Below are 55,669 nucleotides of genomic sequence, written 5' to 3' on the forward strand. Positions count from 1 at the left end.
CGCGCGCGCCTTCGGCGATCCCGAACAGCGCTTCCGCCGCATCGCCTTTACCCATGATCCGGCCTTTGCCGATATCGGCCTGAAGCGGGTCGTGCCGCGCTTCCCCTTCGTCCCCGCCGATCCCGATCGGCTGGATGAGGAGTGCTACGAGGCCTTCAATATCCAGGTCGAGGGGCTGGCCCGGCGGATGCAGGCGACCGGCGGCGACACGCTCGTCATCGGCATTTCGGGCGGGCTGGATTCCACCCACGCGCTGATCGTCGCGGCCAAGGCGTGCGATCGCATCGGCCGCCCGCGCTCCTCCATCCTCGGCTTCACCATGCCCGGCTTCGCCACCGGGGCGGAGACCAAGGCCAATGCCTGGGCGCTGATGAACGCGCTCGGCGTGACGGGGGCGGAGATCGATATCCGTCCGGCCGCGACGCAGATGCTGAAGGATATGGATCACCCCTTCGGTCGCGGCGAACCCGTCTACGATGTGACGTTCGAGAACGTGCAGGCGGGCCTGCGCACCGATTATCTGTTCCGCCTCGCCAACCAGCGCAACGGCTTCGTCATCGGCACCGGCGACCTCTCCGAACTCGCGCTCGGCTGGTGCACCTATGGCGTCGGCGATCAGATGAGCCATTATGCCGTCAATGCCGGCGTGCCCAAGACGTTGATCCAGTTCCTTATCCGCTGGGCGGTGAAGACCGGCCAGTTCGATGCCGAGACCAACCGTATCCTGACCGCGATCCTGGGCACGGAGATCTCGCCGGAGCTTGTGCCCGCCGATGCCTCCGGCGCGATCCAGAGCACGCAATCCAAGATCGGCCCCTACGAGCTGCACGATTTCTTCCTTCATTATACCGTGCGGCACGGGCTCGCCCCGTCCAAGATCGCGTTCCTCGCCTGGCACGCCTGGCGCGATGCGGATGCGGGCGAATGGCCGCTCGATTTCCCCGCGGACGGGCGCAACAGCTACGATCTCGATACGATCCGCAAGTGGCTGGAAACCTTCCTGTTCCGCTTCTTTCAGATCAGCCAGTTCAAGCGCTCCGCCATTCCCAATGGGCCCAAGGTCTCCGCCGCCGCCAGCCTGTCCCCGCGCGGGGACTGGCGTGCGCCATCCGATGGGGTCGCCAACCTCTGGCTCGATGAATTGCGTGCAAATTGAGAACTTTCCGGCCGTTACGCGTTGAACCCTCCGATCGGCGCAGTCCACGCGCCTCTTACATGGAGTGACGACATGGCCACGACCCCAGCCCCCCGGACCCGCACCACCAGCGCCAAGCGTTCCGCCAATGCCAAGACGGAGGCGCGCGACGATGACGGCCGCTTCACCAACGAAGGCACGACGTCCGCGCCCGCGCCCAAGCGCGCCGGATCGGCCTCGCGCAAGAAGCCGACCCGCTCGGATCTCAACGCCACCACCGGCCAGATGCTCGCCGCCGGCGCCGCCGGCCTCGCCGTCGGCCTTGCCGCCAATGTCGCGCGCAAGCTCGCCGTCCAGTCGCCCACTTATTTCGCCGGCGAATGGGACGAGGCGCTGAAGGCGGAGCATGAGCTGACGCTGAAGGTGTTCGACGCGATCGAGGCGACGACCGAGAGCAACACCACCAAGCGCAGCATGCTGCTCGCCAACCTCAAGCATATGCTCACCAAGCATGCGCTGGAGGAAGAGAATGCGGTCTATGCCGCCATGCGCGACGCCGGCGAGGCAGAGGCCGCCGATCACCTCAACAATGATCACGGCTATGTGAAGCAATATCTCTACGATCTTACGATGATGCCCAAGGATTCGCCCGCCTGGATCGCCAAGGTCCGCCAGTTCCGCGCCGACATCACCAAGCATATGCGCGAAGAGGAAACCACGCTCTTCCCGCTGCTCAAGGGCAAGCTGACTCCGGAGAAGAACAAGGAATTGACGGCCGCCATGAACAAGGAAGGCCTCAAGATCGCCTGACCCTGGGGTCGCCCCGGTTTCGGCCGGGGCGCCCCTCTTCCTCGACCGACGGATTATCGCACCTTCCCCGTTTAAGCCCACACCAGGTTCGCAGGGGAAGCTCCGATGACCATCCGTCCGATCGCGCCGCCGCCGCTGGCCGGCGCCCCCCTCGCCCCGTCCCGGCGCCCTGCCCCGGCGCCCTGCCCGGCCCAGGCCAGATCCCGATGCTGACGCGCGCGCCGCGCTGCGCTATGCGATCCGCCACCGCGCCGGAACAGTGACGTGTCGGCGCTATGACTGGCAGAGGCCGCCTGATTGAACCTGCAAGACCCCGACGGAGACCTGGTCCGCCGGATTGGCCAAGGCGACAGCTATGCGGTGGAAGCGCTGGTCGCGCGCAAGCTGCCGCGCATGACGGCGCTCGCCTACCGCCTGCTCGGCGACCGCGCCGAAGCCGAGGATGTCGTGCAGGAGCTGTTCGTCCGGGTATGGCGCACCGCATCCGGCTGGCGACCGGGGGCTGCCAAGTTCGACACCTGGATGCACCGCGTCGCCCTCAACCTCTGCACCGATCGCCTCCGCAAGCGCCGCGAAACACCCCTCCCGCACGACTGGGACGCCCCCGATCCCGCGCCGAACGCGGAAGCCAATCTCGCCGCGCGCGCGGACAGCGACGCGGTCGATCAGGCGCTCGCCGCCCTTGCCCCCCGTCAACGGGAAGCCATCGTGCTCACCTACTATCAGGAATTGTCGAACCAGGAGGCCGCAACCCTCATGGGCATCGGCGTGGACGCACTCGAAAGCCTGCTGGCGCGCGGCCGTCGCGCACTCAAGTTACGGCTGGAGCAAGCTTATGACTGAACCGATGACCCTCGCGCGGTTCGAACAGCTGGTCGCAGCCTATGGCGCGCAACCCAAGCGCTGGCCGCACCCCGAACGCGCAGCTGCGCACGCACTGCTCGAACGCGATCCGCAGGCAACACAGCTGCTCGCCGAAGCGGACACGCTGGACGCGATCCTGTTCGTGCACGAGGCGCCCGCGCCCTCACCAGATCTTCACGCGCGCATCGTTGCCAGCGCCCCACGCCGCCGCACCGCGCGAAACCTCCGCTTGTGGTGGAGCGGCGTCGCGCTCGCGCTCGCGGGGGGCGGTGGCGCCTTGGCCGGATCGGCGGCGACTGCGGCGCTTGACCCGACGATCGCCAGCATCCCGCTCTACGAACATGATTATCTGCCCGCCTTCGAGGCAGCGCCCGAGGAGAAAACCCCGTGAAGCGGTGGCCCCGCACCCTGCTTGTGGTCAGCCTCGTCCTCAACGTCTTCCTGGCGGGGGCGATTGCGAGCGGCATCTGGCATTGGCGCCATCATGGCGAGGAACGGAACAGCTGGCGCCGGCACGTCGCCGATGCCCTGCCGGCGCTCCAGGCCAAGGCCTTTCACCAGGCGATCAAGGATGTCCTGCGCGCCTCCAAACCCGTCATCATGGAAGGCCGCGCCGGACGCGCGGAGGCCGTGCGCCTGTTTGGCCAACCCAATTACGATGCCGCGGCGGTAATGACGCAGCTCGATCGCGCCCGCGGTGCGGACACGATCCTGCGCACGAATATCGAACGCCGCGTCGTACAATTCGGCGCGACCCTACCGCAGGATCAGCGGCAGCGACTCGCCAAAGCGCTTGAAGAAGGTCCCTTGCGACAAGGTCGCCGCCGCTAACCATCCTCTTGCGGTCCTTAATAAGGGGCGCCCGGTCGCGTGACATCAAACCTCTTGCCGACTACATGCGTAATCGCTATTGATTACGCATGTAGTCGGGAGAGCGATATGGCCGAGCGGATCAGCGAAGGCGAACATGCGGTGATGGAGGTCCTATGGGGCGAATCACCCCTGACCGCCAGCGAGGTTGCCGCGCGTATCCCTGCCAGCCGTGGCTGGAGCGAACGCACCGTCAAGACGATGCTGGGCCGGCTGCTCGCCAAGGGGGCGCTCTCGCATCAGGAAGACGGCCGCCGCTATCTCTATCGCCCGGCCGTCGATCGGGCCGAATATGCCGGACGCGAAACCCGCAAGCTGGCCGATCGCCTGTTCGGCGGCCGCGCCGCTCCTTTGGTCGCGCATCTCGCCGCCGGCGACGGACTGACAGAACAGGACATTGCCGAACTGGAAGCACTGCTCAAGGAGCTCAAGGCATGATCGGGTGGACGATCGAGGCGCTGATGGCGTCGACCGTGCTGATGTTGGTGGTGTTGGCCTTGCGCCGTCCGGTCGCTGCCCGTTTCGGCGCTCATGCGGCCTACATGCTCTGGCTGCTGCCGGCGCTGCGGATGGTGCTGCCGCGGCTACCGGAGATGCCGGAACCGGCGCGTGTCGTTCCGATCCATCTGGATGTGGCGCGCCTGATTGCGGCCGGCTCCGGCGTGCCCGCAAATCCCGCGCCGGTGACGGTGGCGCCCTCCATCGATTGGCTTCCAATCGTGCTCGCCTTCTGGCTGGCAGGCGCGCTGGGCTATCTCGGCTGGCACTGGATCCGTCACCTCCACTTCATGCGCACGGCTCTGGCCCATGGCGAGAGCAGTGGCCGCCGCGATGGCATCAACATCTGCCGCAGCGCGGCCGTCGCCGGCCCGTTGGCAACAGGCATGTTCCATCGCCACATCCTTCTGCCGCCGGATTTCGATCGCCGGTACAATGACGCCGAACAGCAGCTGGCGCTGGCGCATGAGATGGCCCATCACCGCCGCGGCGACCTGATCGCCAACAATGCGGCGCTGGTGACGCTGGCTCTCCACTGGTTCAACCCCGTGGCCCACATTGCCTATCGCGCGTTCCGTGCCGATCAGGAACTGGCATGCGACGCCACTGTCCTGCAGCGTGCACCATCCGCGCGATCCGATTATGGCCGCGCCCTGATCAAGTCGGCCCGTGCCGGGCTGCCGGCCGTCGCCTGTGCGCTGGGCCCGGCGGCGCAGTTGAAGCGGCGGATCGAAATGATCGCTCGGGCTACTGACAATCGCAGCTGGCGCCTGTTCGGCAGCGGTCTGGCCATCGCGGTGATCGGCATCGGCCTGGGCCTCACCGCGTCCGGCAGCATCGCTGCGCCGTCCCGCGTCGCGCCGGCACCGGTCAAGACCCTATTGCTGACGACATCAGCCGCTCCCCTCCGTCCGGTCGCTGTAGTCATTCCAACCAGCTATCAGCGACCGTCCACGAGCGGAAATCAGGACCGGTGGCGCGACATGCCTGCGCCTGAAGCCGCGCCGCTCCCGCCGGAAGCAGCCACACCGCCGGCACCACCCGTCGCTCTCCAGGCGCCGCAGCCGCCGATGCCGCCCATGCCTCCTGCCACGTCCTGGCGCCTGTCGGCAAAGGAGGCGCGTCAGATACGTGAAGCCGGTATGCAGGCCGGTGAAGCGGCGCGGCGCGCGACAGCCCATATCGTCGACGCAGCCGCCATCACCCGCGAAGCCATGGCGCAAACGCGCATGGAGCTAGCGCGGGAATGCACACACGCCCGCCCCGCCCCGATGCATGAGAGCGATCAGGAGGCGATTGCACGCCTGTCGGCCGGCTGCGTCGATTATGCGGCGATCAACCGCGAAGTGCAGGATGCACTGCGTGAAGCCGCCGACGCGATCCGCGACACGGAAGACCTTTCCGATGAAGCGCGTATGCGTGCCATCGAAGAGATCGATCGCGCCCGCGCCGAAACCGCCCGGCGGCTGACCCGCTGAGCGATTAAAAGCGGTCAATTCGATCAGTCGCACCAGATAGGGTTGCCGGGCCCTGCCCTGCCCCGCTATCAGCGCGTCCCAGATGCCCGCACAATCTCCCGCCGCAACCCTGCTTGTCCCGTTCGTTGCGGTCGGCCGCGCCGTTATCGCGATGTTCGCGGCGATCGGGCGGGTCGCGATGTTTGCCGCGCGCACAATCGTGCGGGCCGTTCTGCCACCTTATTATCCGACCCGATTCCTGGAGCAGCTCGTCCATATCGGTTGGTTCTCGCTACCGGTTGTCGGCCTGACCGCGATTTTCACCGGCGCTGCCCTCGCCCAACAAATCTATACGGCGGGCTCCCGTTTCTCCGCGCAGTCGACCGTGCCGGCGGTGGTCGTCATCGGCATGGTTCGCGAACTCGGGCCCGTTCTCGTCGGGCTGATGGTGGCCGGCCGCGTTTCCTCGGCAATGGCCGCTGAGATCGGCACGATGCGCGTGACCGAACAGCTTGACGCGCTGACGACGCTGCGAACCGACAGCTACCGCTATCTGATCGCCCCGCGCATGTTTGCCGCCATCGTCGCTTTGCCATTGATGGTGCTGGCCGCCAACGCGATCGGCCTCTTCGGCGGCTGGCTGCTGGCTGTCGAGAAGCTGCATTTCAATTCGGCGAGCTACCTGGCGGTCACGCGCAAATATATGAGCTTCGACGATTTCCAGATGGCGATGGTCAAGGCCGGCGTGTTCGGCTTCTTCATCGCCTTGATGGGCTGCTACCACGGCTACCGCACCAGCGGCGGCGCCGCCGGCGTAGGCAATGCGACCCGCAATGCCGTGGTCGGCGCGTTCATGCTGATCCTGGGCTCCAACTTCCTGATTACCGCCATGGTCTTCGGCTGATGCCCCAATCGAAGATCCTGCTGGAGGATGTGGCCAAAGTCTTCGCCGGCAATGTCGTGCTGGACGGCATCAATCTGGCGATCGAGCCGGGCGAGAGCCTCGCCATCATCGGCCAGTCCGGCAGCGGGAAATCCGTTACGCTCAAATGTATCCTCGGCTTGCTCCGGCCAGACCGCGGATCGATCAAAGTCGATGGCGAAGACGTCGTCGGGCTACGTGGCGCGGCACTGGATCGCATGCGGGCGAAGTTCGGCATGCTGTTTCAGGGGTCGGCTCTGTTCGATTCCATGCCGGTCTGGCGCAACGTCACGTTCGGCCTCACCCAGGGGCGCGCGGTTACGGGCTCGCGCATGCGCGCGATCGCCGAGGAGAATCTCGAGCGGGTTGGACTGGACAAACGCATTCTCAACCTGCGCCCCAGCGAATTATCGGGTGGCATGCAGAAGCGCGTTGCACTCGCCCGGGCCATCGCGCCGCGCCCCGAGATCATCTTCTTCGACGAGCCGACAACCGGTCTCGATCCTATCCGCGCGGACGTGATCAACGATCTGATCGTGAGCCTGGTGGACGATCTTGGCGTGACCGCGCTGACGATCACCCACGACATGGCATCCGCCCGCAAGATCGCACATCGCGTGGCGATGCTGTATCAGGGGAAGATCGTATGGATCGGCCCGCGCGATCGTCTGTACGACAGCGGCAACCCCTATGTGGATCAGTTCGTTCAGGGTCGCGCCGAAGGGCCGATCCAATAAGCGCGACCGGTGAAGCCGACAGGAACGGTTCCACCTAGCCGCAGGCGCCGTTAACAGGACCGCGACTAACCAGGAGTTCCAGATGCTTAGCCGCGAAATTCCCGACGTTACCCTGAAGACCCGTGTCCGCGACGAAAGCGTCGAAGGCCCAAACCCGTTCCGCTGGCAGGATCGACAAACCGGCGACATGTTCGGCAAGGGCCGCATCGTCGTCTTCGCATTGCCCGGCGCTTTCACCCCTACCTGCTCGACCGAACAATGCCCGGCCTTTGAACGGCAATATGACGAATTGCGCGCTGCCGGCGCCGATGAAGTCTACTGCCTGTCGGTCAACGACGCCTTCGTCATGTTCCAATGGGGTAAGAATCTCGGCCTTGAGAAGGTCAAGCTTGCTCCCGATGGATCGGGCGCATTCACGCGCCGCATGGGCATGCTGATCAACAAGGATCATCTGGGCTTTGGGCAGCGCTCGTGGCGGTACGCGATGGTCGTGGACGATGGCGTGATCACCGGTTGGTTCGAAGAGCCGGGCATCAATGATGAGGGCGCGGACGAAGATCCCTATGGCGAAAGCGCGCCGGATAAGGTCCTGGCCTGGCTGCAAGCCAATCCGCGCTGAGGCAGCGACTATCCGAGAGCGGGGCAGGCCTGTAGGAACAGGCCATGCCTCGCTCGCTCCACGCCGCCCTGCTCTTCAGCCTGCTTGCCGCGACCCCGGTCGCGGCCCAGGAACGATCCGTGCCTTATTGGGCGTCGATCTCGGCGGGCAAGGCATTGATGCGTACCGGCCCGGATCGCACCTATCCCGCTCTGTGGCTGTATAAGCGGCGCGATCTGCCGATCCGCGTGCTGCAGATCGTCGGCCCTTGGCGGCGCGTGCAGGAACGAGACGGTAGCGCCGGCTGGATGCTAGCCAGCCTCTTGGCCGCCCGCCGCACGGCAATTGTCAGCGGCAGCATGCGTCCGATCCGTTCGGCACCGCAGGACGACGCGCCTTTGCTATGGCAGGCCGAGCCCGGCGTCATCGGTCGCATCTCCAAATGCGACGGCCAATATTGTCGGATCCAGATCGACGAAAAGGTCGGCTTCATCGAGCAGGATGGTTTGTGGGGGTTGGATCCCAACGAGCGCCTGCCCTAATCCCCTCCCTCCACTGCAAGCCGTAGCGCTTCCGCTTCACGGCAAGAAAAAGCCCCGCCGCTCGGGAGAGCGACGGGGCTTTCTTCTTTGCCGGTTGGCTCAGCTTAGAAGCTGAAGCGTGCACCGATGCGGATCGCATAGAGCGATGCGCCAAGGCTGCCGTTGACCAGCGAATCCGCCCGCGCAACGTCCGAGGTCGGCTGCGAATATACGTAGCGGCCGCACGGATTGCCGTTGAAGGCTTCGCACGTCGCACGCACCACCGTCTTGTTATACGGGAAGTTGGCGCGAAGCTGCTGGCCCCACTTATGGTTGATCAGGTTCGTGAAATTCTCGACGTCGGCCCACAAGGTAATGCGCGACTTGCCGATGAAGGTCGGAATCTCCTGCTCGGCATGGAGATCGATGCGCGTGAACCACTTGGAATGGAAGGCGTTGCGCGGTGCAACCTGACCCCGATATTTGCTGAGGCTCGTTGCCTGGATCAGGTTTTCAACCGAGGTCTGGGTTGCCGTATCGAGATAACGAACCAGCGGATCGTTCACCGTCGGCACGTAGAACAGATAGCGGCTGGCCGAAGCAACCGTGCCGAAGATCGAGCTGCGGCCCGAGCTCGTATCCTGGAAGCCATAGCTGTAATTATAGCCCTGACGCGTTTCACCGAACAGGTCGATGCGGGTCTTGTAGTCGCCGAAGAAGGCACGCTCGAACGAAACGTTATACTTGAAGGCGTACGGCACTTCGTCGTTCGAATGGCCATAGGCGCCGGACAGGCTATTCGGATCGTTATAGGCGCCGTTGCTGTAGTTCGAGTTGGCGATCGAGGAGGTGAAGGCCTGGTTGTCCTTCACATTCTGGTAGGTGAAGCTACCCGAAGCGCTCAGGCCGAAGTTCCAGGCCTTCGACAGGCTGGCAACGGCGATATAACTGCGCCCCTTGCCGCTGTTGGTCAGCAAATAATCGGCGCCGCTATCGGTTGCCGCCGCGGTAATCACGCTCTGGTAACGCTGACGACCGTCAGGGGTGAATTGGCCGGCGATCGGAACCGAGCGCAGATCGATAACCGCAACCTGGTTGCGGACCTTCGAATAGAAGCCGTCCAGGCCAAAGCGCCAGTGATCGCCGAGCGGGCCGAGATCCGCATCCCAGCGGCCCGACAGGGTGAAGCGCCACTGCGACGGGATTTTGAAGTTCGGATCCAGCGCATTGAGCGTCGTCGTGTTGTTCGGGTTGGACGTCAGGTTGGAACCACCCTGCGCCTGCAGCAGCGGGTTCGCCCCCGACGGCAGCTGGGTCAGGTTGACATTGTTGAGCAGGCCCGCGCCGGCCACATTGTTCTGGCCGTTGATCTGGGTACGGCCCTGATCGCTCAGGCGCGCCGTCAGCGTCGTCGAAAGCACGCCGGTGTTCGAGAAACTGTTGCCGATATAGACGTCGGGCGTGCCACCGCCGAAGATGCCGCCGCCACCGCGGATGGTCAGGCGCGAAACCGGCGTGAAGTCGAAGCCGAAGCGCGGCTGCAGCAAGGACTTGCCGTTGATGTAGGAATCGTTGCCGAAGCCATAGCGCCGTACGAAGATCGGATTGAGCGCCGGGCGGCTGCCACCGCCATACATGTCGTAGCGAAGGCCGGCGGTCACGTTCAGCATGCTGTTGACGCGCCAGCTATCCTGCGCGCCGACCGTGTAGATGCTGTAGTTGAACTTGGCCGCGGCGTCGTTGGAATCCAGCGTCGGCGAATTCGTGTAGCTGAACGACTGCGCGTTGCCGGCCTGGAAGTCGGCGATCGAGTCGAAATAATAGGTGCCGAGCGCCCCATTCACGAACAGGTTGTAGCTCTTCGTATATTGCGTTTCGAAGAAGGCGCGGATGTTATGATCGCCGGTCGACAGCTTGGCCAGCGCCGACCCGCCATAGGTCTTCACGTGAAGGATGTTCGCCTGGCTGGGACCGCCGGTGCCGAGCGCGATCTGAGCGGTATTGACCGGACAGTTGGTCGCCTGCGTGAATGTATCGCCGGTCCCGCTGCCGACGCGGTCGGAGGTCGCAGCGGTGCAGATGGTCGCCTGGGAAGCCAAAGTGCCCCGCGGCAGCTGACCGGAGTCATACTGCTTGTACAGACCGCGGATTTCGGTCGAGAAACCACCGCCCCAATCCGAGTTCAGCTGGCCGATGCCGGCATAAACCTTGTTCGGCTTGACGTAGGAGTTGGAGTCCAGGCTGAGCGTGCCGGTGCCCGTATTGGTAAGGCTGATCAGCGAATCCTTGGTGTAGATGCCGGTCAGCGACAGACGCTGCGTCTCGCTCAGGTTGGCGTCGAGGCGGCCGACCAGGCGGTCGTCCTTGTCGCCATTGTTCCGGACGATCCCGCCCGCATCATAATTATATTTGGACTGGGCGATGCCGACGATCTGGGTCAGCTGCGCGTTGGTGAGGTTGGTGACCGGAACGCCGCCATTGTCCTCGACCGTGCCGTAGGGATAGGGCGTCGCAGCGCGGACGCGCTCACCGGCGATCATGAAGAACAGCTTGTCCTTGATGATCGGACCGTCGATCTCGAAGCCGTAATCCTTGTTCTTGAACTTGGAGACCGCAACGCGGCCATCGGCGCTGCCGCCCAGATAGGGCTTGGTCTTCTTACCGACGAGGCCGTCATCGGTGTAGCTGTAGAAGCCGGTGCCGTGGAATTCGTTGGTGCCCGACTTCAGGATCGCGTTGACGACGCCGCCCTGGAAGAAGCCTTCGCGCACGTCATAGGGCGCGACCTTGGTTTCGAACTGGCCAATCGCATCCAGTGGCACCGGGCCACGGCGCGACGGCAGTGCGTCCGGGTTGAGGCCGAAGCTGTCGGTGATCGGCACGCCGTCGATGGTGAAGCGGTTGAAGCGCGGATTCTGGCCGGCGAAGCTGACGGCGGCGGTCGCGCTGCTCTTGTCGATATTGGCGAAGGGATCGCGGCGCATCAGATCGCGGATGTCGCGATTGATCGATGCGACCTTGCTGATCTGGGCCGCGGTCAGAACCGTGGTCGGTCCGGCAGAAACGACACGTGCGCCGGGTACGCGAACCGCAGTCACGACGACCTCTTCGCCCGAAGGCTGCAGCTCGATCGGCAGCGACAGGGGCTGGCCTACGACCGTCTGAATGTCGGTGATCTGCGCATCGGCATAATCGGGCGAGCTGACCGCAACCGTGAAGGGACCGCCGACACGAAGACCGGAAACGCCGAAATTGCCGTCAGCGCGCGTCGTCGCGACGGAAACGGTTCCCGATGGAACGTGCGTTACGCGCACGGTCGCATTGGCAACCGGACGTCCGCCCGCAGTGACCGTGCCCTGGATGCTGGAGGTCGTTTCCTGCGCATAGACGGCGCTGGTGGCAAGCGCGGCGAACGCGCAGCCTGCAAGCAGTTTCTTCATGTAAGTGCCCCTGTTTAAGCGTGTTGCGGGCGCCTTGTGCGCCCTACATGACAGCTCGATGACTCTTTTCCGCGAGCAACCCCTGTCGCGGCCTGACAGAAACTTACACAGGCCCTTTCCGCGCCGCAACATGAGCCCCTGCGCTGCAGCGAAAAGCGACGTGCTGTTGCAGCATTGCCGCAGTTTGCAAAGCTTTACGGAACAGGATCAAAAGCGCGCGGTTCGGAGGCCATGGTGCTGATTGCTAGCTACAACATTCGCAAGGCGATCGCCGCCGACCGCCGCCGCCGACCGGAACGAATCATCGAGATATTGGCCGAGATCGGCGCCGACGTGGTGCTGCTGCAGGAAGCCGATCGGCGCTTCGGCGATCGGCATAGCGCGTTGCCGCTGCACATGCTGGCCGAACATAGCGTCTACCGCCCGGTCCCGTACGAGATGCGGCCCGGGAGCATCGGCTGGCACGGCAATGCCGTGCTGATTGGACCAAATGTGGAAATCATCCGCCACCAGCCCGTGCACTTACCATCGCTTGAACCACGCGGCGCCGTGATGGCGGATATACAATTCCACGACGCGACGTTGCGCCTGGTCGGCATGCATCTGGATCTATCGGGTCTGTGGCGCCGCAAGCAGGCACGTGCGATCCTGTCTGAGCTGGAACAGCAACCGGATCGGCTGCCGCTGCTGATGGCCGGTGATCTGAACGAATGGCGCAACAGCGGCTGCATCCGCGATTTCTGCCAGCACCACCGGATCGTGCCGCTGGGCCCGAGCTTCCATGCGCGGCAGCCAGTCGGCAAGCTTGATCGCATGTTCGTCAGCGAGGGGATCGAGGTGCTGGATTCCGGCGTCCACAATTCACCGCTGGCGCGCAATGCTTCGGATCATCTGCCCGTCTGGGCAAGAATTCGCATCGGATAATGTTTATCGACCAATTTCGGCTTTCTTTCCCCGCGATGGCGCACCATCTTCGTCGGGTGAGATTCGAAAGGACCGAATGAGCCGCAAGCCCGTCCCCGCCCAGGCCGGCGATCGCGCCCGCCTCGAGATCCTGTTCGATCGGCCGCAGCTGCTCGGGCGCCTGTTCGGCGAATATGACCAGAATCTGGTGGCGATCGAAAATCGCCTCGGCGTCTATGTCAGTGCGCGCGGCAACAAGGTGCAGATCGAGGGCGAGGCCGAGGCGGCCGGCCGCGCGCGCGAGGTGCTGACAGGTCTCTACAACCGCATCGTCAAGGGGGACGATATCGACGCCGGCATGGTCGAAGCGGTGATCAGCATGTCTGCCGAGCCCGTTCTGGACGGCATTATCCGCCAGGATGTAACCGAACCGCCGACGATCATGATCCGCACGCGCAAGAAGACGATCGTACCGCGATCGATGACGCAGACGCGCTACATGCACGCGCTCGCCTCGTCCGACGTCATCTTCGCGCTCGGGCCGGCCGGGACGGGCAAGACCTATGTCGCGGTGGCGCAGGCGGTGCAGATGCTGATCCAGGGCCAGGTCACCCGCCTGATCCTGTCGCGCCCCGCGGTCGAGGCAGGCGAGCGGCTGGGCTTCCTGCCGGGCGACATGAAAGAGAAGGTCGATCCCTATCTCCGCCCGCTCTACGACGCGCTGTACGACATGCTGCCCGCCGAGCAGGTGGAGCGCCGCATCGCCAGCGGCGAGATCGAGATCGCGCCGATCGCCTTCATGCGCGGCCGCACGCTGGCGGATGCGTTCATCATCCTGGACGAGGCGCAGAATACCACGCCGGCGCAGATGAAGATGTTCCTCACCCGCTTCGGGCAAAATAGCCGGATGGTGGTGTGTGGCGATCCACGCCAAGTCGACCTGCCCGACATTGGCAAGTCTGGCCTTGCGGACGCGGTCGGCCGACTCGAAGGCGTCGAAGGGATCGCGACGATCCGCTTCAGCGCCGCCGACGTCGTCCGCCATCCCATCGTTGGGCGTATCGTCGAGGCTTATGAAGGCGAAGGCGCGTAAGCCAGCACGATGATCCAGGTTGAAACTGCCGTAGAAACGCCCTGGCCGACCGGCGACTGGGAAGCGCTTGCTGAGCGCGCGGTGCGGGTGGCGATCGAAGCCAGCGCGCACGGCGATATCGCGACCTTGCCGGTGATGGTCGAAGTGTCGGTCCGCTTCACGTCCGATGACGAGGTGCGAACGCTCAACCGAAATTATCGCCAAAAGGACAAGCCGACCAACGTCCTGTCTTTTCCGATGGTGCAGCCCGATCTGCTCGATAGCCTGAACGCCGGCGACGATGATGGCGAAACGTTGTTGGGCGATATCGTGCTCGCGCATGACGTCACGGCACATGAAGCGGCCGACAAACAGGTGCCGATCGAGGCCCATGCGACCCACCTGATTGTCCACGGTACGCTGCATTTGCTAGGCTATGATCATGAACAGGGCGAAGCCGAGGCCGAGGCCATGGAGGAGAGTGAGCGCGCCGCGCTCGCTTCCCTGGGCATCAGCGACCCTTATGCTATTCGTGAGGACTAAGACCGGCGATGCCTGATGAAGGGGGACGATTGTGGGCGGGCCTGCGCAGCCTGATCTTCGGTAACGAGAGCGAGCCAACGCTTCGCGACCAGATCGAAGAAGCGATCGAGGAGCATGAGGATGATGCTCCCACTAAAGGTGATTTATCGAGCGCTGAGCGCCAAATGCTGCGCAACCTGCTCGACTTTGGTGATCGCACGGCCGGCGACGCCGGCGTGCCGCGCGCCGACATTATCGCCGTGCCGGAGACGATCAGCTTTGCCGATCTGGTCGCCGCATTTGCGGAGGCCGGTCATAGCCGCTTGCCCGTTTATCGCGGCACGCTCGATGAGGTCGTGGGGATGATCCACATCAAGGATGTGTTCGTCATCCTCGCCAATGGCGAGCCTGCCCCGGATACGATCGCGCCGCTGATCCGCCAGCCGCGTTACGTGCCGGAGTCGATGGGCGTGCTGGACCTGCTCGCGGAGATGCGCGCGACCCGCACGCACCTGGCCATCGTGCTGGACGAATATTCGGGCACGGAAGGTTTGGTGACGATCGAGGACATCGTCGAGGAAATCGTCGGCCAGATCGAGGACGAGCATGACGATGCGCCGGAAGCGGCCCTCGTGCCGCTGGACGACGGCGCCTGGCTCGCGGATGCCCGTGCCGAGTTGGAAGAGGTTGCCGAGATCATCGATCCACGACTGGGCGAGGTGGAAGAGGATATCGATACGCTCGGCGGGCTTGCCACCGTGCTTGCCGGCCACGTGCCGCAGGCGGGCGAGACCGTACTCCACCCGAGCGGATGGCGGCTGGAAGTGACCGACGCGGATTCGCGCCGTGTCACCCGGCTGCGCCTCCACCCCCCGATCGAGGTCGCGCCGCTCGAGTGATGCCGCTTTCCTCCTGATGGCGGCGGGCTTATGGTGATTGCATGATCAAACGCGTGCTCATCGTCTTGGTCGCAGCGCTGGCCCTGATCGTCGTCATCGGCGCCGCCACGCTCTATATCTCCTCCTATCGGCAACGCGCGCAGCTGGATATCAGCGCGGTGCAGGGCACCCAGCCCACGATCGGGAAACCGCGCACCGGCCTGATCCCGCTGGTGAATGTCGCCAAGGCCGTAGGCTGGAAGCCGGGTGAGCTGCCGACCCCCGCAGCCGGGCTGAAAGTCCAGCCGTTTGCCACCGGGCTCGATCATCCCCGCTGGCTGCTGACCTTGCCCAATGGCGACGTGCTGGTCGCGGAAACCAATGCGCCGCCCAAGCCGGACGATAGCGTCGGCATCCAGGGCTGGGTACAGAAGATGATGATGAAGCGGGCCGGCGCGGGCAGCAAGAGTCCCAACCGGATCCTGTTGCTGCGCGATACCAATGGCGACGGCGTCGCCGATCAGCGTTCGGTGCTGCTGGACAATCTGAACTCGCCGTTCGGCATGGCGCTGGTTGGCGACACGCTTTACGTGGCCGACACCGACGCGCTGCTGCGCTTCCCCTTCAAGCCTGGCGAAACGCGCATCACCGCCAAGCCGCAGAAAGTCGTCGATCTGCCCGCCGGGACGATCAACCATCATTGGACCAAGAACGTCGTCGCCAACGCGGACGGCACCAAATTATATGTCACGGTCGGTTCCAATTCCAACGTCGGCGAACGCGGCATGGCAGCCGAAGACGGCCGCGCGGCGATCTGGGAGATCGACATCAAAACCGGCGATCATCGCATCTATGCTTATGGCGTCCGCAACCCGAATGGGCTGGCGTGGGAGCCGACCACCCATGCCTTGTGGATGGTCGTGAACGAGCGCGACGGGCTGGGCTCGGATTTGGTCCCCGATTATCTCGCCAGCGTTCAGTTTGGCGGTTTCTATGGGTGGCCATGGTTCTACTGGGGCACCTACCCCGACAGCCGGCCGAAGGACCCGGTGCCGGAACTGATTGAGGAGACATCGATCCGCCCGGAATATGCGTTGGGGCCGCATACGGCATCGCTCGGGCTGACGTTCGCAACCGGACAAAAGCTAGGCGGCGGTTATGCGGACGGTGCATTTATCGGCCAGCATGGTTCCTGGAACCGGAGCCCGCCGTCCGGTTACAAGGTGATCTTCGTCAAGTTTGCCAACGGGAAGCCCGTCGGCAGACCGATCGATATCCTCACCGGCTTCCTGAACGATAAGGGCGAAGCACGCGGTCGCCCGGTTGGCGTCGTCATCGACAAGCAGGGTGGATTGCTGGTTGCGGATGATGTCGGCGGGATGATCTGGCGGGTGGCGGCGCGCTGATGTCGGTGCCCGTCACCATCGACGTGCCGCACCAGCTTGGGCGCGACGGCGCGCGGGCCCGGCTCAAATCCCGCATCGGTGAACTGGGAGGCCACATACCGGGCGGCGTTGCCGATATTCAGTCCTCCTGGCCGAGCGAGAATGAAATGGCGCTGGAGATCAAGGCGATGGGCCAGACCATTCCGGTTCGGCTCGAGGTCCTGGAGAGCCTCGTCCGCGTGCACGTCACCCTGCCCGCGATGCTCGCTTATTTCACCGGCCTCATCAGCGCCGCCGTGCGCGATCAGGGAACGAAACTGCTGCGTTGATCCAGCGGCTATGTGTCGCGCACGGGAAGGCCAAAGCCTGACGGGGGCTCACGCCGTCGCAAATAACTGATTGATGTCGCGGAAGGCTTTGAATTCCAGCGCATTTCCGGACGGGTCGCGGAAGAACATGGTCGCCTGTTCGCCGACCTGGCCGGCGAAGCGGATATGCGGCGCGATGCCGAAGATGATGCCCGCGGCGTCCAGGCGCGCTGCCAAAGCGTGCCAATCATCCCACTCCAGCACGACGCCGAAATGCGGAACCGGTACGTCATGGCCGTCAACAGGGTTCGTGACCGAAGCCGGACGGGCGGCGGGATCCAGATGCGCGACGATCTGGTGCCCTCGTAGATCGAAGTCGATCCAGTGGTCCGAACTGCGCCCTTCGCTGCAGCCCAGCACGTCGCGATAGAAAGCGCGCGCCGCGGCGAGATCATGGACCGGAAAGGCGAGATGGAAGGGCTGACGCGTCATTGAAACCTTATAGCGGGCATGCCGCCATGCGTCATTCCACCTTTGCATCGGCCACGCTAAAGGGCCTGCATGCTTCTGTCCGGCGCGCCCCGCGCCTATCCGTTCGCGTTCCTGTTGGGACTTGCCGCCGCCTGCGGCTTCGCCCCGCTGTGTCTCTGGCCGCTCACGCTGGTCGCGCTGGCCGGCCTGATCGCCGCCATCGGCCAAGCCGGCACACTGCGCCGTGCGGCGGGGTTGGGCTGGTGGTTCGGACTGGGCTTCTTCTGCCTGGGCCTGAATTGGATCGCGATCGCTTTCACCTATCAGGCGGCCATGCCGGCATGGCTGGGCTGGGTTGCGGTCGTGCTGTTGTCGCTCTTCCTCGCGCTCTACCCCGCTCTGGCCGCCGCGGCCGCCTGGTGGATCGCCCGCGGCCGACCGGGTCTGGCGCTCGTCTGCGCCTTTGCCGGATGCTGGCTCGCGGCCGAGATGCTGCGCGCGGTGCTGCTCACCGGCTTCGCCTGGAACCCGATTGCCGCGATCTGGGCACCGCTGCCCGGTGTTCTGCGCATCACGAAATGGATCGGCACCTATGGCCTATCGGGACTGAGCGTGGCCTATGCTGGTCTCCTGCTCCTGCTCTTCCGTTATGGCGTCGCGGCCTTGCGCACGCCGGCTTCGGATCGTGCGCGCCGGCTGGGCCTTGCAGCCTTGGGCGTTGGCGCAGCGCTGGCTGGCGGCACTCTCTTCGCGGTCGATTGGGCCGCACCCGATGCGCCCGCCCCAGCCGGTCCACTGCTGCACGTGGTGCAGCCTAATATCGGCCAGGAGAACAAGTGGGACGAGGCCCATAGCGCAGACAATTATCGGCGCCTGACGGGCCTGAGCGGGATGCCGGGCGCACGCCCGCGCATCATCTTCTGGCCCGAAGTCGCCATTCCTGCCCAACTGGAGCAGGATGCACTCACGCGGCGCGCCTTGGCAAACTTGCTCGGCCCACGCGACCTTCTGCTGACCGGGGCGGAAACGGTGCGCTTCAACGAGAATGGGGATCTTGTCGCGGCCGCCAACAGCCTCTTCGCTATCGATGCGGACGCCCGCATCCTCGGCCGTTACGACAAATCTCATCTTGTGCCGTTCGGTGAATATCTGCCGATGCGCCCGCTCCTGTCGCATCTTGGATTGTCGCGACTGGCGCCGGGAGATGCGGATTTTGATTCCGGCCCTGGCCCCGGGAATGTCGCCCTGCCGGGTGTGGGGCCGGTCGGTGTGCAGATCTGTTACGAGATCATCTTTTCAGGGCAGGTGATCGATCGCGCGAATCGCCCCCGCTTTCTGTTCAATCCGTCCAACGACGCCTGGTTCGGGCGATGGGGCCCGCCGCAGCATCTGGCGCAGGCGCGGTTGCGTGCGGCCGAAGAAGCCATGCCGATCGTACGATCCACGCCGACCGGTATCTCCGCCATCATCGATACCGACGGGCGGCTGCTTGCGTCTCTGCCCTGGCGAACGGCCGGCGCCATCGAACTGCCTCTTCCCGAAGCGCGTCCCCCCACTCTGTTCGCACGGTTCGGCAATCTGTTGCCGGCGCTTGTGGGCCTTTTGTTGCTTGCAATCGGATTTGCCAGTCGACGCCGCGCAAGCTAAGCGGCACATATAACAATTGCTTTATATCCGGCCTTCGGCCCTCATCCGAGGAATTCTTACCCCATGCGCAGTGACTATCTCTTCACGTCGGAAAGCGTTTCGGAAGGTCATCCCGACAAGGTGGCAGACCAGATTTCCGACGCCGTAGTGGATCTGTTCCTCGGCAAGGATCCCGAGGCGCGGATTGCGTGCGAGACGTTGACGACGACCCAGCTGGTCGTGCTGGCGGGCGAGATTCGCGGCAAGGGCATCATGGACGAGGCCGGCAATTGGGCGCCCGGCGTTCAGCAGGAAGTGGAAGACACCGTTCGCGCCACCGTGAAGCGGATCGGCTATGAGCAGGACGGCTTTCACTGGCAGACCTTCCGCTTCGAAAACAATCTGCATCCGCAGTCCGCGCATATCGCGCAGGGTGTGGACGCATCCGGCAACAAGGACGAAGGCGCCGGCGATCAGGGCATCATGTTCGGTTATGCCGCCGACGATACGCCCGATCTGATGCCGGCGACGCTCTATTACAGCCACAAGATCCTCGAGCGGATGGCCGCCGATCGTCATTCGGGCACCGCACCCTTTCTGGAGCCGGACGCCAAGAGCCAGGTCACCTTGCGCTACGAGGGCAGCAAGCCGGTCGCTGCGACCGCGATCGTGGTCTCCACCCAGCATGGCAAGGGCTATGACGAGGGCGAGAAGGAAGCCGAGCTCAAGGCCTATGTGAAGCAGGTCGTCGCCGATATCCTCCCGGCGGAGCTGCTGTCCGACGCGACGGAATATCACATCAACCCGACCGGCAGCTTCGAGATCGGCGGCCCGGACGGCGACGCTGGCCTCACCGGCCGCAAGATTATCGTCGACACCTATGGCGGCGCATCGCCCCATGGCGGCGGCGCGTTCAGCGGCAAGGATCCGACCAAGGTCGATCGTTCGGCCGCGTACATCACGCGCTATCTGGCGAAGAATATCGTTGCGGCCGGTCTCGCGCAGCGCTGCACGATCCAGCTCGCTTATGCGATCGGCGTCTCCAAGCCCCTGTCGCTCTATGTCGACACGCATGGCACGGGCACCGTCGGCGACGACAAGATCGAAGCCGCGATCATGAACATCCAGAAGCTGGGCGGCCTCACGCCACGCTCGATCCGCACGCACCTTGGGCTGAACAAGCCGATCTATCAGAAGACCGCGGCTTATGGTCACTTCGGCCGTCAGCCGGAGGGGGATTTCTTCCCGTGGGAACGCACCGACCTGGTCGAGGATCTCAAGGCCGCCCTGTAATTTCTCCCGCGAGGGCGAAACCTCAGGCAATAAAAAAGGCGGGGGCCGAAGCCCCCGCCTTTTTCTTTGGGGCCGTCGCCTGAGCAGGCAGACGCGTTCTATTTCTTCTCGCCGCGGCCCTTGCGGAATAGCGGCTGTTGGTTGGTGCGATAAAATTCCTGGACGCACTCCCAGCCTTCCTCTGCGGTCTCGCAGAAGCGGAACAGGTCCAGATCCTGAGGCGCGACGACGCCTTCTTCCACCAGTGCGTCGAAGTTGACGACGCGGTTCCAGAACTCCTTGCCGTAGAGCAGGATCGGCAGCACGGCGGTCTTGCCAGTCTGCACCAGCGTCAGCAGCTCGAAAAATTCGTCGAACGTTCCAAAACCACCGGGGAAAACCGCTACCGCCCGCGCGCGGATCAGGAAGTGCATCTTGCGCAGCGCAAAATAATGGAAATTGAAGCTCAGATGCGGGGTGACATATTCGTTCGGCGCCTGCTCGAACGGCAGCACGATGTTCAGGCCGACGGAATCCTTGCCGACATCAGCCGCGCCGCGATTGGCGGCTTCCATGATCGCCGGGCCACCGCCCGAGCAGACCACGAACTGGCGCGTGCCGTCCGACGATGACGGCGCAGCGCTTGCCAGCCGGGCAAGCTCGCGTGCCACGTCGTAGTAATGCGACTTGGCCTTCAGCCTTTCGGCAATGCGCCTCTGTGTATCGGTCTTCGCCGATTCGACCAGCAGGTCGGCGCGCTCCGGCGACGGGATGCGGGCAGAGCCGTACATGACGAAAGTCGAGCCGATGCCTGCTTCCTCCAGGTACAATTCGGGCTTCATCAGCTCCAGCTGGAAACGCACCGGACGCAGATCGTCTCGGAGCAGGAAGTCGGTATCCTGATAGGCGAGCCGATAGGCCGGATCAGACGTCTGCGGCAGGACATGGCCGGCCTGTTGTGCGGCCGAAGCCGCATCATCCTTGGCTTTGGGGAAAATGCGATTGGGAATAGTCGTGTCAGTCATTGGGCCGCCGGTAGACCTTGATCCGCGCAGGGGGAAGCGCTTTGCACGGCACGCCAAGCGGATCGCCGCTGTTTTGGAACGTGCTGCTTGGGGTGATCAGGTGCCGCCGCTCAGCGGCAATAAGGCCCGCGCCCCATATCGAAATGAAAATGATCCTGGTGATAGGCGTTCGCATCGGGGCCCAGCACCACGTTGAAACGACGGCAGGCGGCGGTGTGTAGGTCGCGCAGGAAGGCGCGCGCGCGACTGTCCGGTCCATTCCAATCGGCCTTCACGGTGATCCTGCGGCCATCGGCCAGATTGAAGGCGGCAATGTCGATCGCGTTGGCGCGACCATGTTCGGACAAGCGGCCGCCCTGAATATTGTTCACCGGCCGGCACGCAAAGGAGCCGAAGCTCTCGATCTTCGTGACATAGGTTCCAAACCGTGCGCGCGCCGCCTGTTGCACGAATTGCTGCACCCATTGGGTGAAAGGCAGTGCCATGCCGCATTTCACCGCGCCAAGATTGGTGACCGGTATGCCGATCGCGACCAGCTTGACCGACTGCGTGGCCGAACATCCGTTGGGCCAGGTCCGATCCGGCAGCGGCTCCACTTTCGCGCCCAGGGCATTCAGATCCGCTAGGCAACCGCGGAAGGCGCGCGCATCGTCGATCGGAAGCGGCAGCGGGCGCGGTCGACTGGGCTGCGGCTTCTGTCCGAGACATCCTGCCAGCATGCACAACAGGATGATCGGGATCAGGGGACGCATGGCGCACCCTAGCCTGCCCTCCCCGCCCCGACCATCCGTTTGCGGCTGATCGATCGCACGCCACGCCGCTTGACAGGATCGACGGCCGGGCACGATGCTGGACGTATAATCGAGAGGGGAATTGCCCATGAAACGCGTCGCCACGCTGGCCGCGGCCTGCCTGTCGTTGATCGCCGGCAAGGCCGTCGCGCAGGAACGGTTTCCGCTTTGGGAGCGCGGCGTTCCTGGCTTCGAAAGCAAGGCCTCGATCCCCGAACTCTCCCAGGATTATTGGACGAAGCGCGTCAATAATCCCAGCGTCACCGCCTATCTGCCTGATCCCACCAAAGCCAATGGGACTGCCGTGCTTGTGGTGCCGGGGGGTGGACATCGCCTGCTGGTCACCACGACCGAGGGTGATGCCGTCGGCAAATGGCTGAACGCGCGCGGCGTCGCGGCGTTCGTCCTGCGCTACCGCCTCTTCCGGGAGGATGGCTCCCCCTACTCGCTGGACGATGCGCGCGCCGATACGGAACGCGGTATGCGTTTCATCCGGGCGCATGCCAGCCGCTTCCATGTCGATCCCAAGCGCGTCGGCGTGATCGGCTTCTCCGCCGGCGGAGAGCTCGCCCGGATGATCACGCTCAGCCCACCGGTGCGGGCGCGGGGCAAAGGGGATGCGATCGATTTGCTGTCGGCCCGCCCCGATTTCTCTATCTTGATCTTCCCCGGTCCGCTTCACGCCGAAGAGCGGGTAACGAAGGATGCACCACCCATTTTCCTGGCGGCCGCAAACGATGACGAATGCTGCTCGCAACCACCGATCGACCTGCTGAAGCTCTATCGCGAAGCCGGCGCGTCGGCCGAACTCCACATCTACCGCGCGGGGGGTCATGCGTACAATCTGGGCGAGCGGACAGACCTGGTCGCGCTGAAACATTCGCCCCAGCAGATCGAGGATTGGCTGAGCGACAGCGGGCTGCTCGGGCATCCCGCACCACCTGCCTCACCGCACCTCGATCCCCCGCCGGCGGCCAAGTAAGGCGTTTACTGCTCCGCCACGAGCGCTGCGCCGACCGCACTATACTGACGCCGCTGCACCAGCATGTGCTGGGATATGACTTCAATATCGCGCAACCGCCGCTGCAGCGGCGACCGATCATAAACGGCTGCTCCGCCGCCCAATTCGAAGCAAGTGCGGGCCACGCGACGGCAAGTCTCCGATACCCAGACGACTGTCTGCAGCGTTTCCGGCAGCGGCGGCCCCAACGGCACGGCGCCGGCCTGAAGCCGCTGCCACATCCTTTTCGTGAACAAATCGGAATAGGCCTGCGCCGCACGCAAATCCGCGTCCACCTGCGCAACCTCATAGTGGAAGACTTCGGAATCCTTCTGCGCAGTCGGGGCGTATAATTGGCGGCGCCCGGATCTCGCGAGGGTCAAAAGATCGTCCAGCGCCGCCTGCGCAATACCCAGCGATACCGCACCATGGCTCAACGCCACGGTCTGGAACGGCGACGTATATAGGGGGCCCGGCAAACACGGCTGCGCCGTCTGCGGATCGATCAGGTCGTTCACAGGAACGAGCACATTCTCCAGCACCAGATCATGGCTGTCGGTCGCGCGCATTCCCATCGTATGCCAGCTATCCTCGATCCGCGCCTGATGCGGGGCGATCAGCGCAAAGCGCGTTTCGGGCATACCTGGCCTGGCACCAGGCTTGACCTCGCCATTCTCGACCACGACGCAATTGACGACGAGCCAATCCGCATCGGTGCAGCCGCTGGCGAATGGCCAGCGTCCATTGACACGCCATTGATCGCCGCTTGCCTCGATCGTGCCGGCCGGCTGTGCCGCCGAGCTGAAGGCAACGTCGCGGCCTGAGCCATAGAGTTGATCATAGCGTTCCCGGCTGAAGAGCGCCCCCACTACGGACGACATGGTGCGGACACTACCGAGCACCCAGCCGATCGAACCGTCGAGTCGCGAGAGCTCTTGAGTGACCTTCATCAGCGACGGCAGGTCGAGCTCCAGACCGCCATGGCTGCGCGGAAGCGAGAGGCGATACAGGCCCGCATCCCGCAATCGCCGCTCGACCTCCCGCGGCACCCGCCGTGTCACCTCCGCCTTCGCCCCGCTGTCCTTTACCACAGGCGCCAGCGCATCGATTTCTGCCAGAACCTGTTCGAGGCTAGGCGCGGTGCGGTGTTCAGGAGGCGACTGCACGTCCGGCAGTGCCTCAGCCTCTATTGCATGTGCCATTCAACATCCTTTGCATCGGTCCAAAGAAACAAGAGCGCGCGTCGCATCCGCCTTTCCCAGTTTCCGTCGTCTGTTCTCGCGTGGAGAGCTGGCATGCAGGGGGAGCGTGGGGCCGCCATTTGGCTTTGATAATGCTCCTACATTCCAATCGGGTGACCGCAGTGAGGACTTACGCTACCGCTGAAACCATCGCTGGAGCGGAGCCGACGTGACAACGCAGCGCATGTCGATGCCGTGAATCTGGCCGTTGGCGGCAGGATCTCGATTGACAGGCCGTTGTCGGACTTTAGAAGCGCCGACGGGCCACGCCGTCCCAACGCGGCGCGTGCTCTCTGCGAGGAGAGACTACATTGACGGACGTACCGAAGCCGGGCTCGAAGCCCGTTCGCCCCTATTTTTCTTCCGGTCCCTGCGCCAAGCCACCCGGCTGGCACGCTGATGGCCTGGCCAGCGCATCGCTCGGCCGCTCCCACCGCTCCAAGCTCGGCAAGAGCCGCATCGTCCATGCGATGGACATGACGCGCCACATTCTGAAGCTTCCGGAAACGCACCGCCTCGGCATCGTTCCCGCGTCCGACACCGGCGCGGTAGAGATGTGCCTGTGGTCGATGCTGGGCGCGCGCCCCGCGACGATGATGGCATGGGAAAGCTTCGGCGAAGGCTGGGTCACCGATGTCGTCAAGCAGCTCAAGATCGACGCCAGGGTGATGAAGGCCGATTACGGCCAGCTGCCCGATCTGAACGCGGTCGATTGGTCGACGGACGTCGTTTTCACCTGGAACGGCACCACCTCCGGTGTGCGCGTGCCCAATGGCGACTGGATCCCAGACGATCGGCAAGGCCTGGCCATCTGCGACGCGACCTCGGGCATCTTTGCGGCCGATCTGCCGTGGGATAAATTGGATGTCGTCACCTTCTCTTGGCAGAAGGTGCTTGGCGGCGAAGGCGCGCATGGCGTTCTGATCCTGGGCCCGCGCGCCGTTGAGCGGCTGGAAAGCTACACGCCGGCCTGGCCGCTGCCGAAGATCTTCCGCATGACCAAGGGCGGCAAGCTCAACGACACCATCTTCAAGGGCGACACGATCAACACGCCGTCGCTGCTGGCGGTCGAAGATTGCATCTGGAGCCTGGAATGGGCGCTGGGCCTTGGCGGCCTGTCCGCCCTGATCGGCCGTGCCGACGCGAACAGCGCCGCGCTCGACGCCTGGGTGCAGAAGACCGATTGGATCGACCATCTCGCCGCCGATCCGGCGACGCGGTCGAACACCAGCGTCTGCCTGAAGTTCGCCGACCATGCTGTCGAAGGGCTCGATGACGCGGCCAAGCTCGCGCTCGTCAAGAAGATGGCCGCGCTGCTGGAAGCCGAAGACGCGGCCTATGACGTTGCGGGATATCGCGATGCCCCGCCGGGCCTGCGCATCTGGTGCGGTGCGACCGTCGACACCGCCGACATCAAGGCGCTCGGCCCTTGGCTCGATTGGGCCTTCCAGACCGCCAAGGCGGCCTGAGCCAGATCTCCGTTCGCCCTGAGCTTGTCGAAGGGCCGCACTTCTCATTCGCCGTTCAAGAAGGCAGGGCTTCGACAAGCTCAGCCCGAACGGTTCTAAGCTAGGATTTAATCAATGCCCAAGGTGCTGATTTCCGACAAAATGGACCCCCGCGCCGCCGAGATCTTCCGCGAGCGCGGCGTTGAGGTGGACGAGATTACGGGCAAGACGCCGGAAGAGCTTGCCGCGATCATCGGTGAATATGACGGCCTCGCCATCCGCTCTTCGACCAAAGTGACCAAGGCGATCCTGGAACATGCGACCAAGCTCAAGGTCGTGGGCCGCGCCGGTATCGGCGTCGACAATGTCGATATTCCCGCCGCCAGCGCCAAGGGCGTGGTGGTGATGAACACGCCGTTCGGCAACTCGATCACCACCGCCGAACATGCCATCGCCTTGATGTTCGCGCTGGCCCGCGACCTGCCTGAGGCGGACAAGTCGACCCAGGCCGGCAAGTGGGAAAAGAACCGCTTCATGGGTGTCGAGGTCACCAACAAGACGCTCGGCCTGATCGGCGCCGGCAATATCGGATCGATCGTCGCCGACCGTGCGCTTGGCCTGAAGATGAAGGTCGTCGCTTACGATCCTTTCCTCACGCCGGAGCGCGCGGTGGAGCTCGGCATCGAGAAGGTCGAGCTGGACGAGCTGCTCAAGCGCGCCGACTTCATCACCCTGCACACGCCGCTGACCGACAGCACGCGCAATATCCTGTCGAAGGACAATCTCGCCAAGACCAAGAAGGGCGTCCGTATCGTAAACTGCGCGCGCGGTGGGCTGATCGATGAGGCGGCCCTTAAGGAAGGGCTCGATTCCGGTCACATCGCCGGCGCTGCGCTCGACGTGTTCGTGACCGAGCCGGCAAAGGAATCGCCTTTGTTCGGCACGCCCAACTTCATCTCAACACCGCATCTGGGCGCATCGACCACCGAAGCGCAGGTCAATGTGGCGATCCAGGTCGCCGAGCAGATGGCGGACTTCCTCGTCAATGGCGGCGTCACCAACGCGCTCAAAATGCCGAGCCTGTCGGCCGAGGAAGCGCCCAAGGTGAAGCCGTATCTCGCGCTCGCGGAGAAGCTGGGCAGCCTGGTCGGCCAACTCGCGCACGACAATCTCACCCATATCGCAATCGAGGTTGAGGGCGCTGCGGCCGAGCTCAACATCAAGCCGATTACAGGCGCGGTGTTGGCGGGTCTGATGCGCGTCTATTCCGACACGGTAAATATGGTGAACGCACCGCACCTGGCCAAGGAGCGCGGGCTCGACGTACGCGAAGTGCGGCACGATCGGGAAGGCGATTACCACACGCTGATCCGCGTCTCAGTGCAGACCAGCCAGGGCGAACGTTCGGTATCGGGGACGCTGTTCGCGAATTCGCAGCCCCGCCTGGTCGAGATTTTCGACGTCAAGGTCGAAGCCGATCTGACCGAGCGCATGCTCTATATCGTCAATGAGGACGCGCCCGGTTTCATCGGCCGCCTTGGCACCGCGCTTGGCGAAGCCGGCGTCAATATCGGCACCTTCCACCTTGGCCGTCGCGCCGCGGGTGGCGAAGCCGTCCTGCTGCTGTCGGTCGACCAGCCCGTCGACGCCGCAACGCTCGACAAGGTCAAGGCGCTGCCGGGCGTGAAGACTGTCAAGGCGCTCGAATTCCAGTAAGGCGGCTATTCCCGTCCGCGTCGCGTGGAACGAGCATGGCTCGGTTCTATGCGACGGGGGCGGGATTCCCGTTTGCTGGCATGGATTGAATGACCTCCGACGCGCCTGCCTCTGCCCCGAAATCTTCCCGTCTCGGCATGGTCGACGGATTGCGGGGTTACGCCTTGTTCGGTCTCTTCCTGGTCCACATGACCGGCTATTTCGAACTGTACAACGCCCGCCCCACGCCCAGCCTGGTGCAGGATGGCGTGCTGCTGCTGTTCCTCGGCAAATCCTTCACGCTGCTCGCCGTCTGCTTCGGCTTCAGCTTCTTCATCATGATGGATGGCGCACGCCGGCGGGGACAACCTTTCGCGGGGCGGTTCGCCTGGCGACTGGGAATCCTATTCGCGGTCGGCTGGCTTCATTCGCTCATTTATCGCGGCGATATCATCGCGGTGCTGGCGACGACGGGCTTCCTGCTCATCCCGTTCGATCGCGTCAGGTCGACCCGGCTGCTGCTGCTGCTTGCCGCCGTGCTGCTGCTTCAGCCGTTCTTGCTCATGCGCATCGCTGCCGGCCATTATGGCGCTGCCTGGGCCTTGGCGGATCCCTATTTTTATAACGACGGCGGGGCGATGGGACCTTCCTTGTTCGGATCGTTCGGCGATCTCGTTCAGGCCAATTTCGTCGCCGGCAAGGTCAGCAAATGGTCCTTCTACATCGAGACCGGGCGCATCGTTCAGATCCTCGGCCTCTATCTGGTTGGCCTCGTTCTGGGTCGGGAGCGCTTTTTCGCCGAACCCGAACGCTTCGCACGCCTCCGTTTCCTTGCACTGATCGCCGCTATCCTTGCGATCGTGCCCATGGCTTATGCGCGCCATCTGGTCTGCTGCTATCGCCATGGGCCCTATTATTGGACGGACGTCCTGCTCGCCGGCTGGCTTGACATTGCCGGCATGACGATCTCGCTGCTCCTCTTCGTCCAGCTTTGGCTCTGGGGCTCGGGCCGGATCCTGCAGCGGCTGATTCCCGCCGGACGCATGACGCTGACCCTCTACATCGCGCAGAGCCTCGTCTTCGTGCCGGTCTTCTATGGCTTCGGCCTGCATCTGTGGGACCGGATCACGCAGGTGGAATCCCTGCTGCTGGGCATTACCGCCTTTGCGGTCCAGCTGATCTTCGCGACGCTGTGGTTTCGCTACTTCCTCTACGGCCCGCTCGAATGGCTGTGGCGTGCGGCAACGAAGCTTTCGCTCGACGTCCCCTTCCGCCGCCGCGAGGAACCGCTAAAGGCGCACGCAACATGACCATCGCACCCGGCCTCCTGCCCGAAGGGCTCCGTGATCGTCTTCCGCCCGAAGCGGAAGCGGCATCACGCCTGATGCATCGCGTGATCGTTGCGATAGGTCGCCATGGCTATGAGCGCGTCTCCCCACCGCTAGCCGAATTCGAAGAAAGCCTGGTTGGACGCCTGAAATCGTCGCGGCCGCAGGATCTGTTGCGGATGGTCGATCCCGTCTCGCAGCGCATGCTGGCGCTGCGGCCGGATATGACAGCGCAGATCGGGCGGATTGCCGCTACCCGCATGGGGCATGCACCGCGTCCGTTGCGGCTCGCTTATGGCGGCCCGGTTATCAAGCTGCGGGCAACCCAATTGCGTCCGGAACGGGAACTCGCTCAGGCGGGCGCGGAGTTGATCGGCAGCGACAGCGTCGCGGCAGTGAGCGAGATCATCCGGGTCGCGCTTGATGCCTTGAAGGCGGCGGGCGTCACCGACATCACCGTCGATCTGACCTTGCCGGATCTGGTCGACACGCTCGCAGGCGACGCGTTGCCGGTCGACCCTGCCGACGTGGCGCGAGTGCGGGCCTTGCTCGACGCGAAGGATGCCGGTGGGTTGTCCGCGGTCGGCGCGGATGCTTATCTGCCGCTGCTCTCCGCCGCCGGGCCGCTGGACCGCGCCTTGCCTAGGTTGCGCACACTCGATCAGGCGCAGGTGCTCGACACGCGGCTGTCGGCGATCGAGACGATTGCGGCATCGATCGGTGACGATGTCGCACTGACGCTGGATCCGACTGAACGTCACGGCTTCGAATATCAAAGCTGGATCGGCTTCTCGCTCTTTGGCGGCGGCCTTGCCGGCGAGATCGGCCGCGGCGGCAGCTACACGATCGTCCATGGCGACGGGCAAGAGGAGACGGCTGTCGGCTTCTCCCTGTTCATCGATCCACTCGTCGACATCGGCCTGGGTGTGGAGCCGGTGCGCCGCGTGTTCCTGCCGATCGGCCACGATGCAGCCAGGGCGGCCGCGTTGCGAGCCGAAGGTTGGACGACAGTGGCCGCGCTCGCCGCATCCGACAAACCCCACACATGTACCCACCAGCTTGAAGGATCAGAGCTGGTCGAACTTCCCTGATCGTCACCCTGACCTTGTTTCGGGGCCCCTTCGGCGGCTAGGCAACTGGCCTCGCAGTGGATGCTGAAGCAAGTTCGGCATGACGGCGCATTAGCAAAGGCAGACAATGGCCAACGTCACCGTCATCGGCGCCCAGTGGGGCGATGAGGGCAAGGGAAAGATCGTCGACTGGCTCGCGAGCCGGGCCGACGTTGTCGTGCGCTTCCAGGGCGGGCACAATGCCGGCCACACCCTCGTCGTCGGCGAGGATGTCTATAAGCTCAGCCTGCTCCCGTCGGGGATCGTACGCGGTACGCTCTCGGTAATCGGCAACGGCGTCGTCCTCGATCCCTGGCACTTCCGCGACGAGGTAGCGAAGCTTGCGGCGCGCGGCCTCACTATTTCGCCGGAGACGCTGCAGGTTGCGGAAACCTGTCCGCTCATCCTGCCCTTCCACCGCGATCTGGACGGGCTACGCGAGGATGCATCGGGTGCGGGCAAGATCGGCACGACGCGCCGCGGCATCGGCCCGGCCTATGAAGACAAGGTTGGCCGCCGCGCCATCCGCGTCTGCGACCTCGCCCATCTCGACGATCTGGAGCCGGAGTTGGACCGGCTGTTCGCGCATCATGACGCTCTACGCGCCGGCTTCAACCAGCCGCCGGTGGATCGCGCCGCCTTGATGGCCGAGCTGCGCGAGGTTGCCGAATTCCTCCTGCCCTATGCCAAGCCGGTCTGGCGCACCCTCGCCGAAGCCAAGGCGGGCGGGCGGCGCATGCTGTTCGAAGGCGCTCAAGGCGTCTTGCTGGACGTGGATCACGGCACCTATCCGTTCGTCACGTCCTCCAACACGATCGCAGGCACAGCCGCAGGAGGATCAGGCCTCGGCCCCGATGCGCCCGGCTACGTTCTCGGTATCACCAAGGCTTATACCACCCGCGTCGGTCAGGGTCCGTTCCCGAGCGAGCAGGACAATGCGGTCGGCGAGCAGCTGGGCGTGCGCGGCCACGAATTCGGCACGGTCACCGGGCGCAAGCGCCGCTGCGGCTGGTTTGACGCGGTGCTGGTGCGTCAGGCAGTCGCGGTCTCCGGCATCACGGGCATCGCGCTGACCAAGCTGGACGTGCTCGACGGCTTCGAAGAGCTGAAGATTTGCGTCGGCTACACGCTCGACGGCAAAGATTATGATTATCTGCCGCCGCATCCCAGCGATCAGGCGTCGGTCGTACCGATCTATGAGACGATCGAAGGCTGGAGCGGCTCAACCGCCGGCGCGCGCAGCTGGGCCGATCTGCCGGCCCAGGCGATCAAATATATACGCCGGATCGAGGAGCTGATCGGCTGCCCGGCCGCCATCGTATCGACCAGCCCGGAACGCGACGACACGATCCTCGTGCGCGATCCGTTCAGGGATTGATGCCGAAGCGCCTTCTGGAACGGGCCAATCAATTCTGTCGCAAGTGGCTACGCGTCTCCGCGAGACGAGGCGAGATCATGATGTTCGGAGGTCGCAGGCATGTACGAACCTGATTTCACGCCGGTAAAGCCGTGGCCGCTGCCGGCGCGTGACGCGTGCTTCTTCTATACCTGCATGGACCTGCCCGATGGCGAAACCATTGAGGGCGTCAATTGGGACATTCGCGGGCGGTTCGACACCTATATCGGTGGCGTCGATGTAGCGGGCAAAACCGTACTGGACGTCGGCACCGCCTCGGGCTTCCTGGCCTTCTCGGCTGAGGCGGCTGGGGCTAGCCGCGTGGTCGCGGTGGATGCGTTACACGCCCAGGAATTCCATCGCGTCCCGTTTAAAGGCTCGCCTTATACGGAGCGGCGGCGGAAGTGGATCGCCGACACGAACCACTATCTCGACGGGCTAAAGCGAAGCTTCTGGTATAGTTGGCACAAGCGCGGCAGTGCGGTCGAAGCAGTTTACATGCCGGCCGTCGAGCTGTGGAAGTGGCACGAACGCTTCGACATTGTCATCGCCGGCGCGATCGTCGAGCACATCTCTGACCCAGTCCCGTTCATCCATACCCTGGCGCGTTTAGCCAAGGAAACAGTGGTCGTCGCGTTCACGCCCGTGGGCAGTAGCGATGAACAGATTATGCGCACCATGAACGACTGGGACCAACCCAATTTTAATTATACATGGTGGGAATTGTCGATCGGGCTGTACCGCCGCATCTTCGGCAATCTCGGTTTTGAGGTCGAACTCAGAACGGCACAGGCCTTGTGCAACGAGCTCGACCCACCAAGGATTGTTGAGCAACCGACGCTGATTGCGCGCCGGCTCCCATAATCCCCAGAATGCGCGACCGCGTAGCCGAGAACGGCGCTCTCGCGCTTACCCGCTACGTGTCAGTCGCAGTCCGGTTCGTAGCGATCGCTCGTACGATTGAGGACAAGCGGGCAATTCCGGTCGTCGGTCGGCGGCGGCGCATCTGCATTCGGATCGACGCTGCCGACGAAATCGGACGGCGCCGGTCGATCGTAAATGCCATAAGCCGGGGGCGGCGGCGGCACGTCGTAGACATAGCTGTTATAGCCCCACGGTGCCGCACCCAGCGCATAGCCACCGAACAGGCCAAAGGCGAAAGCGTCCCCATAAGCATAGCCGGGATAGCCCCACCGATACGGATAACCCCGCCAGCCATGACCCCAACCGCCGCGCCAGCCATAATAGCCGCCGCGGTAACCGCCGCGCCAACCACCACGATAGCCGCCGTGGTAACCGCCTCGCCAACCGCCGCCGCGATACCCCCCACGGAAGCCGCCGCCGCGGTAACCACCGCCATGAAAGCCGCCGCCACCGTGAAAACCGGGCCCACCGCCATGTCCGCCGCGCCCACCGCGTTGCGCAACGACCGGCGCCGCTGCCAAAGCTGCGAATGATGCCGCGGCAATCAAGATAGACGCAATCTTCATGGACGCTCTCCCAAGACGCGGCGTTCCTCAGGCCCGTCACTTGAAGCTTCTATATAGGGCAGGCTTTCCCAACGGTTAGTAGGAAACCGCAATTTTCCCTGGCCGCCTTACCGTGACGGGTCAGCCGGTCGCCAACCCTGCCCCGCCCAATGGCGTGGTCTCCGTCCTGCTGCCGAAACCGTCGATCAACGGTCGCCCTTTGGCGATCGCCGCCTGTATCGCAGGAAGCTTGAGCGAATCGGCATGACTTTGCTGGCTGTCCCACACTTCGGTGATCCACAGCGCGTCCGCGTCTGCTTTATCCTCCGCGATGATATAGCTGAGGCAACCGGGCATCGATGCCGTGCCTTCGAGAAGAATTTCCACCAGCGCGGCGCGTTGGCCCGGCACCGCCTTCATCTGTCCGATCAGTCCGTACATCGCGGAACCTCCCTTAGCAGCCGCATTGCCGGCCAACACGAAAGCGGCGCTGGTCGCCATGAGCGTGCGGCGGTCAATCATGTCCGTCCCCTAACCGAACGCATCCCCCGAGCGAAAGCGGGCGTTAGCCGACCTTCGGCCTCGGCAACCGCCCATTTCGGAGCGCGAGCTGGTCCTATCGGAGGTCCGGCGGGGTCGCCTCGGCCTTGAGCATCGCGATCGCGTCGTCGAGCTTCATCACCTGCTGACCTTCGCTGCCCAGACGGCGAATGGCGACCGTGCCCTCTTCCGCTTCGCGCTTGCCGACGACCAGCAATGCCGGAACCTTGGCAAGGCTGTGTTCGCGCACCTTGTAGTTGATCTTCTCGTTGCGCGTATCCGCTTCGGTTCGCAGGCCCGCCGCGGCGAGCTTCGCAACGACCTCACCGGCATAGCCGTCGGCATCGGACACGATCGTGGCGACCACCGCCTGCACCGGCGCCAGCCACAACGGGAAACGGCCAGCATGATGTTCGATCAGGATGCCGATGAAGCGCTCGAACGTGCCGAGGATCGCGCGGTGCAGCATGACCGGGCGGTGACGCTCGCCGTCCTCGCCAACATAGGACGCGTCAAGCCGCTCGGGCAGAACCGTATCCGACTGAATCGTGCCAACCTGCCAGGTGCGGCCAATCGCATCGGTCAGGTGGAATTCGAGCTTCGGTGCGTAGAAGGCGCCTTCGCCCGGCAGTTCTTCCCAGCCGAACTCCTCGGTCGCGCGGCCGGATGCCGCAACCGCGTCGCGCAACGTCTGTTCGGACCGGTCCCACATCTCGTCGGAGCCGAAGCGCTTCTCCGGCCGCAGCGCGAGCTTGATCGCATATTTCTCGAAGCCGAGATCGCGATAGACGCTGTCGAGCAGGTCGCAGAAGTCGCGTATCTCGTCGATCAGCTGATCCTCACGCACGAAGATGTGCGCATCGTCTTGCGTGAACTGGCGCACCCGCATGATGCCATGCAGCGCGCCGTGCGCCTCGTTGCGATGACAGCAACCGAATTCCGCCATCCGGATCGGCAGATCGCGATAGGATTTGATGCCCTGGCGGAAGATGAGGACGTGCGCCGGGCAGTTCATCGGCTTCAACGCCATCAGGTCGGCCTGACCCGACAGGATTGGGCCATCCTCCTCGGCATTGGGGATTTCGTCGGGGACGACGAACATATTCTCGCGATATTTACCCCAGTGGCCGGATTGCTCCCACTGGCGCGCATCCATCAGCTGCGGCGTCTTGACCTCGTGATAGCCCGCGCCATCCAGCCGGCGGCGCATATAGGCCTCCAGCTGGCGCCACAGGACATAGCCCTTGGGATGCCAGAAGACCGAACCCTGCGCCTCGGACTGCAGATGGAACAGATCCATTTCCTGCCCGATCTTGCGATGGTCGCGCTTGGCCGCTTCCTCCAGCCGAAGAAGATGCTGATCGAGCTGTTTCCTGTTGAGCCAGCCGGTGCCGTAAATGCGGCTCAGCATCGCATTCTTCTGGTCACCGCGCCAATAGGCGCCCGATACCCGGGTCAGCCTGAAGGCTTGAGGATCCAGTTTGCCGGTCGAGGCGAGATGCGGACCACGGCACATGTCGAACCATTCGCCCGAACGATAGACGGTTAGCTCCTCGCCATCGGGAAGCTCCGCGGCCCATTCAGCCTTGAACGCCTCGCCCTGTGCACGCCACCTGGCGATCAGGTCCTCGCGCTTCCAAACCTCGCGCACAAGCGGCTCGTCACGGGCGATGATGGCGCGCATTTCCGCCTCGATGGCCGGCAGATCCTCGTCCGTGAACGGGCGATCCTTCGGCGCGAAATCATAATAGAAGCCATCGTCGGTCGCAGGGCCGAAGGTGATCTGCGTGCCGGGGAACAGGTTCTGCACGGCTTCTGCGAGCACATGCGCATAATCATGCCGCGCCAGTTCCAACGCGTCCTTCTCGTCGCGCGCGGTCACGAGCGCGAGGTTCGCATCGCCCTCGAACGGACGCGTGATGTCGCGCAGCTCGCCATCCACCCGCGCCGCAATCGCCGCCTTGGCTAGGCCCGGCCCGATGGCGGCCGCGATATCAGCCGGCGTGGTGCCGGGCGCGACTTCGCGCACGGAACCATCGGGCAGGCTGATCTTGAACATCGCGGTCATTGGTGGGCCGATCCTGGTGAACTGAAGAGAGATAGATGGTGCGCCCTATGCCCGCGAAAAGGGCAGGAAGTCCACGTTTGGATCGGGCCCGCGCCGCGGCGGCATTCGGCCAAGATAAGGCAGCGTTTATGACCGACTTGCTCAACAACTGCATAAGTCATGCCGAGCAAAACGTGCGTTGATCGGAAGTGCTGGAAATACAAACGCCCGGACCGTTTCCAGTCCGGGCGCCTGCGTGACGATTGCTCGTCAGCCCCCTTTTTGTCGCGGGGCCCACACGCTCCGTCTTACGACAGGCGGGACCTTCCGCGTCTCCCCGAACCATGGCCAGAGCCAACGTTTGGTGAAGTTGTGCTACGACAAACTTGGCGGGCCGTCATCGCTCTTGTTACTCTGCGGTTAAGAATAGCATGCCCCTGTGCCCGATCCGCAACAGCCGCAGCGGCAGGCCCCCTTCAGACGACGACCAGCCGGTCGTTCTCCAGCTGGGCTAGGAAGCTAACCATGCCGCCAAACTGCAGCCGGCCGTCCAGCGCACCGGCCTCCAGGCCGACTGCCGCCATTCCACTTTGGCACAGGATGATCTCTGCCCCGAGCTCGAAGCACGATTCGAGCAGCGCGCCCCCGATCTGGACAGCCGGTACCGCTACATCGTCCAGCAACAAACGCGTGCGCCCGCCCAGCGCGGCATGGCTGGCAGCCAGGCGCAACGCCATGTGGAGCCGTTCCGCATCCGCCGTCGCCACGATGATCGCCAGACCGATCACGCCGCGCACCGACATCCGGGATCTTTTGGCAAGGCGAGCGTCCTGAACCGGAAGTTGAGCGCGTCGATCAGCAGCAACGTGCCCGCAGGATCCGTGCCGAAGGGAATTACCGCGCGAATCGCCTCGATGGCGGCGAGGCTGCCCATCACACCGGTCAGCGCGCCCAGCACCCCTTGATCGGCGCAGGAGGCATCCGGCCGATCCGGCGCATTGCCGACCAAGCAGCGATAGCAGGGCTTGTCGCCCTCCCACCCGCGGAAGACACCAAGCTGTCCATCAAACTGACCCACCGCCGCCGAAACCAACGGGATCCGCGAATCACCGGTGGCGTCCGCCACGATCAGCCGAGTCGCGAAATTATCCGCTCCGTCGATCACCACGTCCATGCCAGCCAGCAACATGGTGGCGTTGCCCGCGTCCAGGCGTTGGGCGACTGAGCGCACCTCCACGTCCGGATTGATCTTGGCAACCGCCGCTGCAGCCGCCTCAACCTTGCGGACACCGACATCGACCGTGCCGAAGAGAACTTGGCGCTGCAGGTTGGAGAGGCTGACGACGTCGTCATCGATCACCGTCAGCTGCCCTACGCCCGCCGCGGCCAGATATTGGATTGCCGGCGCGCCAATGCCGCCTGCTCCGATCAGCGCGACCTTCGCATTCAGCAGGCGCTGCTGCCCGGCGCCGCCAATCTCCTTCAGGATGATGTGGCGCGCATAGCGTTCGAGTTGATTGTCTTTCATCGTCCGGTTGAGGGCAACGCCGCTCCCTTTCCTTCCTTGCCGAGCCGTCCACAATGTTCGGCACCTGACGCATAGTTGATGCGCGATATGCGGTCGGCGCGCCCGCGATACCAGTACACGCTTCCAGCTGAGCCGCCCCCTTGCCTCTTCACCTGCCAAGCCTGCAGAGTTCGCGTCCATCACGGCGGAGTCATGAGCGATGATCACGGTGCATCACTTGGAAAATTCGCGATCCCAGCGCGTGCTATGGCTGCTGGAGGAGCTTGGCCTTCCCTATCAGGTGATCCGCTATCAGCGCGACAAGCAGACAATGCTCGCGCCCGATGCGCTGAAGCTGATCCACCCCTTGGGTAAATCACCCTTGATCGAGGATGACGGCGTGGTTTTCGCCGAGACCGGCGCGATCGTCGAACATCTCGTCGGGAAGGGCGACGGCCGATTAGGCGTCCCGCAAGAGCCCGAGGCAGCTAACCTTTATCGGTTCTGGCTTCATTATGCCGAAGGATCGCTGATGCCGGTTCTGTTCACGAAACTGGTGCTGCGGCGCGTGCCCGTCTTGGGCAAGATCGCCGCCAGGCGCTTTCAGCCGATGATCGACGTGCATCTCGATTATGTCGAATCGGCGCTTCGCCAATCGCCCTGGTTCGCCGGGATGGACATGTCGGCCGCCGACATCATGATGAGCTTTCCGCTGGAAGCGGCGCGCTCCCGGGCAGGACTCGATCATTCGCGTCCGGCGACGATAGCCTGGCTGGCAAAGGTGCATGAACGGCCGGCCTATCGGCGGGCGCTGCAGCAAGGCGGCCCTTACGCTTATGCTTAAGGGATGGCGGCGGGATCGACGGCGGGCTCAAGCGACGACGCCTCCCCAGCGGCATGCAGGCGCCCCCGCCCCGTTAAACCTATCTGCCGGTTGACCCGAAGCCGCCCTGCCCGCGCGCCGTCTCGTCCAGCTCGTCCACTTCGATGAAGCGCGCATGCTGGACGGGCGCCGGCACCAATTGCGCGATCCGTTCGCCGCGTCCGACGGAGAAGGGCTCGTTCCCCAAATTGGCGAGGATGACCTTCACCTCGCCGCGATAATCGGCATCGATCGTGCCGGGGCTGTTAAGGCAGGTAATGCCATGTTTCAGCGCTAGACCGGAGCGTGGCCGAACCTGCACTTCATATCCGACGGGGATGGCGATGGCGAAGCCGGTGCCGACCGCAAACCGTGCGCCCGGCTCCAGGATCAGTGATTCGGCCGCCACCACGTCCAAGCCAGCCGCATGCGCGGTCGCATAGGTCGGCAAGGGCAGGTCCTGGCCATGCGGCAGGCGCTTGAAGCGGATTTCGATGTCGGCGAGTGGCGTGGTCATGACCGCGCATTAGCGCAACGTTTTGCGCCGGCGCTAGGGTGCTGCGGGCGCATCGGCAGCCGCCGGTTCGAAGAAGAACCAATGTTCATGGATCCTGCCGTCGACGATCCGCGCGGCATCTGCTCCTTTGACGATGACCTGGCCGGGCGGGCCGCCCTGCCACCGTGTCACCACCATATCGTGGTGGCCCAGCGTCGGACCAGTAACTTCGAACCGGAAGCCGGGCGGCATATCGGCGAGCACGCCGGCGACCACCTTGGAAATGGCCTCATGCCCGGTCACCATTCGTGTGGGTTCGTAGATACGCGCATCGACATGATAGATGTCGGCCATCGCGCGCAGCCGCTGTTCGTCATCATGTTCGTTCCACACCCGCGCGATGCTGGCATCAAGCAGTTGGGTGATGTCCGGATCAGCCATCTTTACCTCACATCGTCTGGCCGCCGCCCGGCCGCTTTGAATTAGTGCAGAAGCAGGCTTGCCGCGATACCCGCGGCCGCAGAAATCAGCGCGACCACGGCATAACGCCACCCACCACCAATCCGCAGGACCTCGACCTGCGGGAGCGGCGGCGGCGGCGGTGCAGCCCCTGGTGGCGGGTAACGGGCTTCGATCCGACGGACGAGATCCGGTATCCGCACCAGGGTGTCCAGATTGGCGCGCAGCCGTTCCGCAAGCCACGCTTCCGGCCCGAGCTCGTCACGCAGCCATTCCTTGACGAACGGACCGGCCACTTCCCACATGTTGATATCGGGATCGAGCGTCGTCGCGACGCCCTCCACCATCACCATCGTCTTCTGCAGCAACAGCAGATGCGGCTGCGTTTCCATGTCGAAATCGCGGGTGATCGCGAACAGCCCGTCCAGCATCTGGCCGATCGAGATATCCTTCACCGGCAGGCCGCGGATCGGTTCACCCACCGCGCGCAATGCCGTGGCGAATTCCGCCTGGTTATGATGCGGCGGCACATAGCCCGCCTCGAAATGGATCGCGGCGACCCGCTCGTAATTCCCCGTGATCAGGCCGTGCAGGATCTCCGCCAACCATAAGCGCGCCTGGCGATTGACGCGTCCCATGATGCCGAAGTCGATCGCGACCAGCCGGCCGTCGCGCAACGCGAACAGATTACCCTGATGAAGATCAGCGTGGAAAAAACCATCTTCGATCGCCTGGCGCAGAAAAGCGCGGACGAGGCAGGAGGCCAATGCCCGCAGATCGTGTCCGGCAGCGATCAGTTCGGCGCGCTTGGACAGCTTGATGCCGTCGATCCATTCCAGCGTCAGCACGCGGCGGGTGGTACGGGTCCAGTCGATTGCCGGCACCGCAAAGCCGGGTTCGGCCGCCATATGTTCGGCCAGTTCGGACGCGGATGCGGCCTCCCGCCGCAAATCCAGTTCGCGCAACGTCCATTGGCGGAAGGTGGCGATGGTCAGCCGGGGCCGCAGGCGGGCAATTTCGCCGCCGAACGCCTCCGCCTGCGCGGCGGCCCATTCATAGGTCTCGATGGCGCGCGCCATCTCTTCCTCGATCCCCGGACGCAGCACCTTGATCGCAACCGGACGGCCGTCGAGCGTTACCGCGCGATGAACCTGCGCGATCGATGCGGCGCCGATCGCGTCCGGCTCGACCGCGGCGAACAGCTGGTCCAGCGGCTTTTCCAGGCTGCGTTCGATCGCCTCGCGGATGGTCGCGAAAGGCACCGGCGGAATGGCATCCTGCAGGCGGGCGAGATCGTGCGCGGCCTCTTCCCCCACCAGATCCGGGCGCGTCGCCAGCGCCTGGCCGAGCTTGATAGCGGCAGGGCCGATGGCCTGGAAAGCATCGGCGTAACGCGGCGTGGCGGGTACGCGCACCCCAATGCTTGCGATCTTGATCAGACGGCGGACGGGTGCCGGCGTGTTAAGATCACGTTCTAACCCGCGCAGCGCGCCGTGACGGGCAAGAATGCGGCCCCAGCGGAACAGCCGCCAGATGTGAGTAGCAGGACGCGTCATGCGGCGGTCAGATCTTCCAGCCGGAATGGATCGCGACGAGCCCGCCCAAGATGGGTTCGGCCTTCGCCTGCACGAAGCCAGCGTCCGCAATCATGCCGCGAAACTTTTCCATGTCGGGAAAGCGGCGGATCGATTCGATCAGATAGCGATAGCTATCCTCATCCTTGGCGATGATCTTGCCGAGCTTGGGCACGATCTTGTGCGAATAGGCGTCATAAACATCGGCGAATCCCGGCCACAGGGTGGTCGAGAATTCGAGACAGAAGAAGCGGCCGCCGCGCTTCAGCACGCGATGCGCCTCTGCCAGTGCGCGATCGATGTGCGTGACGTTCCGAATGCCGAACGCGATCGTATAGGCGTCGAACGTGGCGTCGGCGAAGCTCAGCGTTTCGGCATTCTGCACTGACCAGGCAAGATCGGTCAGACCCTTCTTCAGCGCCCGTTGCTCGCCAACCTCCAGCATCGCCGGATTGATGTCGGACACGGTCACGTCGGCGCCCCGGGCCTTCATGCGAAAGGCGATGTCGCCCGTACCGCCTGCCATATCGAGGATATGCTCACCGGCGCGCGGCTTCACGCGCGCAACGAAGCGATCCTTCCACAAGCGATGCATGCCGCCTGACATCGCATCGTTCATGATGTCGTATCGGCGCGCGACGCGGGCGAAAACTTCGCCGACCTTGGCGGTCTTCTCGGCGGGGGTGACTTCGGAATAGCCGAAGGAGACGGTGTCGGGGGCGGCATCACTCATGGGAAGGCCCATAGCGGGGCTGCGGAAGATCGGCTAGCGGCGCGACATGCCGGAGCTTCCCGAAGTCGAGACAACGATACGCGGCCTCCGCCCCGTCCTGGCGGGGCAGCGGCTGACGCGGGTGGAGGCGCGCCGTGCCGATCTGCGCCGCCCCATCCCGATCGATCTGCGTCAGCGGTTGACCGGCGCCACCGTCACAGCCCTAGGCCGCCGTGCCAAATATGGCCTGATCGATACGGATCGCGGCGACACGCTGATCTTTCATCTCGGCATGTCCGGCCGCTGGCGCATCGATCCCGACGAGATCGGCAAGCATGACCATTTCCTGCTCGAAACAGAGGCGGGGCACCGGTTGGCGCTCAACGATCCGCGCCGCTTCGGATCGCTCGATCTGATTCCAACCGCGTCACTTCCGGATTTTCCCGCTTTCCTCGCGCTTGGCCCCGAGCCTTTGGGCGCTGCGCTCAGCACGGCCTATCTTGCCGCGGTGCTTGAAGACCGGATCGCGCCGATCAAGCTATTGCTGCTCGATCAGCGCATCGTCGCTGGCCTTGGTAATATCTATGTCTGCGAGGCGCTCAATCTCGCTCGGATCAATCCACGCAAACCCGGTGGCCAGCTCTCGAGGCCGGCGCTGAAGCGGCTTACCTCCGCCATCCCGATCGTCCTCAACGCCGCGATCGATGCCGGCGGATCCACTTTGCGGGATTATGCGCGCCCCGACGGCGAACTTGGCTATTTCTCTAAGCAATTCCGGGTATATGGCCGGGAAGGCAAGCCATGCCCGTATGACCAGGGGATCATCCTGCGCCAGGTCGATGGCGGACGATCAACCTTCTTCTGCCCCCGCTGCCAGCGATAATAAGGCGCTTCTTCGGGAAGCTGAGGAATCGCATTTCGCCGCTAGTGGAACTCCCGATCGGGCCAGCGTTGACGAATCGCGACCGCTTATGTAGAGGCCGCACTTCACGGCGCGAGCCTGCTCGCCGCCGCAATCCCATTTGAGATCGAGGTCCATTACGCATGGCGAACACGCCGCAAGCCAAGAAGCGCATCCGCCGCAATGATCGCCGTGCCGAAGTAAACGGCGCGCGCGTCAGCCGCATCCGTACCTTCCTGAAGAAGGTCGAGCTGGCTTTGACGAGCGGCGACAAGGCGGAAGCCGCGGCGGCCTTGGCAGCGGCGCAGCCCGAACTGGCACGCGGCGTATCGAAGGGCGTGCTCCACAAGAACACCGCTTCCCGCAAGTTTGCACGCCTGACCAAGCGGGTTGCCGCGCTGGGTTGAAGCGCCTTCTCGCAACTGGAATTTCGAAGCCCGTCGACAGATAGTCGGCGGGCTTTTTGCTGTTGGTGCGAAGTCGACCGCATCACGCGGAATTCAAATGATTCTCTGCCATTATGACGGCCGCATTACAGCGCAGCTTTGTAAAATATCCTGATAATTCAATGTCTTAAAAGTTACGCCCGGAAAAAGCGGCGGTCTACCGCTGTCAATCTCTTTATTTCAAAATCGTGACGGCGCAGGCGCTTGAATAGCGGGTCCGGATGTACCTAAACTCACTGCGTTCGGTCGGCGATTCTCCGGCCCGAGCCAAACCAGCATCGTACGTTCTAGCGTGTGCGGGGGTTCGCACGCGTGGGGGTCGAATTTTTCAGATAGGCCGAATCCGGCGCCAAATATGGGCGTTCCGGGAATGGGAGACTTGTGGGTGGCGCAGTTGATTGACGCAGGGTTGGACGCGGATCAACTTCCGGCCGAGGCGGCCTGGAGCAGCATCCGATCGAGCCTGCGCAAGAGCTGCGGCGAACGCATTTTCGACGGCTGGCTGAAGCCGCTCAAGCTTGCGTCGTGCGATCCGGATTCCGGCGAAGTGCGCCTCGCTGCGCCGTCGGCGTTCATGGCGACATGGGTCCAGAATCATTTTGCCGAGCAGATTGGCGCAGCCTGGCGCGCGATGCTGCCGCAGGTGCGTCACGTGGTGATCGAAGCGGGATCGGAAGCCGCCCGTGCGATCGTCGAGGAGCCCGCACCTGCACTCGAAACGGTCGAGGCAGCACCGATCCCCACCAGCCGCGGAACGGCGCTCGATTCACGCTACAGCTTCGACAGTTTCGTTGTCGGCAAGGCCAACGAGCTCGCCTATAATGCGGCGCGGACCCTGGCGGAGGGCGGCAAGCTCGCCTTCAATCCGCTCTTCCTCCACGGCGGTACCGGTCTCGGCAAGACGCACCTGATGCACGCCATCGGTCAGGAATATCGCGCGCGGCACCCGGAAGCGCACATCCTGTACATGTCGGCCGAAAAGTTCATGTTCGAGTTCGTCTCGGCGCTTCGGGCAAAGGACACGCATAGCTTCAAGCAGCGCCTGCGCGCGGCCGACGTGCTGATGATCGACGACGTCCAGTTCATCGCCGGCAAGGATTCGACCCAGGAAGAATTCTTCCACACGATGAACGAGCTGATCTCGGCCGGACGCCGGCTGGTGATCAGCGCGGACCGCAGCCCGCAAAATCTCGACGGCATCGAAAGCCGCATCTTGTCGCGCCTGTCCTGGGGCCTGGTGGCCGACATCAACCCGGCCGATTTCGAGCTGCGCTACAATATCATCGTCAAGAAGCTGGAAGCGTTGCCGGCCGGCACGGTGCCGGATGAAGTCGCCCTGTTCCTCGCCAAGCGGATCAGCGCATCGATCCGCGAGCTGGAAGGCGCGCTTAATCGGGTCATCGCGTTCGCCACGCTCAACAATCGCGTGATCGATCTCGATTTCGCGCAGGAGGCGCTCGCCGAGCAGCTGCGCGCCAGCCAGCGTCGCGTTTCGATCGATGAGATCCAGCGCAAGGTGTGCGAGCATTTCCGCATTCGCCAGACCGAAATGGGGTCGGCGCGCCGTGCCCGCGAGGTCGCCCGCCCCCGCCAGATCGCGATGTATCTGGCCAAGCAGCTCACCCAGCGCTCGCTGCCCGAGATCGGCCGCCGTTTCGGTGGACGTGACCACACGACGGTCATCCACGCCGTCCGCACTATCGAAGCCCTGCGCGTCAAGGATGCCGAGATCGACGCCGATGTGCGTCTGCTGCTGCGCCAGCTCGAGGGGTGATCGGCTAGGCATAGCCGCGCAATATTGCGGCTTGCGATCTGCAAAGCCCGGTGGTTCCGAGCTTATCCAGCGGGCGTCGCGGCGCGCACCATGATTGCGGCAACGGATCGGCGCGACTAGCGTTGCCAGATCGGGGCAGCGAGGGGAGCGTGGGCTGAGCCAGATCCAGATCTTCCTGACGACCTTGCTTGCGGCCGAAAAGGCATGGGCCTTGCTCGATGCGGTTGAGGCCCATGGCTCGCAGGAGCTCGAGGAGGCCGTCAGCCTAGGCAGCGCCAGCGCGCAGTTGCTGACGCGTGTCGCTGGCCTTCTCTCTGTGAGCCAGCCGGAACGCGCACACGAAATCCTGCAGCAGGCCGCCGCCCTGGATGGCGCGCCCGCCCCTACCCAGCTCGCCTTATCGCGCAGCTTTCGTGCTCAGGGCCACGGCAGCGAGGCGAGCCATTGGCTACAGGGAGCGATGCTGCGGGCGCGTCCCGATGGCGCGTTGCTGTTGGAATTGGCGGCCATCGAGCTCGACCATGCGCGCTCCCTGGTCGATGCGGCGCGGGCCTTCCCCTGTCGCGACGCCTCTACTGCTCAAGACGCCGCATTGGCGCTGATCGCATCCGGCAAGCGGAAAGAGGGGCGGATCGCCGGCGATATAGCCTTTAAGGCTGGCGCGCGCGCACCGGAATTCCTGTTTCACTATAGCGCGCTGCTGGCCGATCGCGCGATGCGCGCCGATCCGCCATTGCCTGCAGGACCGCTTGGCATGCCGCATTGGTGGAACATCGCCACGCACGCCGCGCAGGCACGTTTGACGGCCGACTATCCGCCGACCGGGCTCCTTCCGGTCATCCGTGCGCGGGAAGAATCCGGCCAGTGGGTGAACGTCGATGCGCTAAGCTCCCTTTTGGCAGAGCGGATTGCGCGCGCCGAACCCTTTTCCTGGATCAGGCTAGGCGACGGCGAAGCCCGCTTCCTCCTCCACCTCGATCGCGATCTTCGGAGGGCGATTGCCGAGCATGAAGCAGAGGGCATGGCGCGGCAGATCTGGCATGTCTGGTTCGGCCAGGACATCACGTCGATCCCTGAGCGGGATCTGACAGAACTCGGTCAAAGGCTCGACAGATCGATCCGCGATGCCGATCTGCTCGGTGTCACCACAGTCGATCGGCTTATCGGTGATTCCACGCATTATGGCTTCTGCGCGGGTCTGGAAGTGTATCTGCAACGCTTGCTTGCGCCTTCAACGGATAGGCTGTTCACCGACGCCCTCGCCCCCATCACGCTCAACGAGCGGGATCCGTTTCTGTCATCGCTCTTGGGCAAGCTCGATTTTCTGGGCGTCATCAGTCCGCACGCCGATCTCGGCGATCGTCTCCAGCGCAAGCTCGGCATCCCGCAGGTGAAACATTATGAGATCCCGGGCGAAGGGCGGCTGGAGCGGTCACAAGAATTTCGCAATCGCGACGCTCATTATCCGGACGTTTACCAGCAGATGATGGCCCAGATCGACGTGCCACGGCGCGGTGCTGTTTACCTGGTTGCCGGCGGCCTCCTCGGAAAAATCTATTGTGATCGGATCCGGGAGCTGGGCGGGATCGCTCTGGACATTGGCGCGATTGCGGACGCCTGGATGGGGCATAATACCCGCGGAGGCGTACTAGAGGCATCCATGCGCCGGCAGCTTCCCGCCTGAACGGCCAAGAACGCGCCCGCCAGCGCACCCGTCGATCCTACCAGGAGTTATGAGTTTGCCCTAGGCGGGCGCGTTGGCGACCCTATTCCGGATCAGGTCGTCGACCACGCTTGGGTCCGCCAAGGTCGATGTATCGCCCAGGCTAGACACGTCGCCCTCGGCAACCTTGCGCAGGATGCGGCGCATGATCTTGCCCGATCGGGTTTTCGGGAGGCTGGGCGCGAACTGAATGGCGTCGGGGGTGGCGATCGGCCCAATCTCGGTACGGACCCACTGGGCCAGCTCCTTGCGCAAGGCGTCGCTCGCCTCTTCCCCTGCATTGAGTGTGACATAGGCATAAATGCCCTGCCCTTTGATGTCGTGCGGGAAGCCCACGACCGCGGCTTCGGCGACCTTGGCATGCAGCACCAGCGCACTCTCGACCTCGGCCGTGCCCATGCGATGGCCCGAGACGTTGATGACGTCGTCGACCCGGCCAGTAATCCACCAATAACCGTCTTCATCGCGGCGCGCGCCGTCGCCGGTCGTATAGACGCCGGGGAAATGCGAAAAATAAGTCTGGAAGAAGCGTTCGGGGTCGCCCCACACGCCGCGCATCAGCCCTGGCCAACTGCGCGCGATGACGAGATTGCCCGAGGTTGCGCCCTCCAGCACATGACCATCGTTATCGAGCAGCTTGGGCTCCACGCCGAAGAAGGGCTTGGTCGCCGAACCCGCCTTTAAATCGATCGCGCCGGGCAGCGGGGTGATCATGTGGCCGCCGGTCTCGGTCTGCCACCACGTATCCATGATCGGGCAGTGACCGGCGCCGACCACGTCGTGATACCAGCGCCACGCCTCCGGATTGATCGGCTCGCCGACCGAACCGAGGATGCGGAGCGAAGCGCGGCTCGTGCGCGTGACGAAGTCATCGCCTTCGCGCATCAGCGCGCGCAAGGCCGTCGGTGCGGTATAGAGGATCTCCACCTTGTGGCGATCGACCACCTGCCAGATCCGGCTGGCATCAGGCCAATTGGGAACGCCTTCAAACATCACGGTCGTGGCGCCGTTGGCGAGCGGACCATAGACGATATAGCTATGGCCGGTGACCCAGCCAATGTCGGCGGCACACCAGTAGATCTGGCCTGGACGATAATCGAACACCAGCTCGTGCGTCATGCTGGCCCAGAGCAAATACCCACCGGTGGTGTGCATCACCCCCTTGGGCTTGCCCGTCGATCCTGACGTATAAAGGACGAATAGCGGATCTTCCGCGTTCATCGGTTCGGCCGGGCAATCCGCCGCGGCGGCCGCCATCGCCGCATCATACCAGACGTCGCGTCCGTCCTGCATGGCAATCTCTGCGCCGGTCGCGCGGACGACAATCACCGTCTTGATTGTGCAACGTTCGGCCGCGGCGTCGACATTCTTCTTCAGCGGCACGGGTTTGCCACCGCGGCGGCCCTGATCCGCCGTGATGACGACGGTCGAACCGCAATCCTCGATCCGGCCGGCGAGCGCGTCCGGCGAGAAGCCGCCGAACACGACCGAATGGATCGCACCGATCCGGGCGCAGGCGAGCAAGGCGACCGCGGCTTCCGGGATCATCGGCATATAGACGGTCACGCGATCGCCCTTGGCCACGCCGCTGGCTTTCAGCGCATTGGCGAAACGACACACGTCGGCATGCAGTTCGCGATAGCTTATGTGACGTGCCGGCTCGGACGGTTCGTCCGGCTCCCAGATGATGGCGGTCTGATCGCCGCGTTCCGCAAGGTGGCGATCAAGGCAGTTGGCAGCGACGTTCAGGCTGCCATCGGCGAACCAGCGCACCCGGAAATCATCCTTGGCGAAACTGCTTTCGTCCGCCTTGGTCGGGAAGGTGGTCCAGTCGAGGCGCTGGGCCTGCTCCAGCCAGAAGGCATCCGGATCCGCCAGCGATCGGGCATACATATCGCGATAGGCCTCGGCATCGATCCTGGCTGTTTTCGCCCATTCCGCCGAAACCGGATAGATCGCGTCTTCGCTCATTCCCGCCCTCTCAACCTCGGTCTGAATTCGCTTCTTCTGTATCGCTATATCGGCGCGCGATGAACGCGCACGCCATAAGCTGCATCTGATGGAATAGCATGATGGGCAAGAGGATCACGCCCGTCTGGCCGCCGGGAAAGAGCACTTTAGCCATGGGCACACCCTGGAGCAGCGACTTCTTGGTCCCGCAGAACAGGATCGCGATCCGGTCGGCCCGGTCGAAACCGAGCACGCGCCCCGCGCCCCAGGTGAGCCCCAAGCCCAGCGCCAGCAGGACCGCGTCGACAGCGCACAGCAAAGCGAGCGCTTCCGGCGAGAGCTTATGCCATAGACCTTCGATGACGGCTGCGGAGAAGGCGCCGTAAACCGCGATCAGGATCGTCGATCGATCGGTCATGCCCACCAGTTTGCGATGGCGTGCGACCCAACCACCGATCCACGGCCGCAGAAGATGACCGGCGACAAACGGAAGCAGTATCTCCGCGGCGATCTTGCCGATCCCGCCGAGACCGACGCCGCCATCGCCATGGGCCCCCGCCATCAGCCCCATCAGGAGCGGTGTGAAGATGACCCCCAGCATCTGGCTTGCCGATGCGCTGGCGATGGCGGCCGGAACATTGCCCTTCGCCATCGATACGAAAGCGATCGCCGACTGAACCGTCGAGGGCAGTGCGCAGACGAAGAGAATACCGATCCACAGATCGCGCGGCAGAAGCGACGGCAGCGTCAGCACGCCGATCATGCCCAGCACGGGAAAGATAACGAAGGTGCACGCCAATATCGTGAGGTGCAGGCGCCAGTGGATAAGCCCGCCCACGATCTGATCGCGGGCAAGCTTCGCGCCGTGAAAGAAGAAAAGCATCACGATGGTGATCAGCGATAGCCAACCCACCAGGTCTGCGAACGCGCCCCGCGCCGGCAAGACGCTTGCCAGCAGCACGGTGCCAAAGAGGAAAAGGAGGAAAGGATCGGGGATGAGCCGGCGTAGCATAGGGCTCCCTAAGCGGGCCCGGGAACGATGCCAATCTCAGCCCTGTAAAATTGCGAGCAGCGGTGGCCGGGCGCGCGAGGCGCCCGGCCTATCCGGTCAGATCTTGTCGCCGAGCGCGCCCTTGACCGAACCCTTCAGGTTCTGGCCCTCGCCCTTCAGTTCCTGTGCCGAACCTTCGGCCTGCACGTCCGGACGATCGGTCGCGTCGCCAACGGCCTGCTTGACCTTACCGGCGATCTCATTCGACACGCCCTTAATCTTGTCAGTCAGTTCGCCCATGATCTGTCTCCTTGCTTGACATGGGTTAAACCCCAGTCCGCACAGACTTGTTCCTGACGGTGCGGCAGGTGGAGGTGACGGCGCGACGCCTGCCTGCTAGTCGCGCGCCATCATGGCATCCTCCGATCACAATGAACGCCGCACCTTCGCGATCATCTCGCACCCTGACGCCGGCAAAACGACACTGACCGAAAAGCTGCTGCTGTTCGGCGGCGCCATTCATGCCGCCGGCGAAGTGCGCGCACGCGGCCAGCAGCGGCGTGCGCGATCCGACTGGATGAAGATCGAGCAGCAACGCGGCATCTCCGTCACCTCATCGGTTATGACGTTCGAGCGGGAGGGCATCACCTTCAACCTGCTCGACACACCAGGCCATGAGGACTTTTCGGAAGACACGTACCGGACGCTGACGGCGGTCGATTCGGCCGTGATGGTGATCGATGCCGCTCGCGGTATCGAGGCCCAGACGCGCAAGCTGTTCGAGGTCTGCCGCCTTCGCAACGTGCCGATCATCACTTTCATCAACAAGGTCGACCGCGAGGGGCGCGCGCCGTTCGAGCTGCTGGACGAGGTGGCTGATGCGCTGGCGCTGGACGTATGCCCGATGAGCTGGCCGGCCGGGATGGGCGGCACGTTCGAGGGCATTTACGATCTGTCGAAGAATATCCTGCACCGCCCTGCCGACGATGCGACCGGCGCGTTCGAGGGCGACAGCGTGCCGGTCGGCGGCTTGGACGACAGCGACCTCGATATGTTGCTGTCGGCGGACGGCGTATCCCTGCTGCGGGAAGAGGCGGAATTGGCCTGTGCCGGTTATGCACCGTTCGACAAGGCCGCCTATCGCGCCGGCGACCTGACGCCGGTCTATTTCGGCTCGGCGCTGAAGGATTTCGGTGTCGACCAGCTGATCGACGCTCTGGCCGACTTCGCGCCCCCGCCCCGCCCGCAGCCGGCGGAGCCGCGCCCGGTTCAGCCGGATGAGGCGCAGGTCGCCGGTTTCGTGTTCAAGGTGCAAGCCAATATGAATCCGCAGCATCGCGACCGGGTCGCCTTCATGCGGTTGTGCGCGGGCAAGTTCCGGCGGGGCATGAAGTTGGCGCAGGTCGGCACGGGCAAAACGATCGCGGTCCACTCGCCGCTGCTGTTTCTGGCGCGCGATCGCGAACTGGCGGAAGAGGCTTATCCGGGCGACATTATCGGCATTCCCAATCACGGCACGCTGCGCGTCGGCGACACGCTGACGGAGGGCGAAGAGTTACGCTTCACCGGCATTCCCAATTTCGCGCCCGAAATACTGCGCCGCATCCGACTGGGTGACCCGACCAAGACCAAGCAGTTGCGCAACGCGCTCAACGACATGGCTGAAGAAGGGATCATGCAGGTCTTCCACCCGCAGATTGGTTCGAACTGGATCGTCGGCGTGGTTGGCCAGCTCCAGCTCGACGTGCTCATTTCTCGTCTGCAGGCGGAGTATAAGGTCGATGCCAGCTTCGAGCCGAGTCCGTGGGATACGGCCCGCTGGATATCGGCCGACGATGCCAAGATGCTCGACAGCTTCATCGGCGAATATCGTGCCGCCATGGCCGAGGATCGCGACGGGGCGCCCGTGTTCATGGCGAAAGACACGTGGGAACTGAACTATGTGTCCGGCCGCTTCCCCGATATCCGCTTCGCCGCGACCAAGGAACGCCGCTGAGCCTCTTCCAAGCGGCCGCATGACCGCCTAGCTTGTTTCCGAAGGGGAAACAGTGTGAGCGGATTTGCGAGCAGCCGGCGGGGCTTCATGATCGGCGGGCTGAGCGGCGTTGCGCTGGCCGGACTGCCCGCCCTCGCCGCCTCGCCGGCACGGCTTGAGGATTTGGCCGGCGAGTGGGCCGAGCGCTTCCGCGCCGCCTTTGACGTGCCCGGGCTGGCCGTCGCCGTCGTCCGCCAGAACCAGCCGGATTTCACGGAAGGCTATGGCGTGCGCGTGCTGGGCCAGCCGGCGCCGGTCGACAGGCACACCTTGTTCGGGATCGCGTCCAACAGCAAAGCCTTCACGGCGGCGGCGCTGGCGATGCTGGTGGATGCCGGCAAGATCGGGTGGGAAGATCCGGTCACGCGCTACATTCCCGAATTCCGGATGTCCGACCCGATCGTGACCAAGCTGATGACGGTGCGCGACCTGCTGGTCCACCGCAGCGGACTTGCGATCGGTGCCGGCGACCTCATGGAATTTCCTGCGAGCACCCACACGACCGACGATATTTTGCACGGCCTGCAATATCTGAAGCTGGAGCGCGGCTTTCGGGCGGGCTACGCCTATGACAATATCCTCTACATCGTCGCCGGCATCCTGATCCAGCGCGTAAGCGGGCAAAGCTGGGAGGATTTCGTAACGGCGCGGCTGCTGAAGCCGCTCGGCATGACCGAGACGGTCGCCGTACGCTCCCGCATCCGGACTGATAATGTCTCCGGCCGCCATGCGCGCCTGGGGCCGCCGATGCGCGGGATGGGACCGATGCGGGTCGTCCCGCCCGACGAGCAGGACAAGATCGCCGCCGCCGGCGGGATCAACACCAACGTCAACGACGTGCCCGCCTGGTTCCGCGTCCAGCTCAACCGGGGCACGCTGCCCAATAGTCAGGGGCTGTGGAGCGCCGCGCAGGCGCAGGAGATGTGGACACCGCAGACGATCACGGAAAGCGGCCCCGGCCCCGCCGCGGATAATCCGGCCCGACCGGTGATCGAAGCCTATGCGCTGGGCTGGGACGTGCAGGATTATCGCGGCCAGCGGCTGCTGTCCCATGGCGGCGGGCTGACCGGACAGATCACGCGCCACGCACTGCTGCCGGAATTGGGCTGCGCAGTGGCGGTCTACACCAATGTGGAAGACGGCTATGTGGCAACCGGTTTGCGCAACAGCCTGCTCGATTGGCTGGTCGAGGCACCGGCTTACGACTGGCTGGCGGCGATGCAGCGGCGGCGCGCCAAGCGCGAGGCCGATGCGCTGAAGGAGGTCTCCGGCAGCGGGCTGCGGCAGCCTGCGGGAGGATTGTCCCTCCCGCTTTCCGCTTATGCAGGGCGCTATCGGGACCCCTGGTATGGCGACATCGTCGTTGCCACCAAGGGGAAGCAGCTGACGATCGATTTCACCCGCACGCCCGTCTTCAAGAGCCTGCTCGAGCCATGGGGTCCGGACACGGTCCGCACGCGCTTCCCGGCAGAAGCGGGGGAGGATGCCGTCGTGACCTTCGCCGTCAAGAACGGCGCGGTCACAGGCGTGACGATGAAGCCGCTATCGCCGCTGGCCGACTTCAGCTTCGACTATCAGCATCTGGATTTCGTGCCCGTACGCTGAGTCGATCAGGCGGCGCGGCGGCGTATCATGACGTTGCTGAGATGACTCATCACGGGAACGTCATCCTGGTTGTAGAGGATGGTGCGGAAGCGGACGATGCCACGATCGGGCTTCGAGGCGGATGGGCGGGCGTCGATCACTTCGGCCTCCGCGCGGAGGCGATCACCGGCATAGACCGGCGTGAGCCAGCGCAGATCGTCCACGCCCGCGCCACCGAGAATGGCATCCCGGCTGTCGGCCGCCGCCCAGAAGTCGGCGGTCATGCGCATCCCCATGGCGGCGGTATGCCAGCCGCTCGCGGAGAGGCGACCGAACAGCGGATTGGCGGCGGCGGCATCGTCATCGAGATGAAAGGGCTGCGGATCGAACTTGCGTGCGAAATCCAGCATCTCCTCACGCGTCACCACGATCGATCCAAAGCGATCGCGCCGCCCGACCGGCAAATCCTCAAACCAGATCATCGCCGCCGCAATGCGTGCGCAAAGGGAAGGTCGACGCCGTCGATACCCGGCTTGGGCGGCAGGCCGAGCAGATCGCGCAGCAAAGGGTAAACATCGACATTGTCGAAGGTCGGCAACCGCCCGGCGGGCTTAATGGAGGGGCCAGAGGCGATGAAGAGGGCAAGCATGTCAGGCGCCGCATTGTCATAGCCGTGGCTGCCGCTGTCCACGCCTTTCTTCGGCATCTTGTCCAGCAATAGCCATCCGATGTCCGCAAGGCAGACGAACGGCGCGATCCGCGGGTTGTGGCCGAAATGAAGCCGCTCCGGCAGCGCGCCTTTGCGCAGGCAATGGATGTGCGGATGCGGACGCAGCAGGCTGGCCGCCAGTGCATCCTCACGCCCCGGCGTTGCTGCAATCGTCGCCACGGGGCCTTCGTCGATGACGTGATAGTCAGACGGCGTCGCGATATCGCGCAGCCATACGACCCGATCGGCAGAGGTCGCAGCCATGCCATGGTCCGCGACGATGACGAGGTTGGCCGGCTGATGCAGCGCGGCCAGCCCGGACTGCAGCGCCGCGATCTGCGCATCGATGTGGCCGAGCGCGGCATTCAGCTCGGGGCTGTCAGGACCAAAATGGTGCGCGGTCGTATCGATCAGATCGAAGTAGAGCGTGACGAAGCGCGGGCGCGACGCGGCGGGCCGCCGCAACCAATCCAGCACCGTGTTCACGCGCTGGGTGGCGGTGACATCCGCGCTGTAGGGAAACCAATCCTGCGGACGGACACCATCATAGGCGACGTTGGAGCCGGGCCAGAACATGGTGCCCGTGCGGATCCCGGCTTTCTCGGCGCCGGCCCAGAGCGGCTCCGCCTCGCTCCACCAAAAGGGATCATCGCTATTCTTGGAGGTGAAGATCTCGCCCGGCCGCGCGGCGTCCTCCATCTTGTTGCCGATGATGCCGTTCCGGTCGGGGCGCAGCCCTGTGACGAGGGTATAATGGTTGGGAAAGGTCTTGGTCGGGAAGGAGGGGCGCATGGCGGCGCTGATCCCGCGATGCGCCAGCGCGCTAAGCGTCGGCGTACGACCGCGATCAAGATAGTCGGCGCGAAAGGCGTCGATTGAGACCAGGATGGTGACGGGTGACCGTGCCGCCTGCGCCGGGGCGGCAACGATCAGCGCGAGCAGCGCCCATAATGCGTGTCGAAAGGGCCAGGGCATGGCCCGCGCGATGCCCCAGCTGCAAGGCGGATGGAAGGAGGATCGCGTTCCGTCCGTAGCGCCCGCGTTACACGCCCAATGTCCGGCGGCGGCTCAGACGTTGAAGCGGAAGAGCATCACGTCGCCGTCGTGGACGACATAGTCCTTGCCTTCGGAGCGCAGCTTGCCGGCATCGCGTGCGCCGGCTTCGCCCTTGTAGGTGACGTAATCGTCGAAGGCGATCGTCTCGGCCCGGATGAAGCCCCGTTCGAAATCGCTGTGGATCGCGCCGGCGGCCTGAGGCGCCTTGGACCCCTTCTCGATGGTCCAGGCGCGCGCTTCCTTGGGACCGACCGTGAAGAAGGTCAGGAGGTGGAGCAGATCGTAGCCGGCGCGGATGACGCGGGCGAGGCCGGTTTCGCTGAGACCCAGATCCGAGAGGAATTCGGCACGATCGGCGGGATCGAGCGTCACGATCTCCGCCTCGATCGCGGCCGACACGACCACGGCGCCTGCATTTTCCGCTGCGGCCTTTTCGAACACGCGGGCGGACAGCGCATTGCCGTCGGCAGCAGCACCTTCATCGACATTGCACACGTAGAGGACGGGCTTGGCGGTGAGCAATTGTGCCTGATCGAACAGGCGCTTTTCGTCATCGTCCTTGGGCTCGGTCAGACGCGCGGGCTTGCCGTCGCGCAGGAGCTCGAGCGCCTGGCCGAGCACCGATGCACCGGCCTTGGCTTCCTTGTCGCCCTGCTGGCCCTTCTTGATCAGATTGGGAACGCGCTTTTCCAGGCTTTCCAGATCGGCGAGCATCAATTCGGTTTCGACCGTCTCGGCATCGGCGATCGGATCGACCTTGCCTTCGACATGGGTCACCTCGCCCTCGAAGCAGCGCAGCACGTGGATGATGGCGTCGCATTCACGGATGTTGCCGAGGAACTGATTGCCGAGCCCCTCGCCTTTCGACGCCCCGCGCACCAGCCCCGCGATATCGACGAAGGCGAGCTGGGTTTCGATCTTCTTGGCGGAGCCGCCGATCTCCGCGAGCTTGTCGAGGCGCGGATCGGGCACGGCGACCTGGCCGACATTCGGCTCGATCGTGCAGAAGGGATAATTCGCCGCCTGCGCCGCGGCGGTTTCGGTCAACGCATTGAAGAGAGTCGACTTGCCGACGTTCGGCAGGCCGACGATGCCGCACTTAAAGCCCATGTCTCGCCTGAATATTTGAGGAAGCGCGTCCCATAGTGGCTGTACAACGCGAAGGCCAGTGTGGGGTGATTGTGCGGCGCAGATGGCCTGGTCCACGGTGCGTCTCGCTGGTGGCTCGATGGATGCTGAAACGAGTTCAGCATGACGGGGAATTTTTGGCGCCGTTCGTCCTGAGCGTGTCGAAGGACGGTTCTTTCTTATGGGCAGAGAGAAGGCGGTGCTTCGACAAGATCAGCACGAAGGGGACTGGGAATATAGGCGCGCGCAATGGGCTGCGGGTGCGCGGAGGCGGGGCTTGGTGGGCAAGCGTTCGATCGGCGCGGGTCCGCCACCTGCTCGGGTGGTGGGAGGGCAGGCAGTCTTGGCCTGGGTTCGGATCGCTCCGGACGGCGCCGCCCGCCA

At 64.1% G+C, this 55,669-nt stretch carries 53 protein-coding genes; 33 read left to right on the plus strand and 20 right to left on the minus strand.

The window, feature by feature from the left end; genetic code table 11:
* The 11 genes from ACOJSI_RS01820 to ACOJSI_RS01870 form a co-directional block, all read left to right on the plus strand.
* Positions 1–1,156, plus strand: a 1,156-nt coding sequence (locus ACOJSI_RS01820) for an NAD(+) synthase (RefSeq protein ID WP_420136546.1), incomplete at its 5' end; no start/stop codon positions are given.
* A gap of 72 nt (positions 1,157–1,228) precedes the next feature.
* The gene (locus tag ACOJSI_RS01825; RefSeq protein WP_420136547.1) at positions 1,229–1,945 is read left to right on the plus strand and encodes a hemerythrin domain-containing protein; all 717 of its coding nucleotides are present in this window, start codon (positions 1,229–1,231) and stop codon (positions 1,943–1,945) included.
* A gap of 297 nt (positions 1,946–2,242) precedes the next feature.
* On the plus strand, positions 2,243–2,788 hold the full coding sequence (locus ACOJSI_RS01830; RefSeq protein ID WP_420136548.1) for an RNA polymerase sigma factor: 546 nt from the start codon (positions 2,243–2,245) through the stop codon (positions 2,786–2,788).
* Positions 2,781–3,200, plus strand: coding sequence for a hypothetical protein (locus ACOJSI_RS01835; protein WP_420136549.1), 420 nt, complete (start codon positions 2,781–2,783; stop codon positions 3,198–3,200). Before ACOJSI_RS01830 ends, ACOJSI_RS01835 begins: the two co-directional genes overlap by 8 nt.
* Entirely contained in the window at positions 3,197–3,640 is a 444-nt protein-coding gene (locus ACOJSI_RS01840) for a periplasmic heavy metal sensor (RefSeq protein WP_420136550.1), read from the plus strand. Before ACOJSI_RS01835 ends, ACOJSI_RS01840 begins: the two co-directional genes overlap by 4 nt.
* Before the next feature lie 108 nt (positions 3,641–3,748).
* Complete coding sequence (locus ACOJSI_RS01845) at positions 3,749–4,117, plus strand: BlaI/MecI/CopY family transcriptional regulator (RefSeq protein ID WP_420136551.1); 369 nt, start codon at positions 3,749–3,751, stop codon at positions 4,115–4,117.
* Positions 4,114–5,655, plus strand: coding sequence for a M56 family metallopeptidase (locus tag ACOJSI_RS01850; protein ID WP_420136552.1), 1,542 nt, complete (start codon positions 4,114–4,116; stop codon positions 5,653–5,655). Before ACOJSI_RS01845 ends, ACOJSI_RS01850 begins: the two co-directional genes overlap by 4 nt.
* An 82-nt stretch (positions 5,656–5,737) precedes the next feature.
* A complete protein-coding gene (locus tag ACOJSI_RS01855) occupies positions 5,738–6,538 on the plus strand; it encodes an MlaE family ABC transporter permease (protein ID WP_420136553.1) in 801 nt (266 codons plus the stop codon).
* Complete coding sequence (locus ACOJSI_RS01860) at positions 6,538–7,293, plus strand: ABC transporter ATP-binding protein (RefSeq protein ID WP_420136554.1); 756 nt, start codon at positions 6,538–6,540, stop codon at positions 7,291–7,293. Before ACOJSI_RS01855 ends, ACOJSI_RS01860 begins: the two co-directional genes overlap by 1 nt.
* 82 nt (positions 7,294–7,375) lie before the next feature.
* A complete protein-coding gene (locus ACOJSI_RS01865; RefSeq protein ID WP_420136555.1) occupies positions 7,376–7,912 on the plus strand; it encodes a peroxiredoxin in 537 nt (178 codons plus the stop codon).
* 44 nt (positions 7,913–7,956) lie between these two features.
* Complete coding sequence (locus tag ACOJSI_RS01870) at positions 7,957–8,433, plus strand: SH3 domain-containing protein (RefSeq protein ID WP_420136556.1); 477 nt, start codon at positions 7,957–7,959, stop codon at positions 8,431–8,433.
* Positions 8,434–8,537: 104 nt separating this feature from the next.
* Here ACOJSI_RS01870 and ACOJSI_RS01875 read toward each other — a convergent pair whose 3' ends face one another.
* Complete coding sequence (locus tag ACOJSI_RS01875; protein ID WP_420136557.1) at positions 8,538–11,852, minus strand: TonB-dependent receptor; 3,315 nt, start codon at positions 11,850–11,852, stop codon at positions 8,538–8,540.
* 231 nt (positions 11,853–12,083) lie between these two features.
* Between ACOJSI_RS01875 and ACOJSI_RS01880 the strand changes: the two genes are divergently transcribed.
* The 6 genes from ACOJSI_RS01880 (at position 12,084) to ACOJSI_RS01905 (ending at position 16,941) form a co-directional block, all read left to right on the plus strand.
* Complete coding sequence (locus ACOJSI_RS01880; RefSeq protein ID WP_420136558.1) at positions 12,084–12,776, plus strand: endonuclease/exonuclease/phosphatase family protein; 693 nt, start codon at positions 12,084–12,086, stop codon at positions 12,774–12,776.
* 76 nt (positions 12,777–12,852) lie between these two features.
* Positions 12,853–13,848 (plus strand): PhoH family protein, encoded by a 996-nt coding sequence (locus ACOJSI_RS01885; protein ID WP_420136559.1) that lies wholly within the window; start codon positions 12,853–12,855, stop codon positions 13,846–13,848.
* A gap of 9 nt (positions 13,849–13,857) precedes the next feature.
* On the plus strand, positions 13,858–14,370 hold the full coding sequence (ybeY, locus tag ACOJSI_RS01890; protein ID WP_420136560.1) for an rRNA maturation RNase YbeY: 513 nt from the start codon (positions 13,858–13,860) through the stop codon (positions 14,368–14,370).
* An 8-nt stretch (positions 14,371–14,378) separates the two neighbouring features.
* Positions 14,379–15,248 (plus strand): hemolysin family protein, encoded by an 870-nt coding sequence (locus ACOJSI_RS01895; protein WP_420136561.1) that lies wholly within the window; start codon positions 14,379–14,381, stop codon positions 15,246–15,248.
* A gap of 41 nt (positions 15,249–15,289) precedes the next feature.
* Positions 15,290–16,633, plus strand: coding sequence for a PQQ-dependent sugar dehydrogenase (locus ACOJSI_RS01900; RefSeq protein WP_420136562.1), 1,344 nt, complete (start codon positions 15,290–15,292; stop codon positions 16,631–16,633).
* A complete protein-coding gene (locus ACOJSI_RS01905) occupies positions 16,633–16,941 on the plus strand; it encodes a polyhydroxyalkanoic acid system family protein (protein ID WP_420136563.1) in 309 nt (102 codons plus the stop codon). Before ACOJSI_RS01900 ends, ACOJSI_RS01905 begins: the two co-directional genes overlap by 1 nt.
* Positions 16,942–16,989: 48 nt before the next feature.
* Here the strand turns inward: ACOJSI_RS01905 and ACOJSI_RS01910 are convergent, their stop codons facing one another.
* Complete coding sequence (locus tag ACOJSI_RS01910; protein WP_420136597.1) at positions 16,990–17,412, minus strand: VOC family protein; 423 nt, start codon at positions 17,410–17,412, stop codon at positions 16,990–16,992.
* A 69-nt stretch (positions 17,413–17,481) separates the two neighbouring features.
* Between ACOJSI_RS01910 and lnt the strand changes: the two genes are divergently transcribed.
* Both lnt and metK read left to right on the plus strand, forming a co-directional pair.
* On the plus strand, positions 17,482–19,038 hold the full coding sequence (gene lnt, locus ACOJSI_RS01915; protein WP_420136564.1) for an apolipoprotein N-acyltransferase: 1,557 nt from the start codon (positions 17,482–17,484) through the stop codon (positions 19,036–19,038).
* Positions 19,039–19,101: 63 nt separating this feature from the next.
* Positions 19,102–20,310, plus strand: coding sequence for a methionine adenosyltransferase (gene metK, locus ACOJSI_RS01920; RefSeq protein WP_420136565.1), 1,209 nt, complete (start codon positions 19,102–19,104; stop codon positions 20,308–20,310).
* Between the two features lie 98 nt (positions 20,311–20,408).
* Here metK and ACOJSI_RS01925 read toward each other — a convergent pair whose 3' ends face one another.
* Positions 20,409–21,314, minus strand: coding sequence for an LOG family protein (locus ACOJSI_RS01925; protein WP_420136566.1), 906 nt, complete (start codon positions 21,312–21,314; stop codon positions 20,409–20,411).
* Positions 21,315–21,424: 110 nt separating this feature from the next.
* Positions 21,425–22,066, minus strand: coding sequence for an extensin family protein (locus ACOJSI_RS01930; RefSeq protein WP_420136567.1), 642 nt, complete (start codon positions 22,064–22,066; stop codon positions 21,425–21,427).
* Positions 22,067–22,193: 127 nt separating this feature from the next.
* Here ACOJSI_RS01930 and ACOJSI_RS01935 point away from each other — a divergent pair, with 127 nt between their 5' ends.
* Positions 22,194–23,087, plus strand: coding sequence for an alpha/beta hydrolase (locus ACOJSI_RS01935; RefSeq protein ID WP_420136568.1), 894 nt, complete (start codon positions 22,194–22,196; stop codon positions 23,085–23,087).
* A 5-nt stretch (positions 23,088–23,092) separates the two neighbouring features.
* Here ACOJSI_RS01935 and ACOJSI_RS01940 read toward each other — a convergent pair whose 3' ends face one another.
* Positions 23,093–24,307 (minus strand): acyl-CoA dehydrogenase family protein, encoded by a 1,215-nt coding sequence (locus tag ACOJSI_RS01940; protein WP_420136569.1) that lies wholly within the window; start codon positions 24,305–24,307, stop codon positions 23,093–23,095.
* A 350-nt stretch (positions 24,308–24,657) separates the two neighbouring features.
* Here ACOJSI_RS01940 and ACOJSI_RS01945 point away from each other — a divergent pair, with 350 nt between their 5' ends.
* The 6 genes from ACOJSI_RS01945 to ACOJSI_RS01970 all read left to right on the plus strand — a co-directional run bounded on the left by ACOJSI_RS01945 (position 24,658) and on the right by ACOJSI_RS01970 (position 32,186).
* Positions 24,658–25,815 (plus strand): phosphoserine transaminase, encoded by a 1,158-nt coding sequence (locus ACOJSI_RS01945; RefSeq protein WP_420136570.1) that lies wholly within the window; start codon positions 24,658–24,660, stop codon positions 25,813–25,815.
* A gap of 114 nt (positions 25,816–25,929) precedes the next feature.
* The gene (gene serA, locus ACOJSI_RS01950) at positions 25,930–27,510 is read left to right on the plus strand and encodes a phosphoglycerate dehydrogenase (protein WP_420136571.1); all 1,581 of its coding nucleotides are present in this window, start codon (positions 25,930–25,932) and stop codon (positions 27,508–27,510) included.
* Between the two features lie 89 nt (positions 27,511–27,599).
* Positions 27,600–28,799 (plus strand): DUF418 domain-containing protein, encoded by a 1,200-nt coding sequence (locus tag ACOJSI_RS01955; RefSeq protein ID WP_420136572.1) that lies wholly within the window; start codon positions 27,600–27,602, stop codon positions 28,797–28,799.
* Positions 28,796–29,908, plus strand: a complete 1,113-nt coding sequence (locus tag ACOJSI_RS01960) for an ATP phosphoribosyltransferase regulatory subunit (RefSeq protein ID WP_420136573.1) — start codon at positions 28,796–28,798, stop codon at positions 29,906–29,908. The genes ACOJSI_RS01955 and ACOJSI_RS01960 overlap by 4 nt, the downstream gene beginning before the upstream one ends.
* Before the next feature lie 106 nt (positions 29,909–30,014).
* Positions 30,015–31,304 carry an adenylosuccinate synthase gene (locus tag ACOJSI_RS01965; protein WP_420136574.1) on the plus strand — a complete coding sequence of 430 codons (1,290 nt, stop codon included), beginning with the start codon at positions 30,015–30,017 and terminating at the stop codon, positions 31,302–31,304.
* A 99-nt stretch (positions 31,305–31,403) separates the two neighbouring features.
* Positions 31,404–32,186, plus strand: a complete 783-nt coding sequence (locus ACOJSI_RS01970) for a class I SAM-dependent methyltransferase (RefSeq protein WP_420136575.1) — start codon at positions 31,404–31,406, stop codon at positions 32,184–32,186.
* A gap of 59 nt (positions 32,187–32,245) precedes the next feature.
* Here ACOJSI_RS01970 and ACOJSI_RS01975 read toward each other — a convergent pair whose 3' ends face one another.
* The 5 genes from ACOJSI_RS01975 to ACOJSI_RS01995 all read right to left on the minus strand — a co-directional run bounded on the left by ACOJSI_RS01975 (position 32,246) and on the right by ACOJSI_RS01995 (position 36,906).
* Positions 32,246–32,812 carry a hypothetical protein gene (locus ACOJSI_RS01975; RefSeq protein WP_420136576.1) on the minus strand — a complete coding sequence of 189 codons (567 nt, stop codon included), beginning with the start codon at positions 32,810–32,812 and terminating at the stop codon, positions 32,246–32,248.
* A 120-nt stretch (positions 32,813–32,932) separates the two neighbouring features.
* Positions 32,933–33,313, minus strand: a complete 381-nt coding sequence (locus ACOJSI_RS01980; RefSeq protein WP_420136577.1) for a putative quinol monooxygenase — start codon at positions 33,311–33,313, stop codon at positions 32,933–32,935.
* A gap of 94 nt (positions 33,314–33,407) precedes the next feature.
* Complete coding sequence (thrS, locus tag ACOJSI_RS01985; RefSeq protein ID WP_420136578.1) at positions 33,408–35,399, minus strand: threonine--tRNA ligase; 1,992 nt, start codon at positions 35,397–35,399, stop codon at positions 33,408–33,410.
* A gap of 455 nt (positions 35,400–35,854) precedes the next feature.
* Positions 35,855–36,181, minus strand: coding sequence for a peroxiredoxin (locus tag ACOJSI_RS01990; protein WP_420136579.1), 327 nt, complete (start codon positions 36,179–36,181; stop codon positions 35,855–35,857).
* On the minus strand, positions 36,163–36,906 hold the full coding sequence (locus ACOJSI_RS01995; RefSeq protein WP_420136580.1) for a HesA/MoeB/ThiF family protein: 744 nt from the start codon (positions 36,904–36,906) through the stop codon (positions 36,163–36,165). The genes ACOJSI_RS01990 and ACOJSI_RS01995 overlap by 19 nt, the downstream gene beginning before the upstream one ends.
* Before the next feature lie 199 nt (positions 36,907–37,105).
* On the opposite strand from ACOJSI_RS01995, the gene ACOJSI_RS02000 reads away from it, so the two are divergent.
* Positions 37,106–37,729 carry a glutathione S-transferase family protein gene (locus ACOJSI_RS02000; RefSeq protein ID WP_420136581.1) on the plus strand — a complete coding sequence of 208 codons (624 nt, stop codon included), beginning with the start codon at positions 37,106–37,108 and terminating at the stop codon, positions 37,727–37,729.
* 79 nt (positions 37,730–37,808) lie between these two features.
* Here ACOJSI_RS02000 and dut read toward each other — a convergent pair whose 3' ends face one another.
* The 4 genes from dut to ACOJSI_RS02020 are packed head-to-tail and all read right to left on the minus strand — an operon-like array spanning position 37,809 to position 41,009.
* Positions 37,809–38,264 carry a dUTP diphosphatase gene (dut, locus tag ACOJSI_RS02005; RefSeq protein ID WP_420136582.1) on the minus strand — a complete coding sequence of 152 codons (456 nt, stop codon included), beginning with the start codon at positions 38,262–38,264 and terminating at the stop codon, positions 37,809–37,811.
* 33 nt (positions 38,265–38,297) lie between these two features.
* A complete protein-coding gene (locus tag ACOJSI_RS02010; RefSeq protein ID WP_420136583.1) occupies positions 38,298–38,684 on the minus strand; it encodes a nuclear transport factor 2 family protein in 387 nt (128 codons plus the stop codon).
* Between the two features lie 41 nt (positions 38,685–38,725).
* Positions 38,726–40,258 carry a 2-polyprenylphenol 6-hydroxylase gene (gene ubiB, locus ACOJSI_RS02015; protein ID WP_420136584.1) on the minus strand — a complete coding sequence of 511 codons (1,533 nt, stop codon included), beginning with the start codon at positions 40,256–40,258 and terminating at the stop codon, positions 38,726–38,728.
* A gap of 7 nt (positions 40,259–40,265) precedes the next feature.
* Positions 40,266–41,009: a class I SAM-dependent methyltransferase gene (locus ACOJSI_RS02020; protein WP_420136585.1), complete on the minus strand. Its 744-nt coding sequence runs from the start codon at positions 41,007–41,009 to the stop codon at positions 40,266–40,268.
* Positions 41,010–41,055: 46 nt separating this feature from the next.
* Between ACOJSI_RS02020 and mutM the strand changes: the two genes are divergently transcribed.
* The 4 genes from mutM to ACOJSI_RS02040 all read left to right on the plus strand — a co-directional run bounded on the left by mutM (position 41,056) and on the right by ACOJSI_RS02040 (position 45,793).
* Positions 41,056–41,871, plus strand: a complete 816-nt coding sequence (mutM, locus tag ACOJSI_RS02025; RefSeq protein WP_420136586.1) for a bifunctional DNA-formamidopyrimidine glycosylase/DNA-(apurinic or apyrimidinic site) lyase — start codon at positions 41,056–41,058, stop codon at positions 41,869–41,871.
* Positions 41,872–42,032: 161 nt separating this feature from the next.
* Positions 42,033–42,296, plus strand: a complete 264-nt coding sequence (gene rpsT / locus ACOJSI_RS02030) for a 30S ribosomal protein S20 (RefSeq protein WP_420136587.1) — start codon at positions 42,033–42,035, stop codon at positions 42,294–42,296.
* A gap of 409 nt (positions 42,297–42,705) precedes the next feature.
* A complete protein-coding gene (gene dnaA, locus ACOJSI_RS02035; protein WP_420136598.1) occupies positions 42,706–44,109 on the plus strand; it encodes a chromosomal replication initiator protein DnaA in 1,404 nt (467 codons plus the stop codon).
* Positions 44,110–44,203: 94 nt separating this feature from the next.
* A complete protein-coding gene (locus ACOJSI_RS02040) occupies positions 44,204–45,793 on the plus strand; it encodes a hypothetical protein (protein ID WP_420136588.1) in 1,590 nt (529 codons plus the stop codon).
* A 60-nt stretch (positions 45,794–45,853) separates the two neighbouring features.
* Here ACOJSI_RS02040 and acs read toward each other — a convergent pair whose 3' ends face one another.
* The 3 genes from acs to ACOJSI_RS02055 form a co-directional block, all read right to left on the minus strand.
* The gene (acs, locus tag ACOJSI_RS02045) at positions 45,854–47,803 is read right to left on the minus strand and encodes an acetate--CoA ligase (protein ID WP_420136589.1); all 1,950 of its coding nucleotides are present in this window, start codon (positions 47,801–47,803) and stop codon (positions 45,854–45,856) included.
* 10 nt (positions 47,804–47,813) lie between these two features.
* Complete coding sequence (locus tag ACOJSI_RS02050) at positions 47,814–48,794, minus strand: bile acid:sodium symporter family protein (protein ID WP_420136590.1); 981 nt, start codon at positions 48,792–48,794, stop codon at positions 47,814–47,816.
* A 96-nt stretch (positions 48,795–48,890) separates the two neighbouring features.
* Positions 48,891–49,073 (minus strand): CsbD family protein, encoded by a 183-nt coding sequence (locus tag ACOJSI_RS02055; RefSeq protein ID WP_420136591.1) that lies wholly within the window; start codon positions 49,071–49,073, stop codon positions 48,891–48,893.
* A gap of 112 nt (positions 49,074–49,185) precedes the next feature.
* Between ACOJSI_RS02055 and ACOJSI_RS02060 the strand changes: the two genes are divergently transcribed.
* Both ACOJSI_RS02060 and ACOJSI_RS02065 read left to right on the plus strand, forming a co-directional pair.
* Positions 49,186–50,769: a peptide chain release factor 3 gene (locus tag ACOJSI_RS02060; protein ID WP_420136592.1), complete on the plus strand. Its 1,584-nt coding sequence runs from the start codon at positions 49,186–49,188 to the stop codon at positions 50,767–50,769.
* A gap of 54 nt (positions 50,770–50,823) precedes the next feature.
* Entirely contained in the window at positions 50,824–52,413 is a 1,590-nt protein-coding gene (locus ACOJSI_RS02065; protein ID WP_420136593.1) for a serine hydrolase, read from the plus strand.
* Positions 52,414–52,418: 5 nt separating this feature from the next.
* On the opposite strand, the gene ACOJSI_RS02070 is transcribed toward ACOJSI_RS02065, so the two are convergent.
* The 3 genes from ACOJSI_RS02070 to ychF form a co-directional block, all read right to left on the minus strand.
* The gene (locus tag ACOJSI_RS02070; RefSeq protein ID WP_420136594.1) at positions 52,419–52,874 is read right to left on the minus strand and encodes a MaoC family dehydratase; all 456 of its coding nucleotides are present in this window, start codon (positions 52,872–52,874) and stop codon (positions 52,419–52,421) included.
* Positions 52,871–54,076, minus strand: coding sequence for an ectonucleotide pyrophosphatase/phosphodiesterase (locus ACOJSI_RS02075; RefSeq protein WP_420136595.1), 1,206 nt, complete (start codon positions 54,074–54,076; stop codon positions 52,871–52,873). Before ACOJSI_RS02075 ends, ACOJSI_RS02070 begins: the two co-directional genes overlap by 4 nt.
* A 93-nt stretch (positions 54,077–54,169) precedes the next feature.
* Entirely contained in the window at positions 54,170–55,267 is a 1,098-nt protein-coding gene (ychF, locus tag ACOJSI_RS02080; protein ID WP_420136596.1) for a redox-regulated ATPase YchF, read from the minus strand.
* Between the last annotated feature and the right edge of the window lie 402 nt (positions 55,268–55,669).

It is taken from the genome of Sphingomonas sp. (assembly GCF_048595155.1).
Classification (GTDB): Bacteria; Pseudomonadota; Alphaproteobacteria; order Sphingomonadales; family Sphingomonadaceae; genus Sphingomonas_I.

Excerpts from the sequence above, each read along its gene's own strand:
- ACOJSI_RS01825 (WP_420136547.1), top strand. The coding sequence starts at position 1,229 with ATGGCCACGACCCCAGCCCCCCGGACCCGCACCACCAGCGCCAAGCGT.
- ACOJSI_RS01835 (WP_420136549.1), top strand. The coding sequence starts at position 2,781 with ATGACTGAACCGATGACCCTCGCGCGGTTCGAACAGCTGGTCGCAGCC.
- ACOJSI_RS01845 (WP_420136551.1), top strand. The coding sequence starts at position 3,749 with ATGGCCGAGCGGATCAGCGAAGGCGAACATGCGGTGATGGAGGTCCTA.
- ACOJSI_RS01850 (WP_420136552.1), top strand. The coding sequence starts at position 4,114 with ATGATCGGGTGGACGATCGAGGCGCTGATGGCGTCGACCGTGCTGATG.
- ACOJSI_RS01855 (WP_420136553.1), top strand. The coding sequence starts at position 5,738 with ATGCCCGCACAATCTCCCGCCGCAACCCTGCTTGTCCCGTTCGTTGCG.
- ACOJSI_RS01860 (WP_420136554.1), top strand. The coding sequence starts at position 6,538 with ATGCCCCAATCGAAGATCCTGCTGGAGGATGTGGCCAAAGTCTTCGCC.
- ACOJSI_RS01865 (WP_420136555.1), top strand. The coding sequence starts at position 7,376 with ATGCTTAGCCGCGAAATTCCCGACGTTACCCTGAAGACCCGTGTCCGC.
- ACOJSI_RS01870 (WP_420136556.1), top strand. The coding sequence starts at position 7,957 with ATGCCTCGCTCGCTCCACGCCGCCCTGCTCTTCAGCCTGCTTGCCGCG.
- ACOJSI_RS01875 (WP_420136557.1), bottom strand. The coding sequence starts at position 11,852 with ATGAAGAAACTGCTTGCAGGCTGCGCGTTCGCCGCGCTTGCCACCAGC.
- ACOJSI_RS01880 (WP_420136558.1), top strand. The coding sequence starts at position 12,084 with ATGGTGCTGATTGCTAGCTACAACATTCGCAAGGCGATCGCCGCCGAC.
- ACOJSI_RS01885 (WP_420136559.1), top strand. The coding sequence starts at position 12,853 with ATGAGCCGCAAGCCCGTCCCCGCCCAGGCCGGCGATCGCGCCCGCCTC.
- ybeY (WP_420136560.1), top strand. The coding sequence starts at position 13,858 with ATGATCCAGGTTGAAACTGCCGTAGAAACGCCCTGGCCGACCGGCGAC.
- ACOJSI_RS01895 (WP_420136561.1), top strand. The coding sequence starts at position 14,379 with ATGCCTGATGAAGGGGGACGATTGTGGGCGGGCCTGCGCAGCCTGATC.
- ACOJSI_RS01900 (WP_420136562.1), top strand. The coding sequence starts at position 15,290 with ATGATCAAACGCGTGCTCATCGTCTTGGTCGCAGCGCTGGCCCTGATC.
- ACOJSI_RS01905 (WP_420136563.1), top strand. The coding sequence starts at position 16,633 with ATGTCGGTGCCCGTCACCATCGACGTGCCGCACCAGCTTGGGCGCGAC.
- ACOJSI_RS01910 (WP_420136597.1), bottom strand. The coding sequence starts at position 17,412 with ATGACGCGTCAGCCCTTCCATCTCGCCTTTCCGGTCCATGATCTCGCC.
- lnt (WP_420136564.1), top strand. The coding sequence starts at position 17,482 with ATGCTTCTGTCCGGCGCGCCCCGCGCCTATCCGTTCGCGTTCCTGTTG.
- metK (WP_420136565.1), top strand. The coding sequence starts at position 19,102 with ATGCGCAGTGACTATCTCTTCACGTCGGAAAGCGTTTCGGAAGGTCAT.
- ACOJSI_RS01925 (WP_420136566.1), bottom strand. The coding sequence starts at position 21,314 with ATGACTGACACGACTATTCCCAATCGCATTTTCCCCAAAGCCAAGGAT.
- ACOJSI_RS01930 (WP_420136567.1), bottom strand. The coding sequence starts at position 22,066 with ATGCGTCCCCTGATCCCGATCATCCTGTTGTGCATGCTGGCAGGATGT.
- ACOJSI_RS01935 (WP_420136568.1), top strand. The coding sequence starts at position 22,194 with ATGAAACGCGTCGCCACGCTGGCCGCGGCCTGCCTGTCGTTGATCGCC.
- ACOJSI_RS01940 (WP_420136569.1), bottom strand. The coding sequence starts at position 24,307 with ATGGCACATGCAATAGAGGCTGAGGCACTGCCGGACGTGCAGTCGCCT.
- serA (WP_420136571.1), top strand. The coding sequence starts at position 25,930 with ATGCCCAAGGTGCTGATTTCCGACAAAATGGACCCCCGCGCCGCCGAG.
- ACOJSI_RS01955 (WP_420136572.1), top strand. The coding sequence starts at position 27,600 with ATGACCTCCGACGCGCCTGCCTCTGCCCCGAAATCTTCCCGTCTCGGC.
- ACOJSI_RS01960 (WP_420136573.1), top strand. The coding sequence starts at position 28,796 with ATGACCATCGCACCCGGCCTCCTGCCCGAAGGGCTCCGTGATCGTCTT.
- ACOJSI_RS01965 (WP_420136574.1), top strand. The coding sequence starts at position 30,015 with ATGGCCAACGTCACCGTCATCGGCGCCCAGTGGGGCGATGAGGGCAAG.
- ACOJSI_RS01970 (WP_420136575.1), top strand. The coding sequence starts at position 31,404 with ATGTACGAACCTGATTTCACGCCGGTAAAGCCGTGGCCGCTGCCGGCG.
- ACOJSI_RS01975 (WP_420136576.1), bottom strand. The coding sequence starts at position 32,812 with ATGAAGATTGCGTCTATCTTGATTGCCGCGGCATCATTCGCAGCTTTG.
- ACOJSI_RS01980 (WP_420136577.1), bottom strand. The coding sequence starts at position 33,313 with ATGATTGACCGCCGCACGCTCATGGCGACCAGCGCCGCTTTCGTGTTG.
- thrS (WP_420136578.1), bottom strand. The coding sequence starts at position 35,399 with ATGACCGCGATGTTCAAGATCAGCCTGCCCGATGGTTCCGTGCGCGAA.
- ACOJSI_RS01990 (WP_420136579.1), bottom strand. The coding sequence starts at position 36,181 with ATGTCGGTGCGCGGCGTGATCGGTCTGGCGATCATCGTGGCGACGGCG.
- ACOJSI_RS01995 (WP_420136580.1), bottom strand. The coding sequence starts at position 36,906 with ATGAAAGACAATCAACTCGAACGCTATGCGCGCCACATCATCCTGAAG.
- ACOJSI_RS02000 (WP_420136581.1), top strand. The coding sequence starts at position 37,106 with ATGATCACGGTGCATCACTTGGAAAATTCGCGATCCCAGCGCGTGCTA.
- dut (WP_420136582.1), bottom strand. The coding sequence starts at position 38,264 with ATGACCACGCCACTCGCCGACATCGAAATCCGCTTCAAGCGCCTGCCG.
- ACOJSI_RS02010 (WP_420136583.1), bottom strand. The coding sequence starts at position 38,684 with ATGGCTGATCCGGACATCACCCAACTGCTTGATGCCAGCATCGCGCGG.
- ubiB (WP_420136584.1), bottom strand. The coding sequence starts at position 40,258 with ATGACGCGTCCTGCTACTCACATCTGGCGGCTGTTCCGCTGGGGCCGC.
- ACOJSI_RS02020 (WP_420136585.1), bottom strand. The coding sequence starts at position 41,009 with ATGAGTGATGCCGCCCCCGACACCGTCTCCTTCGGCTATTCCGAAGTC.
- mutM (WP_420136586.1), top strand. The coding sequence starts at position 41,056 with ATGCCGGAGCTTCCCGAAGTCGAGACAACGATACGCGGCCTCCGCCCC.
- rpsT (WP_420136587.1), top strand. The coding sequence starts at position 42,033 with ATGGCGAACACGCCGCAAGCCAAGAAGCGCATCCGCCGCAATGATCGC.
- dnaA (WP_420136598.1), top strand. The coding sequence starts at position 42,706 with ATGGGAGACTTGTGGGTGGCGCAGTTGATTGACGCAGGGTTGGACGCG.
- acs (WP_420136589.1), bottom strand. The coding sequence starts at position 47,803 with ATGAGCGAAGACGCGATCTATCCGGTTTCGGCGGAATGGGCGAAAACA.
- ACOJSI_RS02050 (WP_420136590.1), bottom strand. The coding sequence starts at position 48,794 with ATGCTACGCCGGCTCATCCCCGATCCTTTCCTCCTTTTCCTCTTTGGC.
- ACOJSI_RS02055 (WP_420136591.1), bottom strand. The coding sequence starts at position 49,073 with ATGGGCGAACTGACTGACAAGATTAAGGGCGTGTCGAATGAGATCGCC.
- ACOJSI_RS02060 (WP_420136592.1), top strand. The coding sequence starts at position 49,186 with ATGGCATCCTCCGATCACAATGAACGCCGCACCTTCGCGATCATCTCG.
- ACOJSI_RS02070 (WP_420136594.1), bottom strand. The coding sequence starts at position 52,874 with ATGATCTGGTTTGAGGATTTGCCGGTCGGGCGGCGCGATCGCTTTGGA.
- ACOJSI_RS02075 (WP_420136595.1), bottom strand. The coding sequence starts at position 54,076 with ATGCCCTGGCCCTTTCGACACGCATTATGGGCGCTGCTCGCGCTGATC.
- ychF (WP_420136596.1), bottom strand. The coding sequence starts at position 55,267 with ATGGGCTTTAAGTGCGGCATCGTCGGCCTGCCGAACGTCGGCAAGTCG.